The sequence below is a fragment of the Streptomyces sp. NPDC005794 genome, assembly GCF_042871445.1.
Lineage (GTDB): Bacteria > Actinomycetota > Actinomycetes > Streptomycetales > Streptomycetaceae > Streptomyces.
Map to the genome: position 1 here is coordinate 1 of NZ_JBIAIN010000034.1, position 46,636 is coordinate 46,636.

At 69.2% G+C, this 46,636-nt stretch carries 48 protein-coding genes and 7 pseudogenes; 20 read left to right on the forward strand and 35 right to left on the reverse strand.

Annotated features, from left to right (window positions below; genetic code table 11):
* A pseudogene (locus ACFYQ5_RS34860) lies at positions 1-386 on the forward strand (cytochrome ubiquinol oxidase subunit I); the annotation flags it as partial.
* A 37-nt stretch (positions 387-423) separates the two neighbouring features.
* Complete coding sequence (locus ACFYQ5_RS34865) at positions 424-765, forward strand: hypothetical protein (protein WP_389203485.1); 342 nt, start codon at positions 424-426, stop codon at positions 763-765.
* A 41-nt stretch (positions 766-806) separates the two neighbouring features.
* Here the strand turns inward: ACFYQ5_RS34865 and ACFYQ5_RS34870 are convergent, their stop codons facing one another.
* From ACFYQ5_RS34870 to ACFYQ5_RS34885, 4 genes are all read right to left on the reverse strand, one after another.
* On the reverse strand, positions 807-1,184 hold the full coding sequence (locus ACFYQ5_RS34870; protein WP_389203487.1) for a VOC family protein: 378 nt from the start codon (positions 1,182-1,184) through the stop codon (positions 807-809).
* A gap of 24 nt (positions 1,185-1,208) precedes the next feature.
* Entirely contained in the window at positions 1,209-3,020 is a 1,812-nt protein-coding gene (locus ACFYQ5_RS34875; RefSeq protein ID WP_389203489.1) for an FUSC family protein, read from the reverse strand.
* A 138-nt stretch (positions 3,021-3,158) separates the two neighbouring features.
* Positions 3,159-4,751, reverse strand: a complete 1,593-nt coding sequence (locus tag ACFYQ5_RS34880; RefSeq protein WP_389203491.1) for a sigma-70 family RNA polymerase sigma factor — start codon at positions 4,749-4,751, stop codon at positions 3,159-3,161.
* A 210-nt stretch (positions 4,752-4,961) separates the two neighbouring features.
* Positions 4,962-5,156 (reverse strand): antitoxin, encoded by a 195-nt coding sequence (locus ACFYQ5_RS34885; RefSeq protein ID WP_389203493.1) that lies wholly within the window; start codon positions 5,154-5,156, stop codon positions 4,962-4,964.
* 332 nt (positions 5,157-5,488) lie between these two features.
* On the opposite strand from ACFYQ5_RS34885, the gene ACFYQ5_RS34890 reads away from it, so the two are divergent.
* A complete protein-coding gene (locus ACFYQ5_RS34890; RefSeq protein ID WP_389203494.1) occupies positions 5,489-6,778 on the forward strand; it encodes an FAD-binding protein in 1,290 nt (429 codons plus the stop codon).
* 11 nt (positions 6,779-6,789) lie between these two features.
* On the opposite strand, the gene ACFYQ5_RS34895 is transcribed toward ACFYQ5_RS34890, so the two are convergent.
* From ACFYQ5_RS34895 to ACFYQ5_RS34905, 3 genes are all read right to left on the reverse strand, one after another.
* On the reverse strand, positions 6,790-7,785 hold the full coding sequence (locus ACFYQ5_RS34895; RefSeq protein ID WP_389203496.1) for an MASE1 domain-containing protein: 996 nt from the start codon (positions 7,783-7,785) through the stop codon (positions 6,790-6,792).
* Between the two features lie 63 nt (positions 7,786-7,848).
* Positions 7,849-8,682, reverse strand: a complete 834-nt coding sequence (locus ACFYQ5_RS34900) for a PP2C family protein-serine/threonine phosphatase (protein ID WP_389203498.1) — start codon at positions 8,680-8,682, stop codon at positions 7,849-7,851.
* A gap of 129 nt (positions 8,683-8,811) precedes the next feature.
* Positions 8,812-9,291 (reverse strand): MarR family winged helix-turn-helix transcriptional regulator, encoded by a 480-nt coding sequence (locus ACFYQ5_RS34905; RefSeq protein ID WP_389203499.1) that lies wholly within the window; start codon positions 9,289-9,291, stop codon positions 8,812-8,814.
* A 110-nt stretch (positions 9,292-9,401) separates the two neighbouring features.
* On the opposite strand from ACFYQ5_RS34905, the gene ACFYQ5_RS34910 reads away from it, so the two are divergent.
* From ACFYQ5_RS34910 to ACFYQ5_RS34920, 3 genes are all read left to right on the forward strand, one after another.
* Entirely contained in the window at positions 9,402-9,812 is a 411-nt protein-coding gene (locus ACFYQ5_RS34910) for an organic hydroperoxide resistance protein (RefSeq protein WP_359474406.1), read from the forward strand.
* 280 nt (positions 9,813-10,092) lie between these two features.
* On the forward strand, positions 10,093-10,254 hold the full coding sequence (locus ACFYQ5_RS34915) for a hypothetical protein (protein WP_389203501.1): 162 nt from the start codon (positions 10,093-10,095) through the stop codon (positions 10,252-10,254).
* A gap of 112 nt (positions 10,255-10,366) precedes the next feature.
* On the forward strand, positions 10,367-10,999 hold the full coding sequence (locus ACFYQ5_RS34920) for an SGNH/GDSL hydrolase family protein (protein ID WP_389203503.1): 633 nt from the start codon (positions 10,367-10,369) through the stop codon (positions 10,997-10,999).
* 38 nt (positions 11,000-11,037) lie between these two features.
* Here ACFYQ5_RS34920 and ACFYQ5_RS34925 read toward each other — a convergent pair.
* A pseudogene (locus ACFYQ5_RS34925) lies at positions 11,038-11,523 on the reverse strand (ATP-binding protein); the annotation flags it as partial.
* 200 nt (positions 11,524-11,723) lie between these two features.
* On the opposite strand from ACFYQ5_RS34925, the gene ACFYQ5_RS34930 reads away from it, so the two are divergent.
* Together ACFYQ5_RS34930 and ACFYQ5_RS34935 are read left to right on the forward strand one after the other, a co-directional pair.
* A complete protein-coding gene (locus tag ACFYQ5_RS34930) occupies positions 11,724-11,960 on the forward strand; it encodes a DUF397 domain-containing protein (RefSeq protein WP_389203504.1) in 237 nt (78 codons plus the stop codon).
* Positions 11,961-12,068: 108 nt separating this feature from the next.
* The gene (locus ACFYQ5_RS34935; protein ID WP_389203506.1) at positions 12,069-12,977 is read left to right on the forward strand and encodes a helix-turn-helix domain-containing protein; all 909 of its coding nucleotides are present in this window, start codon (positions 12,069-12,071) and stop codon (positions 12,975-12,977) included.
* Positions 12,978-13,018: 41 nt separating this feature from the next.
* Here ACFYQ5_RS34935 and ACFYQ5_RS34940 read toward each other — a convergent pair whose 3' ends face one another.
* Positions 13,019-13,834 carry an SAM-dependent methyltransferase gene (locus tag ACFYQ5_RS34940; protein ID WP_389203507.1) on the reverse strand — a complete coding sequence of 272 codons (816 nt, stop codon included), beginning with the start codon at positions 13,832-13,834 and terminating at the stop codon, positions 13,019-13,021.
* A 398-nt stretch (positions 13,835-14,232) separates the two neighbouring features.
* Between ACFYQ5_RS34940 and hemC the strand changes: the two genes are divergently transcribed.
* From hemC to ACFYQ5_RS34965, 5 genes are all read left to right on the forward strand, one after another.
* Positions 14,233-15,168 carry a hydroxymethylbilane synthase gene (gene hemC / locus ACFYQ5_RS34945; protein ID WP_389203509.1) on the forward strand — a complete coding sequence of 312 codons (936 nt, stop codon included), beginning with the start codon at positions 14,233-14,235 and terminating at the stop codon, positions 15,166-15,168.
* Between the two features lie 140 nt (positions 15,169-15,308).
* Positions 15,309-15,695 carry a VOC family protein gene (locus ACFYQ5_RS34950; protein ID WP_389203510.1) on the forward strand — a complete coding sequence of 129 codons (387 nt, stop codon included), beginning with the start codon at positions 15,309-15,311 and terminating at the stop codon, positions 15,693-15,695.
* A gap of 219 nt (positions 15,696-15,914) precedes the next feature.
* Positions 15,915-16,463, forward strand: a complete 549-nt coding sequence (locus tag ACFYQ5_RS34955) for a tellurite resistance TerB family protein (protein WP_389203512.1) — start codon at positions 15,915-15,917, stop codon at positions 16,461-16,463.
* 218 nt (positions 16,464-16,681) lie between these two features.
* Entirely contained in the window at positions 16,682-16,918 is a 237-nt protein-coding gene (locus tag ACFYQ5_RS34960) for a hypothetical protein (RefSeq protein WP_389203513.1), read from the forward strand.
* Entirely contained in the window at positions 16,918-17,175 is a 258-nt protein-coding gene (locus tag ACFYQ5_RS34965; protein ID WP_389203515.1) for a hypothetical protein, read from the forward strand. The genes ACFYQ5_RS34960 and ACFYQ5_RS34965 overlap by 1 nt, the downstream gene beginning before the upstream one ends.
* Before the next feature lie 287 nt (positions 17,176-17,462).
* On the opposite strand, the gene ACFYQ5_RS34970 is transcribed toward ACFYQ5_RS34965, so the two are convergent.
* The 7 genes from ACFYQ5_RS34970 to ACFYQ5_RS35000 form a co-directional block, all read right to left on the reverse strand.
* Positions 17,463-18,236: an enoyl-CoA hydratase/isomerase family protein gene (locus tag ACFYQ5_RS34970; RefSeq protein ID WP_389203518.1), complete on the reverse strand. Its 774-nt coding sequence runs from the start codon at positions 18,234-18,236 to the stop codon at positions 17,463-17,465.
* Positions 18,233-19,480 carry a cytochrome P450 gene (locus tag ACFYQ5_RS34975; RefSeq protein WP_389203520.1) on the reverse strand — a complete coding sequence of 416 codons (1,248 nt, stop codon included), beginning with the start codon at positions 19,478-19,480 and terminating at the stop codon, positions 18,233-18,235. Before ACFYQ5_RS34975 ends, ACFYQ5_RS34970 begins: the two co-directional genes overlap by 4 nt.
* A 92-nt stretch (positions 19,481-19,572) precedes the next feature.
* Entirely contained in the window at positions 19,573-20,952 is a 1,380-nt protein-coding gene (locus ACFYQ5_RS34980; protein WP_389203521.1) for a cytochrome P450, read from the reverse strand.
* A gap of 12 nt (positions 20,953-20,964) precedes the next feature.
* Positions 20,965-21,525, reverse strand: coding sequence for an ATP/GTP-binding protein (locus ACFYQ5_RS34985; RefSeq protein ID WP_389203522.1), 561 nt, complete (start codon positions 21,523-21,525; stop codon positions 20,965-20,967).
* Between the two features lie 3 nt (positions 21,526-21,528).
* The gene (locus tag ACFYQ5_RS34990) at positions 21,529-21,918 is read right to left on the reverse strand and encodes a DUF742 domain-containing protein (protein WP_389203524.1); all 390 of its coding nucleotides are present in this window, start codon (positions 21,916-21,918) and stop codon (positions 21,529-21,531) included.
* Positions 21,911-22,756 carry a roadblock/LC7 domain-containing protein gene (locus ACFYQ5_RS34995; protein WP_389203526.1) on the reverse strand — a complete coding sequence of 282 codons (846 nt, stop codon included), beginning with the start codon at positions 22,754-22,756 and terminating at the stop codon, positions 21,911-21,913. The genes ACFYQ5_RS34990 and ACFYQ5_RS34995 overlap by 8 nt, the downstream gene beginning before the upstream one ends.
* Positions 22,753-23,937: an ATP-binding protein gene (locus ACFYQ5_RS35000; RefSeq protein WP_389203527.1), complete on the reverse strand. Its 1,185-nt coding sequence runs from the start codon at positions 23,935-23,937 to the stop codon at positions 22,753-22,755. Before ACFYQ5_RS35000 ends, ACFYQ5_RS34995 begins: the two co-directional genes overlap by 4 nt.
* A gap of 714 nt (positions 23,938-24,651) precedes the next feature.
* On the opposite strand from ACFYQ5_RS35000, the gene ACFYQ5_RS35005 reads away from it, so the two are divergent.
* The gene (locus tag ACFYQ5_RS35005; RefSeq protein WP_389203529.1) at positions 24,652-25,101 is read left to right on the forward strand and encodes a spore-associated protein; all 450 of its coding nucleotides are present in this window, start codon (positions 24,652-24,654) and stop codon (positions 25,099-25,101) included.
* Positions 25,102-25,193: 92 nt separating this feature from the next.
* On the opposite strand, the pseudogene ACFYQ5_RS35010 reads toward ACFYQ5_RS35005, so the two are convergent.
* Positions 25,194-26,779: pseudogene (locus ACFYQ5_RS35010) on the reverse strand (DUF4139 domain-containing protein).
* Positions 26,780-26,819: 40 nt separating this feature from the next.
* A pseudogene (locus ACFYQ5_RS35015) lies at positions 26,820-27,131 on the reverse strand (DUF4139 domain-containing protein); the annotation flags it as partial.
* 46 nt (positions 27,132-27,177) lie between these two features.
* On the opposite strand from ACFYQ5_RS35015, the gene ACFYQ5_RS35020 reads away from it, so the two are divergent.
* Complete coding sequence (locus ACFYQ5_RS35020) at positions 27,178-27,369, forward strand: DeoR/GlpR transcriptional regulator (RefSeq protein ID WP_389203531.1); 192 nt, start codon at positions 27,178-27,180, stop codon at positions 27,367-27,369.
* 18 nt (positions 27,370-27,387) lie between these two features.
* Here ACFYQ5_RS35020 and ACFYQ5_RS35025 read toward each other — a convergent pair whose 3' ends face one another.
* From ACFYQ5_RS35025 to ACFYQ5_RS35065, 9 genes are all read right to left on the reverse strand, one after another.
* The gene (locus ACFYQ5_RS35025) at positions 27,388-28,518 is read right to left on the reverse strand and encodes a cytochrome P450 (RefSeq protein ID WP_389203533.1); all 1,131 of its coding nucleotides are present in this window, start codon (positions 28,516-28,518) and stop codon (positions 27,388-27,390) included.
* A 9-nt stretch (positions 28,519-28,527) separates the two neighbouring features.
* A complete protein-coding gene (locus ACFYQ5_RS35030; protein ID WP_389203534.1) occupies positions 28,528-30,759 on the reverse strand; it encodes an FUSC family protein in 2,232 nt (743 codons plus the stop codon).
* Positions 30,760-30,833: 74 nt separating this feature from the next.
* Positions 30,834-31,232: a VOC family protein gene (locus tag ACFYQ5_RS35035; protein WP_389203536.1), complete on the reverse strand. Its 399-nt coding sequence runs from the start codon at positions 31,230-31,232 to the stop codon at positions 30,834-30,836.
* A 184-nt stretch (positions 31,233-31,416) separates the two neighbouring features.
* Positions 31,417-32,934: a glycerol kinase GlpK gene (glpK, locus tag ACFYQ5_RS35040; RefSeq protein WP_389203538.1), complete on the reverse strand. Its 1,518-nt coding sequence runs from the start codon at positions 32,932-32,934 to the stop codon at positions 31,417-31,419.
* A gap of 27 nt (positions 32,935-32,961) precedes the next feature.
* Positions 32,962-33,807, reverse strand: coding sequence for an MIP/aquaporin family protein (locus ACFYQ5_RS35045; protein ID WP_389203539.1), 846 nt, complete (start codon positions 33,805-33,807; stop codon positions 32,962-32,964).
* A 155-nt stretch (positions 33,808-33,962) separates the two neighbouring features.
* Positions 33,963-34,637: an NUDIX domain-containing protein gene (locus ACFYQ5_RS35050; protein WP_389203540.1), complete on the reverse strand. Its 675-nt coding sequence runs from the start codon at positions 34,635-34,637 to the stop codon at positions 33,963-33,965.
* Entirely contained in the window at positions 34,634-35,011 is a 378-nt protein-coding gene (locus tag ACFYQ5_RS35055) for a DUF4406 domain-containing protein (RefSeq protein WP_389203541.1), read from the reverse strand. Before ACFYQ5_RS35055 ends, ACFYQ5_RS35050 begins: the two co-directional genes overlap by 4 nt.
* A 28-nt stretch (positions 35,012-35,039) precedes the next feature.
* Complete coding sequence (locus ACFYQ5_RS35060) at positions 35,040-35,825, reverse strand: DeoR/GlpR family DNA-binding transcription regulator (RefSeq protein ID WP_389203542.1); 786 nt, start codon at positions 35,823-35,825, stop codon at positions 35,040-35,042.
* 451 nt (positions 35,826-36,276) lie between these two features.
* The gene (locus tag ACFYQ5_RS35065; RefSeq protein WP_389203543.1) at positions 36,277-37,800 is read right to left on the reverse strand and encodes a catalase; all 1,524 of its coding nucleotides are present in this window, start codon (positions 37,798-37,800) and stop codon (positions 36,277-36,279) included.
* 269 nt (positions 37,801-38,069) lie between these two features.
* On the opposite strand from ACFYQ5_RS35065, the gene ACFYQ5_RS35070 reads away from it, so the two are divergent.
* The gene (locus tag ACFYQ5_RS35070; RefSeq protein ID WP_389203545.1) at positions 38,070-38,744 is read left to right on the forward strand and encodes a DNA glycosylase AlkZ-like family protein; all 675 of its coding nucleotides are present in this window, start codon (positions 38,070-38,072) and stop codon (positions 38,742-38,744) included.
* A complete protein-coding gene (locus ACFYQ5_RS35075; protein WP_389203546.1) occupies positions 38,708-38,905 on the forward strand; it encodes a hypothetical protein in 198 nt (65 codons plus the stop codon). The genes ACFYQ5_RS35070 and ACFYQ5_RS35075 overlap by 37 nt, the downstream gene beginning before the upstream one ends.
* On the opposite strand, the gene ACFYQ5_RS35080 is transcribed toward ACFYQ5_RS35075, so the two are convergent.
* The gene (locus ACFYQ5_RS35080; protein WP_389203548.1) at positions 38,886-39,200 is read right to left on the reverse strand and encodes a hypothetical protein; all 315 of its coding nucleotides are present in this window, start codon (positions 39,198-39,200) and stop codon (positions 38,886-38,888) included. The genes ACFYQ5_RS35075 and ACFYQ5_RS35080 overlap by 20 nt on opposite strands.
* Positions 39,201-39,259: 59 nt before the next feature.
* Positions 39,260-40,288 carry a GlxA family transcriptional regulator gene (locus tag ACFYQ5_RS35085; RefSeq protein WP_389203549.1) on the reverse strand — a complete coding sequence of 343 codons (1,029 nt, stop codon included), beginning with the start codon at positions 40,286-40,288 and terminating at the stop codon, positions 39,260-39,262.
* Positions 40,289-40,417: 129 nt separating this feature from the next.
* Between ACFYQ5_RS35085 and ACFYQ5_RS35090 the strand changes: the two genes are divergently transcribed.
* Positions 40,418-41,380, forward strand: coding sequence for an NADP-dependent oxidoreductase (locus tag ACFYQ5_RS35090; RefSeq protein ID WP_389203550.1), 963 nt, complete (start codon positions 40,418-40,420; stop codon positions 41,378-41,380).
* A gap of 114 nt (positions 41,381-41,494) precedes the next feature.
* Here ACFYQ5_RS35090 and ACFYQ5_RS35095 read toward each other — a convergent pair whose 3' ends face one another.
* The 4 genes and pseudogenes from ACFYQ5_RS35095 to ACFYQ5_RS35110 form a co-directional block, all read right to left on the reverse strand.
* Positions 41,495-41,644: a hypothetical protein gene (locus tag ACFYQ5_RS35095; protein WP_389203551.1), complete on the reverse strand. Its 150-nt coding sequence runs from the start codon at positions 41,642-41,644 to the stop codon at positions 41,495-41,497.
* A gap of 196 nt (positions 41,645-41,840) precedes the next feature.
* Positions 41,841-43,735 (reverse strand): annotated as a pseudogene (locus ACFYQ5_RS35100) (SMI1/KNR4 family protein).
* A gap of 95 nt (positions 43,736-43,830) precedes the next feature.
* Positions 43,831-44,061 (reverse strand): hypothetical protein, encoded by a 231-nt coding sequence (locus tag ACFYQ5_RS35105; RefSeq protein WP_389203552.1) that lies wholly within the window; start codon positions 44,059-44,061, stop codon positions 43,831-43,833.
* 473 nt (positions 44,062-44,534) lie between these two features.
* Positions 44,535-44,938 (reverse strand): annotated as a pseudogene (locus ACFYQ5_RS35110) (carboxymuconolactone decarboxylase family protein).
* Here ACFYQ5_RS35110 and ACFYQ5_RS35115 point away from each other — a divergent pair.
* A complete protein-coding gene (locus tag ACFYQ5_RS35115) occupies positions 44,825-45,103 on the forward strand; it encodes a hypothetical protein (protein WP_389203557.1) in 279 nt (92 codons plus the stop codon). The pseudogene ACFYQ5_RS35110 and the gene ACFYQ5_RS35115 sit on opposite strands and share 114 nt — an antisense overlap.
* A 24-nt stretch (positions 45,104-45,127) precedes the next feature.
* Here ACFYQ5_RS35115 and ACFYQ5_RS35120 read toward each other — a convergent pair whose 3' ends face one another.
* The gene (locus ACFYQ5_RS35120; RefSeq protein WP_389203554.1) at positions 45,128-45,505 is read right to left on the reverse strand and encodes a VOC family protein; all 378 of its coding nucleotides are present in this window, start codon (positions 45,503-45,505) and stop codon (positions 45,128-45,130) included.
* A 136-nt stretch (positions 45,506-45,641) separates the two neighbouring features.
* Between ACFYQ5_RS35120 and ACFYQ5_RS35125 the strand changes: the two genes are divergently transcribed.
* Positions 45,642-46,034 (forward strand): winged helix-turn-helix transcriptional regulator, encoded by a 393-nt coding sequence (locus ACFYQ5_RS35125; protein WP_389203555.1) that lies wholly within the window; start codon positions 45,642-45,644, stop codon positions 46,032-46,034.
* A 158-nt stretch (positions 46,035-46,192) separates the two neighbouring features.
* On the opposite strand, the pseudogene ACFYQ5_RS35130 reads toward ACFYQ5_RS35125, so the two are convergent.
* Positions 46,193-46,533 (reverse strand): annotated as a pseudogene (locus ACFYQ5_RS35130) (LysR family transcriptional regulator); the annotation flags it as partial.
* Positions 46,534-46,636 lie beyond the last annotated feature (103 nt).

The following is a 46,636-nucleotide window of genomic DNA, read 5'->3' on the forward strand; positions in this document are numbered from 1 at the left end:
TCCTGGTCCAGCACTGGCTGGGTGCCGAGGGCATGCCGCGCCGTTACGCGGACTACCTCGCCGCCGACGGTTTCACCGCCCTGAACACGATCTCGTCGATCTCCTCGTTCCTGCTGGGCCTGTCGATGCTTCCGTTCCTGTACAACGTGTGGAAGACCGCCAAGTACGGGAAACAGGTCGAGGTCGACGACCCCTGGGGCTACGGCCGTTCGCTCGAATGGGCGACATCCTGCCCGCCCCCGCGTCACAACTTCCTGACGCTTCCGCGGATCCGTTCCGAATCCCCGGCGTTCGACCTGCACTACCCCTCGATCCGTGCTCTCGAAGTGGCGGTGAACCGTCCTCATGAGTCCGTCACGGTGGCGCCTGGGGACAAGCAGGAATAGGACCACGGGGCGACGGCTCGAGGAGAAGGAGGACCGTGTGAAGCCGGACAAGGAGAGCGCCCGAGGCCTGGCTCAGGTGGAGGGCTACCTGCTCTGGAACGCCGAGGTCGAAGAGGCACGCCGAGAGGCCCGCCGCTTCACCGACGCCCTGCCCTGGCTGACCACCGCCCAGCGTGAGGACGTCGAGCGCGTCTACGTCGCGGACAGGGTCGAGGTGTGCCGGGAGACGCTCACGAGGATCGCCGGCCGCGCCGTGGAACTCCGCGGCGAGTACACCGCACGTTACGACCGGCTCAGGGCCCGCTGCGTGGCGGTGTCCGTCCTGTCCGCCGGCACGGTGGGCGGCACCTGCGCCGCACTGACACTGATCGGCCGCTGACCCGGGCTCGGGCGTCCGGCCCCTCATCCAGGCGCCCGAGGTCAGTGGCGTACCAGACAGAACGGATGCCCGGCCGGATCCGCGAACACCCGCCAGCCCCGTGCGTCGGTCCCCCCGTCCAGCACAGTCGCCCCGAGCACGAGCACCTGTTCCTGGGCATGGTCCAGATCCGGGACACCGAAGTCCAGATGGAACTGCTGCGGGCGGGCGGGGTCCGGCCACCGTGGAGGCAGGAACTCCTCGACCCGCTGGAAACAGAGCACCGCTCCGGCCGGAGCGTGCACCGTCGCCCAGTTCTCGTCGAGAGCCCACCGCTTGTCGGGCCTGTCGAGCTCCCCACCGAGCACGGCCGCGTAGAACCCGGCAAGCCGAGCAGGGTCGGGACAGTCCAGTACCACGCACTGCAATTCAGCGATCATGAGGCGCATCCTAGAAGCTGGCGCTCACCGTGCCGGGACCGCCCGAGCCCGGTCGAGCTCGGAGAGATGCGCGGCGAGCAGGCCCGCGTGCGAAGGGGGCGGTCCGGCGGCCGGGTGATCCAACTGCACCGCACACGCCGTCGTGGTGTCGATGAGCCGCTCCAGCGCACCCGCGATACTCTCGGACCCGGCGGAGTGCCGGGCCACCGGCGGGAGTTCCGCGGCCGACAGGTCGATCGCCGTACGTGCCGCCGCCAGTGACCGGTAGGCGTCGCGGCGCAGCGCTCCCCTCCCGATGTGGTCCGCAGGGGCGTCCAGAACGTGCCCCAGATAGCGGTGCGCCGCCCCCACCGCCGTGTCGAGAGCGGCCCGTACGGTGTGGCCCCGCCGGCCCGGCAGCGGGAGGTGCCCGACCAGCAGCACCGTCGCACAGGCGAGGAGGGACTCGATCACCCGCCCCCAGGTGGCGGACGGTTCACCCCCCAGCAGGACGAGGGACAGCACGAGTACGGTGACCACCGCCGTCTGCACCGCGAAGTGACGGGTGGCGACCGGAAGAAGCGCGCCGCAGAGCGCCACCGTCGCGACCAGCGGGAGCGGCCCGGACACCAGCACGGCCACGGCTCCGAAGACCGCGGCGCCCGCGACGGTACCCACGGCCCGGCACATCACCCGGGAGGCCAGCGGCCCGAGATCGGGCTTCACGAGGAACACCGTGGTGGCGGGCAGCCAGTACCAGTGGTCGTGGTGCAGCCACTGCGCCACGACCGTACTCGTCGCACAGCACACCGCGACCCGGAGGCCGTACTCACGTCCTGCCGCGCTCCACGCCAGGCCGAGGGCGGAGAAGTACGAGCGTTCCCTGTGCTTGCCCGGCGGCGCCCCGACAGGGCGGTCGAAGACCGCCGCAGCCCGTAGCAAGGCGTCGTCCAGGGCACGCAGCCCGGCATCCGTCCGGGCCGGGGCCGGCAACGGTCCGCAAGGTCCGCCGGTCCGCACCGCGGCCGCCAGCCGGCGCGGGCCTTCCGCGATCCTGGCGGAGAGCGGGGCCCCGGCCCATGCCAGCGCGGTCGCCGCCTCGACCAACGGGAACGCGGCAGCGTACTGGGCGTGCAGCCGCCGCTCGGCGGCGGAGCTCGCGTAGCGCCGTAGCCGTGGTCCGGTCAGTGCGTCCTGTGCCTGGTCGAGCGCGGCACTCAGCGCTGCACGCCCGGTCAGGGCCTGCGGGCCACCTGCGGCCCTCAGGAGCCGGGCCACTGCGTCGTACACCGCGGCGACCGCCTCCCGCTCTCCGTCGAGCCGGCCTGGCGACGGCAGGACGAGCCGGAGCAGCAGGAGCCATCCCGCACCGGCCAGGAACAGCAGGGCGCGCAGCGGGCCGGGCTCCGGCAGCGGCATGCCGGCCCCGATGACCACCGCGACCAGCACCTGTGTGCCGCACGCGGACGCGACGGGCCCCGTCGAACTGACCGCTCCCGCGACCAGACCCAACACCCCGAACACGAGCGGCAGGAGGACCATGGACGGCCCGCTTCCCACCGCTCCCGCGATCACCGTGCCGAGCAGCAGACCGGCCGAGCCCGCCAGAGCGGGAAACCCCAGCCGGGCTACCGAGGCGCGACGACTGCCGGGCCGGTCGTTGATGCCGGCCAGCATCGCGCCGAGGGCGGCGGGGACCCCGGCGGTCGGCCGCTCGACGAGCACCGCCACCAGCAACGGCACGGCGGCCAGAGCCCCGCGCAGCACCGCGTTCCAGGGGACCGGCCCGCGCTGGGTGCGGAACACATGGGCGAGCCAGGGGGGAAGCCGAGTGGCAAGAAGAGATGGTGTGGGCACCGTGCTCCTGTCCGCGGGGGAAGGCGTCTGTCGCCGGCGGACACCTTCGGCCTGGGCTCGGACCCAGGGTAGATCCCTCACGTGGAGGGAGTGCTACCTGCTCGTTTCCGTTGTATGACAGTCCTCCGAACCGCGGTGTCAGAGGGCGGTGCCGAAGTTCTGGGTCCACACGGGGCCGCCGGACGAGTCCACTCTGCCGATCCCGATCTCCTTGAAATCGCAGTTGAGGATGTTCGCCCGGTGACCGTCGCTGTTCATCCAGGAGTCCATCACCGACGCGGCGGTCGGCTGGCCCTTCGCGATGTTCTCGCCGTAGGTACTCCACCGGTATCCGGCCGCGGTGATGCGTGCACCGGGGTCCGTGCCGTCCGGCGAAGTATGGGAGAAGTAGTCCCGCGCCGCCATGTCCGCGGAATGATCTGACGCGGCCTTCGCCAGCAGGCTGTTGCCGCTCACCGAACCGCAACCCTCCTTCACCCGCTCGTTGTTGACCAGAGCGATGACCTCTTCGGCCACTGACGGGGCCGCCGACGAGGCCTTCGGCGCGGGAGACGGCTCGGGGGACGGCGTGTGCGGCCTCGGCGCCTTCTCCGGAGTGGCGGTGGCGCTCCGGCTCCTGGACGCGGACGGAGACGCGGTCGCGGACGGTGACGGTGACGCCGACGAGGGGGAGGGGGAGGCCGAGGAGGGGGACGTGGACGGGGGCGACGGCGTGGTCACCGGTGCCGACGGACCGGTGAGCGGAGCGACGGCGGTCGCCGGGTCTTCGTCCGAGCCGTCCGTGTAGAGGTGCACGGCGGTTCCGCCGCCTCCCAGCACCGCGACCGCCGCGAGGCCGGCGACGGCCGTGGTGCGACGGCGCCGCCTGACGCCGTCCCGCCGACGCTCGGCGCGCCCCGGACCGGACGCGGAGGCTGCTGCGGGCACGAAGTCCGGCGGCAGAAGTTCCGTCGCCGGAGCACCGGCGGACGCCGCCACGGGCACCAGACCCAGTCCGACCAGCAGGCCCTCCGCCGGGACCAGGCCCGACCGCTGCCCCGCACACACCGTGCACTCACGCGCGTGGCGCACCAGACGCTTGCGCCACAGCGCGGACGGCACCCCGTCCCACCGGACGGTCAGGTCTTCGAGCAGGACGCAACGCGGGTGCGCCGCCAGGACGCGCACCACCACCCGGGCGGCTTCGAGACGCTCCTTCATCCGCTGGACCCGCACCGCTGTGTGCTGGGGGGACAGGTCGAGGGCGCTCGCGACTTCCGCCCGGGACAGTTCCCCGGCTGTCTCCAGCCACCACAGCGACACCAGCTCGCGGTCGTCGTCGTCCAGCCACCGCGTCGCCTCCGCTGCCTCCCGGCGCTGCCCCGTCAGGCCGAGCCGGATGATCGTCAGATCGACGAAGTCGGCGGCGGGGTCGACGACGTCGTACGCGTCATCCATCCGGTCCGCGGACATCTCCCCGGTGCTGCGTGCGCGCCAGTGCCCGCGTATCTCGTTCATGGCGATGGCCACGAACCAGGAACGGAAGCTCTTCGGGCTGCGCAGTGCGGGCAGGCCGCGGAGCATACGCAGCACGCTGTCCTGGACCACGTCGTCGACATCGGCGTGGCCGTTCAGCGCCCGGCCGACGATGTTGTAGACCAGCGGCAGACAGGACGCGACGAGCCGGTCCTGCGCCTCGGGGTCGCCCCTCCGCGCGGCCTTGATCAACGCCGCTTCGCGTGTCTCGCCCATGCTGTGCTCACTCTTCCGGGATCCTGTTCCGTCACTTCCCACACTCGGGAGACGCTGTGCGGCGGGGACGATAACAGGAATCCGGTCATGTGCTCGATATTCCCTCCGGGCCGGGACGCGTGAGAAGCGCCGGACCCGGCGACGGCGTGAGCCGTGACCGGGTCCGGCGCCGGGACGGAGTTCAGACGGCGGGCCGACGCATCTCCGTGATCAGGGGCGGGGCGGGTTGTCAGGGTCGCGGTCCGAGCCGAACTGCTGCTTGAGCTTGTCCTGGCCGGTGTCCACATGCTTGCTGTACTTGCCCTGGGTCCGGTCGTCGATCATGTCTCCGGCTTTGTCGACGCCCTTCCCGACCTGGTCCTCGTGGCCCTTCAGCATCTTCTTGATCTTGTCCAGCGCGGACATGACGGATCCTCCTCGCCTCGGCTTCCCCCACACCTCCAGGGTCACCGCACATCACCGGGTCCGCATCCGCGAGCGCGGCAGGGCGGTCCGGACGGGCGCTCGACGTGTGAAGGGCGCCAGGGTGGGCAGATACCGGGTTACCAGGAGGAGGTGGTGGCCGTGGGCCGCATCCAGATCGTCCGCCGTCCGCAGCCCCCCGCGGGGCCGCCCCCGCTGGACCTGCGAACACCGTCCGGACGACCCCTGCCCTACTGACCTTCCCGCGCGGCGTCAGCGCGGGGGCGGGCCGCTCTCCTGAGCCCGCGGACGAGCGGAGCGTAAGCTCCTGAGGCATGATCGACCATTCGGCGCACGCCCCGTCCGCCCGCCAGACGAACTGGGCCGGCAACATCACCTTCGGTGCGAAGCAGTTGCACACCCCCGCCTCGGTCGCCGAGCTCCAGGACATCGTGTCCGGCGGAACGGCTGTCAGAGCGCTGGGCACAGGTCATTCCTTCAACACCGTCGCCGATACCCACGGCACCCTGATATCCGTCGCGGGCCTGCCTCGCGCCATCGAGATCGACCGGGAGGCCCGTACCGCGACGGTGAGCGCGGGACTGCGCTTCGGAGAGCTGAACGCCACCCTGCACCAGAGCGGGTTCGCGCTGCACAACCTCGGTTCCCTTCCCCATATCTCCGTGGCCGGAGCATGCGCCACAGGCACCCATGGTTCGGGTGTGGGAAACCGTTGCCTGGCAGCGGCGGTCGGGGCGCTGGAACTCGTCACCGCGGACGGTGGCGTCGTGTCGCTGGAGCGTGGGGATCCCGATTTCGACGGCGCGGTGGTGTCGCTGGGCGCGCTGGGAGTCGTGACCCGGCTGACCCTGGATCTCGTACCCGCGTTCGAGGTCCAGCAGTGGGTGTACGAGGCGCTCCCGCAGGAGCAGTTGCTCGCCCGGTTCGACGAGGTGATGTCCGCGGCCTACAGCGTGAGCGCTTTCACCGGCTGGCACGGCGGCCCGGTCGACCAGGTCTGGCTCAAGCAGCGGGTCGCGGACGACGGCCCCCGCAGCGCCCCCCACCGGTGGCACGGTGCGACGCTCGCGGAAGGACCGAGGCATCCGGTCCCCGGCGTGGCGGCCGAGCACTGCACGCAGCAGCAGGGAGCCCCCGGTCCATGGCATGCGCGGCTGCCCCACTTCCGCCTCGAATTCACCCCGAGCAACGGCGAGGAACTGCAGTCGGAGTACTTCGTCGCCCGGCACGACGCCGTGGCGGCCTTCGAGGCCCTCGACCGGATCCGGCAGCAGTTCTCGCCACTGCTCCAGATCGGGGAGATCCGCACCGTGGCCGCCGACGGCCTGTGGCTCAGCCCGGCCCAGGGTCGGGACTCCGTGGCCTTCCACTTCACCTGGGTGCCCGACACCGCAGCCGTCACGCACGCCGTCGGGGCCATCGAAGAGGCACTCGCCCCGTTCGGGGCCAGGCCGCACTGGGGCAAGGTCTTCACCACCCCGCCCGGCACGCTGCGGGAGCTGTACGACCACTACGCCGACTTCGAGCGACTGACCGATCGGCTCGACCCGAGCGGCACGTTCCGCAACGACTTTCTGGCGCACCACTTCCCGCGTACCGACTGAGGCACGGCTCCTCAGGCCGGTTTCTGCCCGCTCGGGGGCTCGTAGGACGGGCCCCCGGGCCGCGGGTTCGGTGCGAGCTCCTCCACCAGAGCGGCCAGCTCCTCGCACGCCACCTCGGTCTCATGGCGGATGTTGTTGTGTTCGGTCACGATCGCCGCCAGCAGGAGTGCGGTGAGTGCCACACAGCCGTTCAGAACGCTCAGGTTGAGCATGACCTCCAGCACCGTGTGGTCGGAGAACGGTCCGACCCGGTCGGTCCCGGCGATGATCGCCATGACGGACATCAGGAACGCGCACGGAGCGCTGCCGGCGAGCTGGAAGCGGAGAGCGGCCCAGATGAGTACCGGGAAGATGAGGTAGATCATGGACAGCTGGCTCCTGGTCGCGACCACGGTCGCTCCCGCCGCGACGACCGCGAGCGCCACCGCCTCCATCCACCGGTCGTCCAGTCCGGGCATGCGTGCCCTGCGCAGGACGAGCACCAGCGGTGTGACCATCAGCACGCCCATGGCGTCCCCCGCCCACCAGGCCGACCAGACGGGCCAGAACTGAGCGGCGGGGAGCGCGCCACTCAGCATCTGGACCCCGGCGCCCACCGTGGCGCTGATCAGCATGCCTCCCATGGCCCCCAGGAAGACGAGGACGACGCCGTCACGCAGGCGGTCCAGCTCCTTGCGGAACCCCACCGCACGCAGCGCGAGGAAGGAGCACAGCGGCGCCAGTGTGCTGCCGGCCGCGATGGCAAGACCCCAGAAGGTGAGCCCGTCGCTCAGCGAGATGACCATGACCAGGGCGCCCAGGGCGATCGCGGGCCAGATCCGGACCCCCAGGTAGAGAAGCGACGCCAAGGCGATCCCGGTGGGCGGCCACAGTGGTGTGACGACCGAGCTCTCCACCGCTACTTGTCTGAGCAGACCGATCTGTCCGGACGCGTAGTAGGCAGCGGCGATGCCCAGCATCTGCAGAACGATCACGGCTCGGCGTCTGGTTGCCTCGCTGCGGATCACGCATCTCATAAGACACCGCTCATGACGGCGGGCGGACGTGACACGCGCGGCAGGGGTTCGTGCTCACCCGGGCCCGGCGGAGGCGTCGCCGTGCCGCAGAACGAGGACGGCCGCGTCGTCCTCGTGGCCCGTGAAGACCGTGGCCTGGAGCACCAGGTCGGCCAGCTCCTCGGCATCGGCGACGGGGTGGGCGCTCACCAGGCGCCTGATCCGGTCCAGACCGTCGTCGATCGACAACGAGGGCCCCTCGATGACTCCGTCGGTGAGCAGGACGAAAGCACCCGGGACATCGAGAACGCGCCGGGTGACGGGGTAGTGCTGCCGTGCCTCGATGCCGAGCGGGAGGCCGCCGGCGTCGGTGGTGATGCCCGAGCGTCCATCGGCCGTGGCCCACACGGCGGCGACATGACCCGCGCGGGCGCTCCGCAGTTCCCGCGTCCGCGGATCCAGCCGGAGGAACGAGCACGTCGCGAAAAGAGTGGAATCCATCGACAGGATCAGATCGTTCGTGCGGCCCATCACCGCGCCCGGATCGGCGGCCGAACTGGCGATGGCGCGCATGGCGATCCGGACCTGCCCCATGAAGGCGGCCGCTTCCACGTCATGTCCCTGGACATCGCCTATGGCCAGACCGAGCGAGCCGTCCGGCAGCAGGAAGCCGTCGTACCAGTCGCCGCCGATGTCCAGCCCGTCGCGCGCGGGCGCATAGCGAGCAGCGGTCTGCAGGCCCGGGAAAGCGGGCAGTGCCGCCGGCAGCATCTTGCGCTGCAGGGCCTGTGCCAGCTCGACTCTGGCCTGATGCAGCTCCACCTCCTGCCGCGCACGGGCAGTCAGATGCTGCAAGGTGCTGAGCAGGTCCTCGGCGCTCGCCGACCGGGGAGTTCGACGCCGGTTCATGGGCCGCTCCGCGTTGCGATAGTTCCTGCATCATATTTCGGCGCCGCGACTCCTGCGAGCGCTGTGCGGCGACCACCGGCCTGGTGATCCTGACCGGTCAGCCGGTCAGCCGGTCAGCCGGTCAGCCGGTCAGCCGGTCCGGCCGAGGGACGCGGTGAGCCGTCCCAGGGTCTCCTGCAGGGCCAGGATCTCCTGGACCGACAGTCCCGTGGCCCTGAGGACGGAGCGGGGGACGGGCAGCGCACGCTCGCGCAGCCCCGCTCCGGCGTCGGTGAGGTGGACGAGGACCGAGCGCTCGTCCTCCGGACTGCGCTCGCGCCTGACGAAACCTGCCGATTCCAGCCTCTTCAGCAGTGGCGACAGCGTGCCGGAGTCCAGGCGCAGCCGCTCGCCGATCGTCTTGACCGGCAGCGGGCCCTGCTCCCACAGAACCATCATCGCCAGGTACTGCGGGTAGGTGAGGCCGAGGTCCCTGAGAGCTTCCCGGTAGACGCCGCCGAACGCGCGGGAGGCCGCCTGCAGCGAGAAGCAGACCTGGTGGTCCAGCTTGAGCAGTTCGGTGTCCGGCAGGTCGGCCAGGTCGGGGACAGGGGTCGGTGGTGGCGTCATGAGACCAGGGTAGCCTGCCGTCCATCATTTAGTTGTGTGCAATTAAATTGTGTGTCACTCTCATGGGGTGACCGGCCCACGGTCACCGTCGTACGAGAGAAGGTCACCCCATGGACGCGCTGTACACCGCTGCCGCCACCGCCAACGGCCGTGAAGGCCGGGCCGTGAGCTCCGACGGACGGATCGACCTCGCGCTCGCTCTCCCGCCGGCCCTCGGGGGCAACGGGGAGGGCACCAATCCGGAGCAGCTCTTCGCCGCCGGATACGCCGCCTGCTTCGCCAGCGCGATGAGCTCGGTCGCCCGGGAGATGAAGGTCGACACCAAGGACGTCTCCGTGACGGCCGAGGTCTCGATCGGCAAGGACGACTCGGGCTTCGGCCTCGCGGTCGTCATGCGCGTCGAGCTGCCCGAGGCGCTCGAAGGGGAGACCGGCCGGCGTCTGGTCGAGGCGACGCACGCGTACTGCCCCTACTCCAAGGCCACGCGCGGCAACATCGACGTCGAGCTCGTCATCGAATAGCGGATCCGGCCCTCACCCGTCGCCGGGTGGGGGCCGATCGCGCAGGGGAAGCGGGAGCCGAACCCGCCGCATCCGGCTTCGGAGACCGGCGCTCCGGCCCCTGAGCCGCACCCGTTCGTCGGATCCGGCCTCGAAGCCGTCACCGCCGCCGACAACCGGTTCTCCGGGGGTCGCTGGGCCCCTTCCCCGGGTCCGCTCTCCGGCGGCCGGAGGGGAACGCGTACACTCGGCTCCCGTTTCCGCTGATTGGCGGGCATAACCTATCGATAGGCAGTTTCACGTGAGTTTCGCAGAGGTATCCGACGCGCCGATCTACGCCGGTCTGGTGGAGGAGCAGGGCGATGTTCCGGCCGAGGTGCGGCGGGTGGCCGAAGAGACGCTGCTGGAGGTGGAGAGCGCGCTCGACTTCAGTGCCGTACGCGCACCGGCCTCCGCCCGCTGAGGGGCTGGTCCGGATCATGCCGGGCCCCCGCAGGCCTGGTCCGGATCATGCTGGTCCTCTGTGGACAGGGGCATGTCCGGCGTCCCTGGTTTCCCACCGTTCGGAGCACCACGTGTCCATCACCCTCCACCGCTCAGCGACCGTCCTGTTCCAGGGCGACAGCATCACCGATGTGGGACGGCTGGCGGAACCTGACAGTCCGCTGGGCAACGGCTACGCCCGGATCGCCGCCGAACGTGTGCTGTCCGCGCAACCGGACAGTGACATCACGTTCGTCAACAGGGGTGTCAGCGGAGACGGCGTCTCGGATCTGCGCGCTCGCTGGCGTGCGGACGCCCTGGACCTCGAACCGGACGTCGTGTCGGTCCTGATCGGCGTGAACGACACCTGGCGCCGCTACGACTCGGGGGCCGTCACCTCGGTGCGTGCGTACGAGAACGACTACCGCGCCATCCTCACTCAGGCCCGGGACGAGCTGGACGCCCAGCTGATCCTCGTCGAGCCCTTCCTCGTGCCCGTGAGGGCCGAACAGTGGGCCTGGCGAGAGGACCTCGACCCCAGAATTCAGACGGTCCGCCGGTTGGCCGAGGAGTTCGACGCCGTACTGCTGGCAGCGGACGGCCTGCTCAACCAGGCGGCGCGCGCCGCGGGCGGCGCCGAGTACATCGCGGGCGACGGAGTCCACCCGACCCCGCTCGGGCATGCGCTGCTGGCCGAGGCCTGGACGGCACTGGCCGGGCTGTAGCGCACCGGGGCCTGGAGGAGGGGAATCCTGGCCCAGACGGTCTTGCCGGCCCCTGTGGGCCGCGACCAGCCCCAGGAGCTGCTCAGCGCCTCGATGATGCGCAGGCCCCGGCCACGCTCGAGTGACTCTTCCGCCTGGCGCAGCACGGGCACCTCGGGGCTGGGGTCGTTCACCGCGCAGACCAGCATCCCGTCCTGACAGGCGAGGCCGAGCCGGGCCGGCGGCCGCGTGGCGTGGTGTGCCACGGGCTGAAGCCCGTGGCAGACCGCGTTGCTCGCCAACTCGCCCGCGACGAGGGTGACATCGTCCGAGAAGGAGCGCAGCCCCCAACGCTCCAGTGCGTCGCGGACGAACGCCCGTGCCTGCCGCAGGCTCTCCGGTTCCGTGCCCAGGCGGCGCGTGGTGAACCCCGGTGCCCCGATGCCGAGATCCCGCGCCAGCTCCTCGTGGGGGTCCGCGCTGCCCCCTGCCGGACCTGGCGCGGGGGCTGCTGCGCCGTGACGTGGTGTGTTCTTCGCCTGCATGAGCGCTGATCACCCTCCGCTGAAAGCCAATTCCCGGTGCCGTGGGGGCCGGTTGACCACTAGTATCCTCGCCGTCAGCGTACTCGGTGCAATTGCATTCGGAATTGCACCCAGGGGTGTGAGCTGGGGACACCAGTTCACCAGGTGGGGGCCCTGGTGGCGCACCAGGATGTGACGGCGCGACGAAAGGAATGGACGGCATGCAGCACATCGACAACGGCGTTCCCGCCAACTCCCTGACCGGAGTGGAGTGGAGGAAGAGCCATCACAGCAATCCCAGCGGGAACTGCGTAGAGATGGCGCTGCTGCCCGGCGGTGCGGTGGCCGTACGCAACTCCAGGTATCCCGAAGGTCCTGCCCTCGTGTACACGGGAGATGAGGTGCGCGCGTTTCTCGCGGGCGTCAGGGACGGCGACTTCGACATCATGACTGGCTGAACGCGCGGCAGGAACGGCCGAAAAGGAACGACTTTCTCGCATCCGCCGGGACCACCGGGGGCTCCTGATGGCACACTGACGTCAAGACGCCCGTCCTCAGGAGTCCGCATGCCCGGCATCGAACCGCTTCAGCCGTCACGGAGGCCGTCGCTCGCCCTGGCCACGGGGACAAGTCCCACAGCGCTGCGCCTCGTTCTGGGTGCGCAGCTGCGGCGGATGCGCGGCGAGGCGGGCCTCAGCCCCGAGGTCGCCGCCGACCGGATCCGGTGCTCGACGGCCAAGATCAGCCGGATGGAGACGGGACACTCACCGTGCAAGGAGCGCGACGCCGCCGATCTCCTCGCGCTCTACGGTGTGACCGACTCCGCGAGGACGGCCGAGTTCATCGAGCTGGTGCGCAGGGCGGGGCAGCGCGGATGGTGGCGCAGCTACGCCGATGTGCTTCCGGACTGGTTCGAGCCCCTGGTGGGCCTGGAGGAGGCCGCCGCGTCCATCCGTACATACGAGGGGCATTACGTTCCGGGGCTTCTACAGACCGCCGACTACGCCTATGCGGTGGTGCGTTCCGGACATGCTATCGAATCGGAGGAGATCACCAGGCGCCGCGTCGAACTCCGGCTCAGACGGCAGCAGTTGCTGACGCGCAGAGACGCGCCGAAGCTCTGGGTGCTGCTGGACGAGGCGGTGCTGATGCGCCCGACGGGTGGCGTCCGGGTGATGCGTGAGCAGCTCGTCCATCTGCTGGAGATGACGGAACTGCCGCACGTGATCGTGCAGGTGGCCCCCTTCGAGGTGACCGCCCACACGTCTCCGGGCAACGGCATCACGTATCTGCGGTTCGCGATGGAAGGGCTCCCCGATGTCGCGTACATCGAGCACCTGACCAACGCCACGTCCGTCAACAAGCAGGAGAGTACGGACGAGTACCGGTGGATCCTCGACTCCCTCAGTGCCCAGTCGCCGAGCCCGGCCGAGAGCAGGGGCGTGCTGAGACAGGCACTCGAGCGCTACAGCTGAGTACCCGCCCCGTCGCCGTCGCCCTGCCGCCGCACGAGCCGTCACCACTTGCGGCCGACGCCGCCGTACTCGATCCACTCGTGGGTCTCCTGTTTCGGCGCCAGATCTGAATCCGGCCGCCATGTCGACACCTCCACCAGACCTGGCTCCAGCACGTCGAGGTCCTTCAGGAACTCGTGCACCTCAGCCTGCGGGCGCACCCGCCCCCACTGATCGCCGGTGCTCTTCGCCATGAAGTCCGTGACGAAGTCCCGGGTGGTCGCGTCCTCGCTCACCAGCTGGCACACCACCAGGAAGCTTCCCGGAGCCAGTTTGGCGGCCACCCGGCGCACCAGGCCGGCGGGGTCGTCCTTGTCCGGAATGCAGTGCAGCACGGACACGAACAGGGCGGCCACCGGCTCGTCGAGGTCGATGAGCCGGTTCACCTCCGGGTGACCGAAGATCCCCTCGGTGTCCCGCATGTCCGCCTGGATGACCGCGGTCCGGTCGTTCTCCTCGAGTATGGCCTTGCCGTGCGCCAGGACGATGGGGTCGTTGTCTATGTAGACCACCCGGGCCCCGGGATCCACGAGCTGGGCGACCTGATGGACGTTGTCCTGGGTCGGCAGACCGGATCCGTGGTCGATGAACTGACGGATCCCGTGTTCGGACGCCAGGTGGTGTACGACGCGCCGTAGGAACCTTCGGTTGTTCACCGCCAGGACCTTGGTGCTCGGCACGTGTTCCAGGAGCTGTTCACATGCCACCCGGTCGGCGGGGTAGTTGTCCTTGCCGCCCAGGTAGTAGTCGTACATCCGCGCGACGCTCGGCACGTTCACGTCGATGTTCGTCGGAATGGAAGTGTCCCCGTTGCTCATCCGGCCCCTCGCGGTTCAAAGAGAGTGAAGTCGGTGTCCGTGAGGGGTCATGCTAGGGATCTCTCAGGGTGGCTGACAGTCCTCGAGGGAGTGAGCAAGGCCGCATGGCATCGAATCAGCCACATGGGGTCAGAGTGGGAGCCGCGCATGGCCGGGGCAGCACCTGCCGGGGCGGCTACTTCCGGGTGAGGGGGCGACAACTCTTGCTGATGGAGGGATTATTGTCATGTAACGGCCGGAGTGCGATGCCGGTGCGCCGCACATGCGAGGCATCATTCCAACGCGGCCGGAAATCGACGGGGCTCTTCACCGGATCCTTCGCGACGGCGGTCCCGAAGCGGGCGTCGCGGACCGCGTCGGACGAACGCCGCTCGAGTCCGGAGGTCTATCGTGGAACCATGTCCGTCCCTGAGCTGATCCGCATCGTCTCGCGCGACTCACCCATGGCCCTGGCCCAGGTCGAGCGTGTCAGGGCCGAATTGGCGGCCCGCCATCCCGCCACCGTCACCGAGGTCGTCCCCGTCAAGACCACGGGCGACAAGTGGATGGGAGATCTCTCGGCAGTCGAGGGCAAGGGGGCCTTCACCAAGGAGGTCGACGCCGCCCTGCTCGCCGGGGAGGCGGACCTGGCCGTCCACTGCGTCAAGGACATCCCCGCCGACCGCCCCCTCCCCGCAGGCACGACGTTCGCCGCCTTCCTCGAACGCGACGACGTCCGCGATGCCCTCGTCCACCCGAGCGGGCTGACGCTCGACCAGCTCCCCGACGGCACACGCATCGGCACCTCATCCGTTCGCCGGACCGCGCAACTCGCGTCTTCACATCCGCACGTGGACTGCGTCCCGTTCCGCGGCAATGCCAACCGGCGGTTGGCGAAACTCGCCGCGGGGGAGGCCGACGCGCTCCTCCTGGCTGTGGCGGGTCTCCACCGCATCGGCCGCCCCGACGTGATCAGCGACATCCTCTCACCGGACACGATGTGTCCCCCGATCGGCGCGGGTGTCCTCGCCCTGCAGTGCCGCGAGGACGACACGGCGACCATCGGTGCCGTGAGCGCGCTCAACCACCCGGGAACCTACCGGGAGATCACGGCCGAGCGCATGTTCCTCCACGTCCTTCAGGGGCACTGCAACTCCCCGATCGCCGGCTTCGCCACGGCCCACCGCAACGGAGACCTCTCGCTGCGGGCCTGCGTGTTCACCCCCGACGGCAAGACCGTCCTCAACGCACACGAATGGGCAGGCCCGCTCGACCCCGCCACCCTCGGCACCTCGGTCGCCGTCACCCTGCTGCGCCAGGGAGCACGCGAGCTGATCGACTCCATCGCCCACTGACCCCGGGGCGGGCGGGGCGGTACGAGGAGGCACGGCCGGACAGCTCCACGGCCGTGCCTCCGTCGATGTTTTCGAAGAGCGGCCCAACGGTCCGGAGAGGGGCGCTTGCCCGGCGCTCCCGCCCGCGTAGGGTCGTCACCATGGTGCATGTACTGAGCAGCCGGGTATTGCTGAGGCCTTGCGACCCGGAGGCCTCCCGGGACTTCTACGGCCGGACGATGGGGCTGTCCGTTCACAGGGAGTTCGGCACCGGCCCCGACCGTGGAACGGTGTACTTCCTCGGCGGGGGCTTCCTCGAGGTGTCAGGGCGTTCGGACGCACCGCCCGCAGGGACGCTGCGCCTCTGGATGCAGGTCGCCGACTGCGCGGCTGCGCACGAGGAGCTGGCGGCACAGGGGGCGCGCATCCTTCGGCCGCCGGTCAGGGAGCCGTGGGGGCTGATCGAGATGTGGATCGAGGACCCGGACGGTCACCGCATCGTGCTGACCGAGGTGCCCGCCGACCACCCGCTCCGATACCGCCCGTAAGGCGTGTCCGGACGATCTGGCGGATTGGGTGGAAAGACCGAAAGTGTCTGTTCCTGTCGCGGCTCTGGCCGGGCGTTCGTGCCCGGCGTCGGGCGCAGTCAACGCGTCCTGGTCCTGAACACCGGCCACTTTGCGGAACCTTTACCCGGGGTGAGTCGTTGGCTCGTTGAGCCCCCGTGCTCGTGACCGACCATTCAGACGAAGACCGAGGTGACCTCCATGGCAGTGTGGGACCGGCTCAAGGATCAGGCCAGGACGCTGCAGCAGTCCCAGGGAACGCGCGGTGCGGCCGGCGGACGAGGGGCCGGGCAGGGATCCGGCGGCGGGTCGCGTGCCCAACTGGTGAGCACGCTGAAGACGCAGCTGGCTTCCCTCAAGACCGAGCTGAAGAGCGGCGCCTACCGAGACGCGAGCATGGCGATGTGTGCGTTGGTCGCGGCTGCGGACGGACACGTGGACCCCGCAGAGCGGCAGCACCTGGAATCGATGATCCTCGGCAACGAGGTGCTTCAGAACTTCCCGCCGGAACAGCTGCGTCAGCGCTTCAACAAGCACGTGGACCAGCTGGCCTTCAACTTCCAGCAGGGTAAGGCCGACGCGATGCAGGAGATCGTCAAGACGGCGAAGAAGCCGACCGAGGCACGAGCCGTCATCCAGACCGGCATCGTCATCGCCGGTGCCGACGGCAACTTCTCCCAGCCTGAGCACATGATCCTCCGGGAGGCGTGCACAGCACTGGGGCTGTCCCCTGTGGAGTTCCAGCTCTGATCCGCACACGGGTGGGCCCGTCGGCTCGCCCAGGCGTCAGCGCGCGCCTGTGGCGTCCGGCGGGCGGGACCTGCCTGACCGCAGAATCGCTTCCTTGACCGTTCCTCATCCGGTGCTGTGCCGCTCGGCCGGGGGAAGTGCGCCGGAGTGGGTCTCCCGAGCGCAGGGATGGGGATACCGTTGCGGGGACACGCCAAGTCCGCCCCTTGGAGCCCTCGATGAGCGAACAGCCGGCCCCCACTCCCACGGCGGACCGGAAGCCGCTGGAGCCCGCGGCCGCCGACGCGGTCCGTGCGTACGCGGCAAAGACGCGCGCGGACGCCGACCGCCTGGCCGCGGTCCTCGAAGACATCGCTGCGAACGGTCTGCCATCCGTCGAAGAGTGCGCCCCGTGGGAGGACCTCCGCGACGCACACCTCGCCCAGCTCGTCGCCCAGCGCCCGGCCGTCGCCTGATGGCGCCGAGGCGCGCCCGCATCGCCTTCAGCGATTCCGCAGCCAAACAACTCGAAGACCTCTCCGAGAACGCCGTACACGCCCTCGATCGAACGCTTGTCGCTATCAGCGTCAACCCCGACATCGGTGCCCCCATCCCCGGCCCCACGACGCGGCCCGCGCTGCGTCAGTACGCCGATGAGGTGGAGGACGTACGTGTTCTGTACTTCGTCACCGCACTGCGAACCGTCGTGGTGGTCGCCTACGTCGAGGCGTGACCGTGGACCTGCTGCCGGCACCAGGAACTGGCTCGTATGAGAGGCGCCGTGGTCGGCGAGCCGGTCGATGGTGCCTGCCGCGGTGGGGCGGATGTCAGTGGTGAGCCATCAGGGTCTGTCGCCCGGATCGCACCGGTCTCATCGGCCGGTATGATCCGGGCTGTAGCAGCTGAGTGACCGTTTTCCGTCGGCGAACCTCCTACTCGGGTCTCCTCGCATCCGTTGCCGCGTACGGAGGGCGGCACGTCACGTCGTCGCGGATCTCACCGGGTGCCGGACGGGCCCGGTCATTGCTGCCGGTTGATGTGGGCTGTCAGGAGGTGGGAGTCGAGCAGGGAGGCGTCCGCCGTACGGTCGGCCCGCGCGTAGCCGGCCAGCATGCGTTTGGTCAGGACGAGAGCTTCGGGTGAGCGCCGGATGAGGGGCCTCGTCCAGGCGTTGACGACCTCGTCCAGTCCGTCGAGCGGGGCGGTCCTGTGGAGGAGTCCGAGCCGGTGAGCGGTGGCGGCGTCGAACACGTCGCAGGTGAGCATGAGTTCACGGATCCTGGCGGCCCCGGCTTCGGAGATGAGGCGGCCCATCGCTCCCCCCCAGGCAGGTGGGAGTCCGACCCCGATCTCCGGCATGCGGAAGCGGCAGGTGTCCGCACCCACACGGAGGTCGCAGAACGAGGCGAGCGCGAGCCCGGCACCGATCACCCGACCGTGGAGCCTGGCGATGGTGACCGCGTGGGTGTTCTCCAGTGCCTGGCACAGCCGCTGGGCCTTGTCCACGATGCGCCGCATCGATGATCCGGTCGGATCCGCGGCCAGCGCCGCCTGGTACTCGTGGCGGTCGGCGCCCAGGCAGAAGTCCGTACCCATGGACGAAAGGACCAGCACGCGGATGTCCGGGCGTTCGTGCAGATCGTCCAGCAGAAGGTGGAGATCGTCGAGGACGGCGGCGGTCAGGGTGTCTTCCTGACCCCAGGGGTTGAGACGGACATGGAGTACGGGGCCGTCCTCCTCGACACGTATCGCCTTGTGGGAGGAGCCGGTGACTGTACTTGCGGTTTCGTTCATGCGAGAGCGACATCCAGGTTCAGCGGGCGCCGGAACGCGACCCGGGCGGCCATCGACGGGCGGCGCACGAGGGTGAGACGGGGAAGGCGACGGACGAGTTTACGGAGAAGGGTCTGGGCCTCCAGCCGGGCAAGCGGTGCGCCGAGGCAGTAGTGGATGCCGCCGCTGAAGGCGAGGTGGGCCGGCGGGCGCAGGGGGTCGAACACGTCTGGTTCCCTGTGCTTCGCAGGGTCCCGATGAGCAGCCCCCACCAGGAGATGCACCATTTCGTCCTTGCGTATCTGCATGTCGCCGAGAACGCAGTCCGCGGCAGCGACCCTGCTGATGACATGGGTGGGAGGGTCGTAGCGCAGTGTCTCCTCCACGAAGGCGGGGACCAGGTCAGGACGGTCCGCGACCAGGTCCCACCGTGCCGGGTTCTCGACGAGCAGGAGCGTCATGGTCGTCAGGAGTGTCGCCGTGGTTTCCAGAGCGGCCAGGAGTACGAACAGAACGAGGAAGTAGACTGCTTCGTCGGCCTTGTCGCGGTCGGGTTCCACCGCATCCCAGGACTGTATCCAGCGGGACACAGGGTCCTCGCCGGGGTGCGCGCGCCGGTCCTTCACCAGGCTCGTGAAGTAGGCGCGCAGTTCGGCCGTGGCCGCGTCCGATGCGGCCAGCTGGCTTGCCGACGGCAGCAGTTCCTGGGTGAAGACCTGGTCGTGCGTCAGCTCCCGTAGGCGAGGCCAGTCGGCGGGAGGCAGCCCGAGCCAGTCACCGATGGTGGCGACCGGCAGTTCCTCGCTCACGAGGGCGGAGAAGTCCGCCTCCCCGTCCCGCAACCGCTCCGCCAGGGTACTCAGGAGCTGATCGGTCGTCCGGCTCACCGACCGACCGATCCGCTCCACCGTGGCCCGGTCGAACGTGCCGGCCGCCCGGCGGGCCCGTGTGTGGTCGGGGGGATTGAGCGCGGCCAGCGTGTTGCTCATCTCCCGCGAGGACGAGGCGTTCCAGCGCGTGCCTGATTCCTGCCGCTCGCGCCAGCGTTTATCGGGTTCCAGCCAGTCGCGGCTGCGTAGCACCTGATCGCACATGGCGAAGCCCGTGACGAAGGACCCACCCCACGGAGCCGGGCCGACCTCGCCCCTTGAGAGCAGCTCCTCGTATATCGGAAAGGGATCTTCCTGTCCCCTCGCCGTCCTCAGACGCGAGAAGAGGGATGCGGACGCCCTGCGGTCGGACGACGGAGTAGCGGTGACTCCCATGATGGCGGCTCCTTTCTAGAACCAGCCGCCATGCATACCCACAAGATCGTTGAAGCATCCAATAACACAGGGGCAGCAGGAGGTAACAAAAATCACTCCCCTCTCGTCCATGCCAGGAAGCGGCTGAACAGACCGCCCTTGTGCGGCGCCGCAGCGCTCTGTGCCTGGGAAGTCTGCGAACCGGAAGGCTGTCCGACGGATGCGGCCTGCTGAGGCGTGCCGCCCGGTTCCGTGTGGGCGGGGCCGGCGGCGGCTGAAGGCTGGGTCTGAGGAGTGAACCGGACCGGGAGGGTCACCAGCGAGCGGCTCCACGGACTCGGCGTCCAGGCGAGTGTCTTGAACGGCACTCGCATCTCGATGTCCGGCAGCCGGTTGAGCAGGGTCTCGACCGCGGTGACCGCGATCATGTACGCCGGGTCCTTGGCGGGGCACGCGTGCGGGCCCGCACCGAAGGCGAGGTGCGCCTTGGCGCTGAGCTGCCGGCGGTGCTCGGTCAGCTTGGGATCCGTGTTGGCCGCGGCGAAGGAGATCAGCACGGGATCGTTGGCCCGGAGCGTCCTGCCGCCCAGTTCGACGTCATGGACCGGGTAGTGGGCCGCGTAGTTGGCGATCGGTGCGAAATTCCACAGGCTCTGGGAAACCGCGTCCTCGACCGGCAGCCCGGACTGCCATTCCTCGCCCAGGTACAGCGCACTGCTGCTCCCGATCGTGGCGGTCAGTGGGGCGGTACCGCCGGAGAGCAGGGTCACGAGCTGGTGCAGCACCTCCTCGTCGCTCAACTGGGCCGGGTGCTCCATCAGACGTGTCGTCAGGTCGGCAGCGGGACGGCGCCGTTTGAGGGCGATCAGCTCCGTGAGCGCCCCGCCCAGGACCTCGTCGGCACCCGGGGTTCCCTCGAAGATGCCGCTGATCCCGGCGATCACGCGGTCACCGATCTCCGGCGGGCAGCCGAACAGATTGCTGAAGACCAGCAGCGGCAACGGCTGTGCGTACTCCGCCATCAGCTCCGCCTGGCCGCGAGGCTCGGTGCTGAAGCGGCTGATCAGGTAGTCGGCGGACTGCTGAGTCTGCCTCACGAGCTGGAGCTCGTTGACCGTCGCGAGACTGTCGGTGACCGCCTGGCGCAGCCTGGCATGTGCTGCGCCGTCACTGAACAGTGCGTTGGGGCGGTGGCTCATCATCGGCAGGGCCGGGCTGTCGGCCGGGACCCGGCCTTCGTTGAGCGCGTTCCAGCGGCGGGAGTCCCGGACGAAGGACGCGGGGTTCTGCAGGACATAGAGGGCGGCGTCGTAGCTGGTGACCAGCTCGACCTCCACATCCGGGGCGATGTCGACGGGCGCGCTCATGCCGAACGATCGCAGATGCTCGTAGTGGCCGTCGGGGTCGGCTCCGAACGTGGGGCCGTACAGCCGGACGTTCTCGTGCGCGGGGCACCCGGGAGGTATCTCCTGCGGGTCAAGTGGCTGCTGCATGGTGAGTCGCTCCTAGCCGAGTTGGGACATGAGGTGTTCGACGAGGGTGATGAGCGCCTGCGCCGAGGTATTTTCGTCACGGACGTCGCATCTGGCGACGGGCGTGTCGGCGGTCAGGTTCAGGGCCTCGCGGACTTCGTCGAGCGGGTAGTCCGTAGTCCCCTCGAAATGATTGACACCGATGGCATACGTCAGGCCGAAGCTCTCGACCAGGTCCAGGACGGGGAAGGACTCGTCCAGGCGCTCGGGGTCCACGAGGACCAGCGCGCCGAGCGCACCCCGCGACAACTCCTCCCACATCTCCTTGAAACGCTCCTGCCCGGGCGTTCCGAAGAGGTAGAGGACCAGCGAGTCGCTGAGGGTGAGGCGGCCGAAGTCCATGGCCACGGTGGTCGTCTTCTTGTGAGGTGTGCCCGACAGGTCGTCGAATCCCTCGCTGGCCTCCGTGATCTCCTCTTCGGTCCGCAGCGGTTCGATCTCGGAGAGACTCCCGATGCAGGTGGTCTTGCCGACCCCGAAATGCCCGACTATGAGGATCTTCACCGCGTGGGAGACGTCTGGATCCAGGTACACGCGTTACGCTCCGAATCGATTCTTCAGGCCTTCGAGCACGGCGCTGACCAGTTCTCTGTCGACACGCTCGGCGCGAGGTATCGGCCTCCTCACGAGAATGAGGCTGTCCTCCTCCAGCTGCGCCAGCAGAATGCGCACGATGCCCAGCGGCAGGTGCGTATGGCCGGCCACCTCGGCGACGGACAGGAAGCCCTCGGTGACCAGGGCCACGACCTGGTCGGCTTCCGGGGAGAGGGTGCGCGCCGCAGCCGATGCGTCCTGTGACGCCATGACGAGCGTGGTGTGCTCGTACTCGTGGTCCGGGGGCAGGGCGCGTCCGTTGGTGATGACGAAGAGGGGGACTAACGTGGACGTGAGCTCCAGCTCCGGCTCCTGCTCGGGCTCGTCAGGCATGAGTCACTCCCTCTCCCCTCGCGACGGACGGGGTCAGCTTCGGAATCACTTCGTGCAGGCGGGTGGTGAACTCCTCGATGTCGCAGTCGTGCTCGGCAGCGGCGGCCAGGAAGGCACCCGTGCCTGCCGATATCAGGAAGATCCAGCCGTGCTGGAACTCGATGACCGTCTGCCGCCACGCGGCGTCCTCCTGGACGCCCGCGAACTGCGAGGTGACCCTGCTGTAGGCGTGGATGCCCGTCATGGCCGCGGATATCGTGTCCGCCATGTCCCGGTCCAGCCCGCTGGTCGCTCCGCGGGGCAGCCCGTCGGAACCCAGCAACACGGCGTGACGGGCGCCCTGCACGTCGGCGATCACCCGGTCGAGATCGGCGAGTACGAAACCCGTGTCGCCCGTGCTCCCGCGCCGGGCCGTCCCGGTGTTCCGCGTTCCGGCGTCATCACCGGCATCGACCCTGGGGGGTGAGGTGAGGTTGTTTCCCAGGCGAGCGACGAGGCGGTGCATACGGAAGGAGATCTGCTGCATGTCCACATCGGGTGCCGCGGCCGCGGCCAGATAGGCACCCTGCCCCGCCCCGATCAGAAAGCTCCACCCGTGGGAGAACTCGATGATCGTCTGACTCCACTGCCGATCCTTCTCCGGTCCGGCGAAGTGGGCCGTGGCCCGGCTGAGCGACTGCATCCCGGCCATGGCGGCGGAGATGGTACGCACTTCCTTCTCGGCCATGCCCTCCGTGGCCCCACGGGGAAGGCCGTCCGCGGACAACAGGACGGCGTGCCGTGCCCGGGGCACGTTCTGCACGATGTCCTCGAGCATCCACGACAGGTCTGCGGTCATGCGTCTTCGGACCCTTCGGGCGACGTGGAATCGAGATTGCGGCCTGACAGAGTGCCGCGCTGGAAAGCCCCCAGGCTTCGTCCGGAGGAACGGCTGATCTTCTCGGGAGCCGACGGTGCCGGCCGCGTCGGCACCGGATCCGGCACGCTCGCGATGGGCGCCTGGCGCGATCCGCGCTTCGGCAGGCCGTGAGTCGTACGCGCGGCCCCGCTCTGAGACCGGCCTTCCGTACGCAGAATGCTGCTGACGGGCGCCTCCTGGGCAGGCGGCGTCTCCTCCATGGTCCACAGCTCCTCGGGCAGCAGGACGACGGCTCGTACGCCGCCGTACCGGGAGACTCCGGTGACATCCACCTTGAAGCCGTACTGACGAGCGATCAGGCCGATCACCGGGAAGCCGAACTTGGGCTGGTTCCCGAGCTGTGAAAGGCGGGGGACGACATCGCCGGACAGCAACTCGGTCGCCCGCTGGCGGTCCTCGTCGTTCATGCCGACGCCGGCGTCATCGATGACGATGCACAGGTTGTTCTGGGCCCGCTGGAAGGTCACCTCGATCGGTGCGTCGTGCTGAGAGAAGCTGGCAGCGTTGTCAAGCAGCTCGGCCACGGCGAGCGCCACGGGCGCCACTGCGGACGCCTTCAGAGCGAGAGCCGTCTGCTGCATGACGGAGACCCGGTGGAAGTTGCGGATCTGCCCCTGGGCACTGCGCACCACGTCGTAGACGCTGGCGGGCCTGTTGCGGCGGCCGAGGGGTGCACCGCACATGACCGCGATGCCCTGTGCCTTGCGCGCCATCTGCGCGTTGGCGTGGTTCACTTCCAGCAGGTCGCTGAGTACGGCATGGCCACCGTACTTCCGCTGGACGGCGTCCAGGAGGGTGGTCTGCTCCGCCGCGAGACTCTGCAGGAAGCTGGCCGCGCCCTTGAGGACCGCCTTGGTGTTCTCTTCCGCAGCCTCCTTGGCCTCCCGGAGCGCACCGTCCTGCTCGCTCCTGAAACGCTGCAGTTCAGCGTGCGAGAGGTGGAGTTGACTGTCGGACGTGTGCAGCTGGCGCCTCAGCTCGGCCTCGGACTGCTGCTTCTTCGCCCCCAGGGCTCTGTTACGGGCGGTGAGTGCCACGACCGCGGCAACGGCTACCGCCGCCACTGCAACCATGCACCACACGAGTGCGTCTTGATTCATGGAAACCTTTCCCGGCGCAGGCGTACGGCGACGGACAGACCCCGCGAGGACCCGCGACACAGCCACTCGGCGTCGCCAGGCCGCTGTTGCGTGGAGTGCAGGCCGCCGATCGCAAATCAGCATCTGAATCCAAGTGGATCAAGATCACAGATGCCGGGATGCTATCACCGGTCCGTGCCCCCACGCGGGGGGCGGTGATCTGGTCGCGGACGAGGTCAACGCCCCCTGGGCACAGCCCTGTTGAGGAGCGCGGTCGCCGTGCCGCAGCCCGATTCTGTCGTCCTCCGAACCCGAGCCCTGAATCGTTCATGAGACTTCAGGAAGAGGAATGACAATCTCTCACATGTGATGGGTGCGTCGACAACCGGAGTCCCCGGTAGCCCATTTCGGGGGACGCGGCGCTGCCCCGGACCCCGTGACGCGGACGCCCGGTCCAGGGGGTGCGCCACGCAGGCGGAAGCGGGAGTGAAGAGAGGGTGAACGACGACTCCGCGGTCACTTCGGGTTGTTCGGCATGTCTTGTCCCGCTGTTTCGGGGAGCGAGCGGAGGGGGCGTCCAAGGCTTCGGCTGTCGATCCGGCGTGCTGCGCCTGCCCGGCATCACCCGTATGGCCCCCGCCTGACACGTGGGTCCGGACCCAGCACAACCATCGGGGGCACTCGACGGTCACATCAAGTGGGAGCAAACCGCTCTCAGGGATACAAGGGGGATATATGAGAAACGTACGTTCCGTCGCGGTTGCCGGTGCCTTGACCGCACTGGTGATGGGTGCCACGACCGCCGTCGCCACGACCGCCTCCGCCGCACCCAACATCACTCCGCAGGGCGTCTGCGGCAAGGCCTACAAGACCGTGAACTCCGTGTCCGTCGGCTCGCTGGGTACCGTCTACCTGACCTACAACTCGTCCAACGGCCAGAACTGCGTCGCGACGATCCGTACCAACCCCGGGTCGGTCAAGCACATGTCCGCGTACATCTACGTACCCGCCACCGACGAATGGGCCGGGGACGACGGGAACTTCACGTCGTACGCGGGGCCGGGCTACGTCTACGGCAAGGGCTACTGCGTGAGCTGGGGCGGAAGCATCGACAACGTGTACGTGTCGGTGGAGAACTCCAACTGCGCTTCCCTGAAGGAGCGGCGGGTCACCGAAGTCCGCTGACCCGCTCAGCTGTGGAGCATGACTGAGTTTTCAGCAGCGGAGTGCCCGGCAGGAACGTCTGCCGGGCACTCCCTCTCCTGTGTCAGGGCAGGTCAAAGCCGCTCGGCCACGTAGCGGACCGGAGCTCTGGAGCCCGGCTGGAGCCCAGTTACCTTGGCGCTCGCCGACAGCTCGTAGGACAAGGTCACCGTGCGGCGGCCGTCGGGCGGGAGGGCGAGGTCCCAGCGGGCGATGCCTTCGGTATCGACCGTATCGGGCTCCCGGGCACAGGATCTCCACGGCCGAGACCTCGGAGATGGGAAGCCGCTCCCGAAGGGTGACCACTTGGTCCCCCTGGTCCCCGGGACCCGAGAACCGTGACAGGTGCAGCTGGATCGTACGGGTGATGACGGTCCGCTGGGTGATTCCGGCGGTGTCCCGCGACTCCTCGGCCTGTCGGACCACCCGGTAGTCGTCACAGCTGCCGAACGCGAGCTCGGCAGGCGCGCCGGGGGCGGTGAAGTACACGGTGCCACGGCCGATGAACCCGCTGTCGCGGACCAGGTGAGCAGCGCGTGGCCAGCCCGGTTGTCGAACCGCACCACCTGAGTGACCAGGGAGGACAGCTCGGGTGAGCAGGCGAACTCACTGCGGGCAGCCGTGGTGAAGGTGGACAACGGCACACGGTGCGCGCGGCCGTCACCGGGCACGGAGACCTGTGCCGGGGATCGCAACACCCGTGCCTGGCCACCGTCGTCCCTCCTGGCAGACCGAGCACCGGGGCCGGGCCGAGGGTGCCGATCTCCTCCTCGCGCAGTTCGACACCGACCGTGCGGCGCTCCGCGGCGGAGTGGTCCGTGAGCGTCAGTCGGTCCTCGCCGAGGGACGGCGGTTCGGTGGCAAGCGCCGAGCGGGCCTCGACAACGTCAGCTGCACGTCCGACCAGTCCTCACCGGTGCGCTGCCAGACCATTGCGTCCGTCTCCAGCGTCAGGGAGTCACCGCTCAGCACGGCCCGGTAGGCGGGCCGCCACAACGCACACGAGGTGAGGTGGCTCAGACGCAGTCCGACCGGCCCGGAGACCGCGGTCTCCACGGTCAGTTCGATATGACCGACGAGTTCGGCGGGATCCTCCTCGGACAGGTGAATGGCTCGTTCAGTCTGTCCGAGCTCATCGGCGAGGGCGGCGAACCGCGCCTTCACGGTGCGTAGTCGCTCGCGGCACGCTGCGCGTTCGTCGTCGACCCGGTCCAGTTCGCGGGCCAGGCGGGGTGCGTCGGTCTCCCCGGCGCCGGACCTCTCGCCGATCTCTCGCAAGAGGTCGGCGGCGAGCCGGCCCCAACTGGTCCCTGCGGGCGCGCAGCCGGTCACGCCGCTGTTCCAGGGCGAGCTGTTCGCCCTCGATGGCGTGTACCCGTCGGCGCAGAGCGGAGTCGTCCTCGGTGTGAGGCAGCGGACCGCGGGGCATCCGACTGCGGGTGATCCGGACGTCGAGCACGGTCGCCGGGTGCCCGGCGGACACCTCGGCGTGGAGGCTCCGGTCGACGGCCAGCGCACTGACCGGCCCGAGACGCAGCCGCTGGACCCCTGCCTCCAGGTCGAGCACGACGGCACGCTCGACATGGGCGCGATCCTCCAGGCAGGTGACTGTGGTGACAGTGGTGACGGGAAGGGCGATCGGCTTCGGATTCGCGATCATGGTGCGTGTCAGCTCCTGCGATTGTCGCCGTCGAGCTCGGCGTGCCGCCCGCGGGCAGGTCCACCCGCCAGATGCGGGTGCCCGGGGTGTGGTGATCGGGACCCTCACCGTCCGCGGGTGCCGTCCAGTCGGCACGTTCCTCGATCCGGACGTCCGGTTCGGAGGTGACGGGCACCCGCTCGCGAACATCGAGGGTTACCGGTGCGGCGAGCCGGTTGGCCAGTTCCACGTGGACGCGGTGGTCGAGCACGGTGGTGCTGTTGTGCAGACCTTCGTCGGCCCGCTCACCGAGGCCGCCCTGGAGCGCATGACGTTCGACGCGGCGTTCCTCGGCACCGACGGCTCCCACCCGAGCTCGGCATCTGCGAGGCCGGCGCGGAGCAGAACAGGCTCAAGGAATGGCCCGCCGTTCGCGCCGGGTCTACGTCCTCGCGCACGCGGCGAAGCTGGGCACGGCCCCTTTCCACGCCTGGGCTCCCTGGCAACCGGGCTGGTCCCTGGTGACCGACACGTCGGCGGACCCTGAGCAGGTGGACGCCCTGGGCGCCCGCGGTGTAGAAGTCCTGCTCGCCGGACCTGCGGTGAACTGACGACAGGACGGGGCAGTGTCAGTCCTGCCTCTGTTCCGCGGAGTCGCTTCGCTGCCACACGGTCATCAGCAAGGTGCTGGGCCGCACGGTTGCCCGAGCCACGGGCCGGACGGTCCGATGCGGCGGGACGTCGAACCGGACCCGCCGGACGATGGTCGCGACGGCGGTGACCAGCTCGGTCAGGGCGAACCGCTCTCCGATGCATGAGTGCTTGCCGGCCCCGAACGGGAGGTACGCTCCGGGCGTGAAAGCCTTGGTCTGCGCGTCGTCCAGCCAACGGTCCGGATCGAAGGCGAGAGGGTCGGGGAAGAGCGCGGGATCACGATGCAGGGCGTGCTGACAGTAGGCGAGTTCCGTACCGGCGGGCACCGACCACTGTCCCAGGCGCGTCTCGGTGACGGTGCGACGGGTGACGAGCCACCCCGTGTGGTGCAACCGCAGCGTCTCCCGTACGACACGGTCGAGGTAGGGAAGCCGGGAAAGGTCCTCGAACGCGATGGGCCGGCCTTCGAGGACCGTGTCGAGTTCGTCCAGGACGTGCCGCCGGACGTCGGCGTCGCGGGAGATCTCGTAGAGCGCCCAGGACAGCACCGACGCGGTGGTCTCCGTGCCTGCCACGGCCAGGGTCAGGATCTCCGAGCTGATCTGGTGCCCGGTCAGCGGACGGCCGGTCTCCTTGTCCGTGGCGCGCAGCAGCAGCGACAGCATGTCGCCGGAGTCCCGTCCCGACTCCTGGAGCTCGGTCACAGCCTGTTCGACCGTGGCCCGCACGGCGTCCCGGGCAGCGGTGAACCGGCGGTTGAAGGGAAGGGGCAGCCGCTCCACCCAGTCGGGCAGCATGACGCGTGCGCCGACGCCGTTCATGACCACCGACAGGTCCTCACGCAGCCGGCGGAACGTCGCCTCGTCCAGACTCCCGCCGAAGACGGTCTTGGCGAGCATGCCGAGGGAGAGCTTGACCATGGCCTCACGGACGTCGAGTTCCCGGCCGGGGGCCCAGGAGTCCACGGCGGCGGTCGTCTCGTCCCGCATGATGTCGACGTAACGGGCGATCTCCGGGCGGCCGAAGGCCGGTTGCAGCTGGCGTCGTTTACGGACGTGTTCCTGGCCCGAGGCCGTGACGACGGAGTCGCCCAGCAGCTGGCCCATTGGAACCGCTCAGCCGCGCGCGGCCTTCGACCCGGCACGCTCGGCGACCGGTACGTCCAAGGGGCGGGCGAGCCCGACCACTCCCTCGTCGAGGCGCTGCAGGTGACGCAGCACGCGGAAGGTCACCGAGCCGGACGGCAGGTTGCCGGACCCGTTGTCCCGCAGTGTCGAGGCGATACTGGCACCCGATCGGACCTCGCCTTCCGCCCGCTCGTTCTCCACATACGCGGCGAGTACCTCGATGTTGTGGGCGATACGCTGCCCGGCGCGATGGAGGCGCGGATCGGCCGCGACGGACTTGCTGTGGGGCACGAGCTCAGCCGTCGCCGCGAGTGCACGGGCGTGGTACGCGCATGTCTCCAGCAGCGCCACCAGATAACGGACGGTCTGCCGCCGCCCGCGCAGCGGGGTGATCGGGTAGGTCAACGGGTTGGTGGACTCCCGCAGTTCGTCCAGTGCCGTGTCCAGGCCGCGCGCCTTGCCGAGCAGATCGGAGGCGGGCCCCCCGCTGAGCTGCTCCACCGCTGCGGACGCGACATCGCCCAGCCGGTCCAGGACCGTACCCAGCAGTTCGTCCGTACGGCGGTCGGTGTGCACCGGCAGCACCAGCACGGCGGCGATGACACCGCACGCGGCGCCGATCGCGGTTTCCTCGATGCGCAGTACCAACACGTCGAAGCTGTACGCGTTCAGCAGGGTGTAGAGCATGCTCAGCATGGCCGTGACGAAGAAGGACATGACCGCGTACGACAGCGGAGCGGTGAAGAACATCGCGAAGATGAAGACGAGGACCAGCGCGAACGCGACCCAGGTCCGGCCACCGACCAGTCCCGCCAGCACGACACCGGCCACGGCGCCCAGCAGGGTGCCCAGGAGCCGCCGGTAGCCCTTGACCAGAATCTCACCGGTGGAGGCGGTGTTGAGGAAGACCACCCAGCATGTGAGAACGGCCCAGTACCAGCGCTGGGTTGACAGGAGCTCACCGCCGATGATGGCCAGGACCGAGCCCACCGACACCTGGAAGGCCGCTCTCGTGGTGGGACGCTGCAAGCCGGTGCGTTCCTCCTCCTCGGGCTCTTCGGAGGAGGCGAGCGCGATGTCCTCCGCGTCGAACTCCTCGCGGGAGCGCGTGGTCGCCGGCGAGTCGTCGGACTCGTCCTGGGGCCCGTCCAGCGCGAGTCGCAGACCAAGCACGGCCCGGGCCGCCTCGCCGATGCCCCGGAACGCGTCCTGGATGCCGGCGGGCGCGGGCGGAAGCCTCTCCTCGTCGCGGTAGCCGAGCAACCTGTTGCGGATGTGGGCCACCGCCGTGCCTTCGTCGTTCGACGCCGGCCTGCTGACCAGGAGGTGCAGTGCCTTCAGGTCCCGGCGCAGGGCTATGGTCGCGTCGTCCTCGGCCGGCCTCCAGTCCCCGGTGAGCGGCACGGGTGCGTGCGGCAGATGAAGGGTGAGCGTGTCCGCTCGCTCGGCGCTGCGGGCGTTCAGCAACAGCATGCCCAGCCGTTCCGTGGCGATCTCGGCGTCCGCGATCCGTCGTTGCAGCAACGCCGCCTTGTCCGCGTCCTGTGTACCTTCCTCCAGACGGCCCTGGATCATCAACGCGGTTTCGTGCAGTCGCGCGGTGCGCCGCCGCAGGTCGTCGAGGACCTTCTCCAACTGCCCGGGTTCGGCGTCGAGCAGCTCGATCTGGATGGAGACGAGCTGGGCGACCCGGGTCCGGAAGGCGTCGCGCAGCCGTGCCAGGACGCGTTGGGGCGTTTCCGGGACGACTGCGAACCGCACCACAGCACTGCAGCCGAACCCGGCGGCCAGAGCCAGACAGAGGGACGGCAGCGTACTGGTCGACACTCCGACGAACAGTGAGAGGAAGTAGATCTGGAAGCCGATGAGGCCCAGCGCGGTGCCACGTTCGCCGAAGCGCCGGCAGTAGACGGCGCCGAAGATGAGGGCCACGAAGAACAGGTCACCCAGGATGACCTGAGAGGCCAGCAGCGCAGCCAACGACGTCGCGACGAGCGCGACCGGCAGGCCCAGAGCGAGGGTGATCGCCTGGTCACGTACGAGTGTGTCCTTGATCGCGAAGGTGGCGGTCATCGCTGTCATCGCACCGGCGACCATATGGGTGACTTCAGTGCCGAACGGGACCAGCACCACCAGGGCGAGCGCGACCGCCGAGACGGTCCGCAGCCCCGCCGTGAGCCGCAGCAGTCCTGGATCGGACGCCGCGAACCGATCCCACATGATGGCCCCGCCCCGCCGCCGCACTGCCCTCACCCTGCGCTTTCTCTCGCTACCCGCCATGATGTACGTGCTGTTCAGCATTGCACGACCGGATACGGGGGGACGAACGCAGGTCCACGTCGAGCGCCGTACGGCTCGGCGCCGACGCGAGTGCCCGGAACTGCCGGAGGTTTGCGAGGCTCGTCAGGGGGCCGGCCGGTCACCGCCGCCGGGCGCGCGTGGCTCAGGTCCACCACGCAGAGGACATTGCCGTCCGGATCGGCGAGAACGACGAAATCCGGCTCCGGCGGTAGAGGTGCCGGTCCACGGTCCTCCGCACCGAGGCCGACCAGCCGCCGGACTTCCTCCTGTTGTTCCTTCGCCGTTTCCGTGAAGAGATCCAGGTGGAGACGGGGCGTGGTTCGGCGGGGGATGCGCTGTGCATCAGGCCGAGGGCCCGGCCCGAGCCGTCGGCGTGGTCGAGCGTCCGCCATGTTCCGCTCTGCCACTCGTCCGTGGTGACCAGGTCCGGAGCCGCGTTCCAGAAGGCCGCCGCCCGAGGGACGTCCGTGACACCGATGACAGGGATACCGAGTCGCAGCAAGGGCGACCCCATCCGGCGCCCTGTACGGACGCGGAGGATTCGGCGGGCGGAACAGACGGTACGGTCGAGGGTGCCTACGGGACGTCCACCCAGTCCAAGGTGCGTTCCACGGCCTTCTTCCAGCCTGCGTAGCCTTCCGCGCGCTGGTCGTCCGACCACTGCGGCGACCACCGTTCGGACTCGTGCCAATGGGTGCGCAGTTCGTCGGTGTCCCGCCAGAAGCCCGTTGCCAGCCCGGCCGCATAGGCGGCGCCGAGAGCGGTGGTCTCCGCGACGGCGGGACGGCTGACCGGGACGCCGAGGACGTCGGCCTGGATCTGCATGCAGAGGTCGTTGGCGGTGACCCCGCCGTCGACCTTGAGTACGTCGAGGTGGACGCCGGAGTCCTGCTCCATGGCTTCGACGACGTCGCGGCTCTGGTAGCAGATGGCTTCCAGGGTCGCCCGTGCCAGGTGGGCGTTGTCGTTGTACCGGGCGAGCCCGACGATCGCCCCTCGTGCGTCGGAGCGCCAGTAGGGGGCGAACAGGCCCGAGAACGCGGGGACGAAGTACATGCCGCCGTTGTCACTGACGCTGCGGGCGAGGGTCTCGCTCTCGGCGGCGGTCTTGATGATCTTCATCTGGTCGCGCAGCCACTGCACCGCGGAGCCGGTCACGGCGATGGAGCCCTCAAGCGCGTAGACCACCGGGCTGTCGCCGAAACGGTAGGCCACGGTGGTGAGGAGACCGTGCTGGGAGCGGACCAGTTCCGTGCCGGTGTTGAGCAGGAGGAAGTTCCCCGTGCCGTAGGTGTTCTTGGCCTCCCCGGGCGCGAAGCAGACCTGTCCGACGGTGGCCGCCTGCTGGTCGCCCAGGACCCCGCCGATGGGAATGGCCGCGCGCAGCGGACGCGAACTGCGCGTCGCACCGAAGGCCTCCGGATGCGACGAGGGGTTGATGGTGGGGAGCATCGCCCGGGGGATGCCGAAGAAGCTCAGCAGTTCGTCGTCCCAGTCGAGGGTCTCCAGGTCCATCAGCATGGTGCGGCTCGCGTTGGTCACGTCGGTGGCGTGGATGCCGCCGTCGGGCCCGCCCGTCAGGTTCCACAGGACCCAGGCGTCCGTGTTGCCGAAGAGGGCGTTGCCGTGCTCGGCTGCTTCCCGCACGCCGTCGACGTTCTCCAGGATCCACTGGATCTTGCCGGCGGAGAAGTAGGTCGCCGGCGGTAGCCCGGCCTTGCGGCGGATGACGTCGCCGCGGCCCGTGCGTTCGAGGTCCGCCGCGATGGAGTCGGTACGGGTGTCCTGCCACACGATGGCGTTGTAGTAGGGCCGTCCGTTACGTGGGTCCCAGACCACCGTGGTCTCGCGCTGGTTGGTGATTCCGATCGCCGCCAGGTCACCAGGCGCCAGACCGCCGTACCGCAGTGCGTTCTGCATCACCGAGTTGGTGCGCTCCCAGATCTCCACCGGATCGTGTTCCACCCAGCCCGAGCGGGGCAGGATCTGGGCGTGTTCCAGCTGGTGCTTGGCCACTTCGTTGCCGTCGTGGTCGAAGACCATGAATCGGGTGCTGGTGGTTCCCTGATCCACCGCGCCGATGAAGTCCGCCATGATGTGCTGCCTCTCCGGCCGGTGCGGCTATTTCTCGGGTGCCGGGACGCGCCCCGGCGGCTCGGGTTCCGCGGACGGCAGGAACCGGCCGACGAACGCCTTGTACAGGCCCGCGCCCAACAGGCCGCCGATGAGCGGTCCCAGGATCGGGACCCAGAAGTAGAGGTTTCCGTACTGATCTCTCCAGGCTCCGCCGTACCCGGTGATGAAGCTCGCCAGCCGGGGGCCGAAGTCACGGGCAGGGTTGATCGCGTAACCCGCGTTGGTCCCCCACGCCATTCCGATCGCGACCACGACCAGGCCGATGACGAACGGGGCCAGGTTCGCGCCCGGCGGCGTGTTCAGCATGTCGGTGATGGCCATGATCAACAGCAGCAGGATGGCGGTGCCGATGACCTGGTCGCGGAACGCGCCCCATTCGTGGACCGGCAGAGCGGGGTTGCCGTTGGCGGGGAGGGTGGAGAACACCGTCTGTGTCTTGAGGGTGTGTCCGGGGTCGGCCTTCGCCAGCGCCTCGCTGTAGTTCCAGCGGACGAGGAGCGCGGCCACGAACGCGCCTGCCGTCTGGGCCAGCGCGTAGGGCGCCACCTTGCGCCATGGGAACCCCTTGTACGCGGCGAGGGCGAGGGTCACCGCGGGATTGATGTGAGCACCGCTCAGCCGCGCCGCCACGTAGACGCCCAGAGTGACACCGAGCCCCCACGCCCAGGCAATGCTGTCGTGGTCCCCGAGTCCGCCGGGCGGATCCGTCAGAGCCCCGCCGGCCGCCACCTGGGCCACCACGCCGCAGCCGAAGAGGATGAGGATCATCGTGCCCGCGAACTCGGCCGACAACTCGCCGAGCATTCCGGATCCTGTACGCCGTTTCGCCATGGAAGCTCACCCTCCGCCGGCTGACCCGGCCTTCGGCTGCCCGGTGCCCGAGCAATATCTGTCAGGCTAGGACGGCTCACCGAGAGGCGCATATCGGGAGGAATCGACTGCGTGCGGTGCAGGCCACCCGGCGGCCTCGGGGAAGCCGCCTGACGTCACGCCATGAGTGTGCCGGGGCGCCGGAAGGGCCCGTCGAGGACGGCCCACTGAAGCAGCATGATGGTCTTCGCGTCGACGATGTCCCCGCTGCGGATCTGCGCCAGGGCCTTCTCGATGGGGAGTTCCAGGGTTTCGATGTCCTCCCCCTCCGCGGCGATCCCGTGCCCGTCGGCGGCGAGTGCCATCGGTTTGTAGGAGGCGGCGAAGAAGTGCAGACGTTCGGTGACCGACCCAGGACTCATGTAGACGTCGAAGACCGGCTCGGGGACGCCGATGATGTGCCCGGTCTCCTCGGCCGCCTCCCGGCGGACGGCCTCCGCGGGGGAGTCGCCGTCGAGCAGACCGGCCGCGCTCTCCACCAGCATCCCGTCGCTGTGCCCGTTGACGTAGGCGGGCAGCCGGAACTGGCGGGTCAGGAGCACGGTGCGGCGATCGGTGTCGTAGAGCAGGATCGTGGCACCGTCGCCCCGGTCGTAGGTCTCGCGCTGTTCCCGGCTCCAGTGACCGTCGCTGTGCTGGTAGTCGAAGGTCGTCCTGCGCAGGACGTACCAGTCGCAGGCGAGCACCTCCACGTCCTTGACGCGTACCCGCGGGTTGCCGGTCAGGTCTCGGCCGTGCTGGTCCAGGCCGGTGCGCCCCCGCCGGTCCGGAGTGTCGAGGCCGGCGGTCACCGGGGGGCCGGGATGTCGTCGATGTCGGTGTAGAGGTCCAGGCCGAGTGCGCGAGCGGCAGCAGTCATGCGGTCAGCGCCTTCCGAGGGGCCACCTGTCCGAAGGACCGCGTCGCAGCGTGCCAACAGCCGTTCCGCCAGGGGATGGAATATCTCGTCGAAGACCGCGTCGCCGGGACGGGTGCCGCCGGCAGCCTTGACCAGGGGGAGGGCCAGGGCCTCACCGGTGACGGGCAGGTGGCCGGCGCGGTACAGCGTCAGTGCGGCCCGGTCCATCGCTCGCACATTGGCTTCGAGCTTGGCCGGGTCGTCTCCGGTCCCCGAGCGGTAGGGACCTGCCACCAGAATCATCAGAGGGCGTGGGGCGGCATGCATGGTTCGAGCTCCTCGTGGGCGTAAGGGTTCAGGTCAGGACGGTGCGGACGCCGGCATCGCGCAGGGCCGCCAGCGTGGTGGGACCGTTGGGATGAGTGCCGGGATCCTCCGCGGCGGCGTCGGTGACGAAAGCGTCCACCGCGCCCAGGCGGGCGACCTGGCTGAACGCGCGCACGCCGAGTTTGGTCGCGTCCGCCACCGCGATCGTCCGGGTGGCACCCGACAGGGCTGACTGTTTGACGGCCGCGTCGTCGAGGGAGAACTCCGACCACCCGTGCTCGGCGTGCACACCGCCGATGGACAGCACGAAACAGTCGAAGGACAGGGCCTCGAGCGTGCGCAGGGCGAGGGGGCCGACCAGGGAGCGTTCGCCGGGCCGGGACCGGCCTCCGACGATCAGCAGATCGATCCCGGGCCGGTCGGCCAGGCGCACCGCGGCCTGGAGGCTGAGGACCGCCACTGTCAGCGGCGCCCGTTCGGCAAGGTGCTCAGCGACATGCGCGGTCGTCGTGCCCGCGTCCAGAAGGACACGGGAGCCCGGCTCCACCATGGCGGCCACGGTCGCACCGAGCCGGTCCTTCGTCGCGGCCTGCCAGGGCTCACGCGCGAGAAAGCCAGCCTCCTCCTGGCGGGACCGGGTGGCGACCGCGCCGCCGTGCACCCTCCGAACAAATCCCTGGCGCTCAAGGGCGTCCAGGTCTCGGCGCACGGTCATCTCGGAAACCCCCAGACGGCGGGAGAGTTCTGAGACGGAGACCCGGTCGGAGCCCTGCACCAAGCGCAGGGTCAGGTCCAGACGATTGGCGACACTCATGCCCCATTTCTAACACACTCGTGTTCGTTCACACATCACGATGTGCGAACGGGAGTTCGGGCTGGTCAGGTCAACATGCCGGCCCGAAGCGTGCCGAGGGTGCGTGTGAGCAGACGGGAACATGCATCTGGCAGACGTCGAATGCGGCGCCGATCTGAGACTGGGTCATCTCCTGTGAGGACACCGAGCCGGTCGACCCGGCCGGTCACCGACTCACCTCGCGAGGCTCCTCGACATCACAGGCGCCGGCGAACTGATGCCGGGGCTTCCCACTGCCGCCGAGGCCCTGACCTGAATCGCGGCATCCGGCATCCCCCGGGAGCATCGCGGGACCCGCTGGGCGTCGAGAGGTTCCCGAAGGGACAGATCCGCGCCGCACCCCCGGCCGGGGATGCGGCGCGGGGGCGATGCGGGCAGAGCTCCAAGGCTCGGTGTGGTGGAGGCCTGGCGATCAGGCCTTGTCCTGCATGGACCGCCGCGCGGGGTTGCCCTGCTCCGAGGCCTTGGGGTCCTTCTCGCCGGCTTTCGAGCGCACCCCCTGCTCGATGCGCTCTCCGATCGTCCCGTCGATGTTCGACCAGTACTCGAAGGCCCGTCGGAGCACGGGCTCGGTCACGCCGTTGAGCAGATGGCCGACGACGTTGTCCACCAGCCGGTCCCGTGCCGCGTCGTCGAGGACCTCGCGTACCAGGGTGCCGGGCTGGCCCCAGTCGTCGTCCTCCGCGTGGGAGACGTACGCCGCCCGGGTGATGTCCCCGTCGGTGTGCCAGCTCGGCGGGCTGCCGTAACGGTCGGTGTCCGCCGCAGGGCCGCCCTTCGAGTTCGGGGCGTAGACGGGATCGGTGGTCTTCCGGTACGCCATCGCCCCGTCCTTGGAGTACGTGCGCACCGGCACGACCGGCGCGTTGACGGGGAGCTGCTGGTAGTTGGCTCCGATGCGGTGACGGTGGGCGTCCGCGTACGAGAACAGGCGTGCCAGCAGCATGCGGTCAGGGCTCGGACCGATACCGGGAACCAGGTTGTTCGGCTGGAACGCCGCCTGCTCGATCTCGGCGTGGTTGTCGGTGGGATTACGGTCCAGAGTCATCCGCCCCACCTCGATCAGCGGGTAGTCGCCGTGCGGCCAGACCTTGGTCAGGTCGAACGGATTGAACCGGTAGTCCACCGCGTCCTCGTACGGCATGACCTGGACGTACAGCGTCCAACTCGGGAAGTCGCCGTCCCGGATGTGCTCGAAGAGGTCACGCATGTGGTAATCGGTGTCGGCCGACGCCATCTGGTCGGCCTCATGCTGGGTGAACGTCTCGACGCCCTGGTCCGTCTTGAAGTGGTACTTCACCCAGGAGCGCTCACCCTGAGCGTTGATCCACATGTACGTGTGGGACGTGTAGCCGTTCATGTGGCGCCAGGTGCGCGGGATGCCCCGGTCACCCATCAGCCAGGTGACCTGATGGGCGGACTCGGGGGAGAGGGTCCAGAAGTCCCACTGCATGTCGTGGTCGCGGAGGTTGTTGTCCGCGCGGCGCTTCTGGGACCGGATGAAGTGCTGGAACTTCATCGGGTCCTTCACGAAGAACACGGGGGTGTTGTTCCCCACCATGTCGTAGTTGCCTTCGCTGGTGTAGAACTTCACCGCGAAGCCGCGCGGGTCGCGCCAGGTGTCCGGGCTTCCACGCTCACCGGCGACGGTGGAGAACCGGATGACCAGATCGGTCGTCGAGCCGGGCTGGAAGAGCGCGGCCTTGGTGTAACCGCTGACGTCTCCGGTCACCTCGAAATGCCCGAAGGCGCCGCTGCCCTTGGCGTGCGGTTGACGCTCGGGGATTCGCTCCCGGTTGAACTGGGCCATCTGCTCGATCAGGTAGGAGTCCTGCAGCAGAATCGGCCCTGCCGGGCCGACGGTGAGCGAATGTTCATCGCTCTCCACGGGAGCGCCGGAGTCCATGGTGGTCGGCTCGTGCGAGGTGTCGGTCACTTCGTTTCCCCTTCGTTGTGGGGTGCGCGTGCGGAACGTCGGTCGGGGCTACGGACACGCGGCGGCTCTACAGCGTCGAGAGCGGACGCAGACCCCTGAGATGTCTACGGCAGCCGTGTCTTCCCGTTCTTCAGACATCGCCGCACCGGTAACCGGTATCAACATAGTTAAACCCGGGCGAACGGGCCATCGGAAGCGGTACTCCTCTTCCTCCACCCGCTTCGAAGACCGCCCCCTCCGGAGTCTGCGCAAGGCGCCATAATCCCGCCATGAGCCTCACCGTGCGACAGCTCGCACTGGCCCCCCTTGCCCGCCAGCTTCTGCTCGAGCGCAGGCGCATCGGTGTGGAGGAGGCGGTCCGCCGGGTCTGCGCTCTGCAGGCGCAGACACCGGCGTCCCCGTGCCTGGCGCTGTGGAACCGAGTGCAGGACTTCGCACCCGAAGATCTCGACGCGGCCTTCGAGGGCCGGCGGATCGTGAAGGCGACCCTCATGCGGATCACGCTGCACGTCGTCCACGCCGAGGGCTACGCGCCCTGCCACGCCGCCATGCTGGGCACTCTGCGGGCAGCGCGACTGTACGACCGCCGCTTCACTTCACTCCGACCGAGGAGGCCGAGAATCTTTCAGCGCTGCTCGCCGACCGTGACCCAGCCGTCTACGGGCGCTACGGACACTGGGTTCCCCGGTGTCGAGAGCATGATGGTGAGGGGCGACCGCGTCCTGGACCCGGACTCGTCCGGACTGCCGACGTGGTCGTCAGGTGCGTCGTGGCGGGCTGCTCGACCTGTCACCCGACGGTGTCGGGAGAGATGCTGTGATCAGGCCGACCATGCCGCAGACCAATTCAGTTGCCGTCACCGCTCCCCACGACCGATCCTGAGCACCGGACGAGCACGGAGGACGGGATGGGGCTTGTACTTTTCCCCGGGGACGACGATCTGACCAGCCCCGACATCTCCTGGTCCTACACCGGCCTCAACATGTTCAGGCAGTGGCTGGCCTCGGTCGAGGGGTTCACCCTGTCCGAGATGAACGGCTTCGACGAGACCGCCCGTGGAGCAGCTCTCCACACCGCTGGCACCACTACTCGCTCATCCGGATGACGACGGTCAGCTCACGCCCGCCCGATGCGCGGCCATGCTGCCTTGCCTGGAAGCAATCATCGGTCAGCGGCAACACGACGACGGCAACGACCCCGTTCTCCGACGACGCATGGATGACACCCGTCAGCTGGTCACCGTCATGCAGTTCTGCGTCGACAAGGACGTCGAGCTCATCTTCGGCTGACCACCGGACCGCGGACGGACGGACCGCGGACGGCCGGAACGGGAAGCGGCCGCGCAGCGGCTTCGGACAGACGGACGTGACGAAGGAAGACGACAGCGCAGGAATCCGCATCCTGTGGAGTCACCCGGGGAGCACAGCAGTGCGGCACCCGGGAGGGGACAGGGGCGGGTCTATCCACGGGTTCCCGTCGGCTGAGTGGCACAGCGGCGCATCTGGGGCGACTTTGCCCGGCCCGGCTCAGGCGCGCAGTGGGCGCGGCGGTAGGCCAGTGGGGACAGTCCCAGGTGAGTGTGGAAATGCTTGCGCAGCGCGACCGGGTCACCGAAGCCGCATGCGGTGGCGATCCGTGCGACGGTCAGGTCGCTGGACTCCAACAGGCGGCGTGCCTGGGCCAGTCGGCTCTGCACCAGCCACCGGAGAGGGCTCGTACCCACCTCGGCGCGGAACCGCCGGGTGAACGTGCGCTCGCTCATGTGGGCGTGACGGGCCATGTCCTGCAGCGTGACAGGCTCGGACAGCCGGTTCAGTGTCCACTGGCGGGTGGCCGAGGTGGAACGGCCGGCGTCCTCCGGCACAGGATGCTCGATGAACTGTGCCTGTCCGCCCTCGCGCCATGGAGCCACCACGCAACGCCGTGCGGCGGAGCCGGCCACGGTCGCGCCGTGGTCCCTGCGGACCAGGTGGAGGAACAGGTCGAAACCGGCCGCTCCGCCGGCCGCTGTCAGGATGCGCCCGTTGTCGACGAAGAGCACGTCGGGATCGACCTCGACGTCGGGGAACAGCTGGGTGAACCGGTCGCAGAGCGCCCAGTGGGTGGTGGCCCGCAGCCCGTCCAGCAGTCCGGCCGCCGCCAGCAGGAAAGCCGATGTGCACAGGCTGACGATGCGGGTCCTGGGCCCGATCCGGGCGAGGGCCGCTGCGACCCGGGCGGGCAGGTCCCCGGTGGCCAGCAGTTGTTCGCCTGGCTCCTGAGTGGCGATCACCACGGTGTCCGCACGCTCCAGGAGTGACTCGTCGTCGTCGACGACGATCCGGAAGCCCTCGTTCGTGCGGACCGGGTGGCCGCCGAGTGAGCAGGTCGTCACGGAATAGAGGCGTGCTCCCGTCGGGTCGAGAGCCTCGTTGAACACCCGGGCCGCGATCCCGAGGTCCATCGGCATGACCCCGTCCAGGGCGAGAACAGCAACACGATGGGGCATGGCCGGAATGGTACGACAGGTGGCCGCCCAGCCACTCACGGAGTGCCGGAGCGTCGACGAGGCTGAACCGTGCCGGGGCTCCAGTCCCCGGGATGAAGAACGTCCGAAGCGGAAACGAGCGAGGAACACATGAGCGAGCAGACGATGCGCGCCGTCACCATCAAGGAGTTCGGCGGACCGGAAGTGCTCACCGTCGGCCGGGTCTCGCGCCCCGAGCCGCTGCCGACCGAGGTCCTGGTGCGTGTGCACGCCGCCGGCATCAACCCGGTGGACTGGAAAACCCGCGCGGGCCACGGCATGGCCGGGCTGCAGACGCTGCCTCTGATCCTCGGCTGGGACATTTCCGGCGTCGTCGAGGAGGTCGGCTTCGGTGTCACCGCGCTGGCACCTGGCGATGAGGTCTATGCCATGCCGTGGTTCCCCCGGCCGGCAGGCGGGTACGCCGAGTTCGTCACGGCACCGTCCCGCCAGTTCGCCCGCAAGCCGGCCTCGCTCTCGCACATCGAGGCCGCGGCTCTGCCGCTCGCCGCGCTCACTGCTTGGCACGCCGTGGTCGACACGGCGCGCGTGACCGAAGGACAGCGGGTGCTGGTGCACGCCGGGGCCGGTGGCGTGGGGCACCTGGCGGTGCAGTTCGCCAAGCACCTCGGCGCCGAGGTGATCGCGACCGCCCGCGAGCCGAGGCACACCTGGCTCAAGGAACTGGGTGCGGACGAGACGATCGACTACACCCGGCAGCGGTTCGAGGAAGCCGCAGGCACGGTCGATGTCGTCATCGACCTGATCGGTGCCGCTGACGACACCGACGTGCGTTCGGTGTCGGTGACCCGGCGAGGCGGCCTGGTCGTCTCCATCCCGGGCGGTGTCTCGAACGATCTCGCCGCTGCTGCCGGAGAAGCGGGTGTACGCACCAGCCCGCTGCTCGTCGAGCCGGACGCCGCCGCTCTGACGGCCGTCGCCGGCCTGGTCGACTCCGGCGCGGTCCGGGTCGGGGTAGAACGCGTCTTCCCACTGGAACAGGCGGCGGACGCGCACCGGATGGGCGAGACGAACCGCACCCGCGGCAAGCTCGTACTGGAGGTGGCGCGGTGACGTCGACGACCGCGCCCGCGGTGGGGGGAACCGCGGCCACAGGACAGGGCGTGGTGCTCGCCCTCGCCGCATGGGCCGACCATCGTCGTACGGGTGCTGACGTGCGACCCTTCCTCAGGGCCGCCCCGCGCCCTGGTCGAGGACGCTGCCGGTGACGTGCGGACCATGCGCGGTGACCTGGACGACGAGCAGGCCCTGAAGGCCGCCTTCCACGGTGCCGACGGGGCTGGCCAGGTCGTCCGCAATGCCCGACGTCCTCGCCACGGCCAGTCCCCGACGGGGAGTACGCACAGGGTCTGCGGGCGCCGCGCGGCACAGCGCGCCGGGTGGACCGTTTCGTCCGGTCGTCACCAGGACAATGCCGCCTTACTCACCGACAGGCGTACAGCGAGTCGGGCCTGCGTGTGGCCCAGGCGCCCTACCCGAGGCTCGGCCCGTCGCCGTCCACCGGACGCACGGATCACCCGTGCAAGCGGATCACCGCGTACGTCTCCGTGTCCTTCGGCGGTCGTGTCCAGGAGCGGGTGGTGAATGTGTGCAGCCGCCCGTTCACGATCGCTTGACGCGGCAGACTGGCACCGAACTCCCGGGCCACCGCTTCCAGCAGCGTCCGTTCCGACTCGGCACCGTCATCCAAGCCGCCGAAGAACCGGCTGGGGTCCAGTCCCCGAGGTATCTCCCCGCTTGTCCGTACCTCTCCGTCCGCGTACGTGAATGCGTATTGTTCGGCACCGTCTCGCGCCACCGAGAGGTGAAAGAACGGTTCCCCGTGCCATGTCCTCAGTCCGCTCCACACCACCACCGCGCGGGTACCCGCACAGGCGGCAGCGGCTGGGGAGACGAACCGGTGCCGGTTGAACGAGGCAGGGGCACCGTCGAAAGCGAAGCTCCAACCGGTGCCGGCCCGGCCGACCGCCATGAGAGCTTTGTCCTCGTAGGACGAGAACTCCCTTGGGCTGTTCAGCGACCCGTGGCGCGCCTCCCAGGCCGTCATGGGTTCGTTGAGCACGGTACCGTCCCCCTTCGCGAGACGTCCTGGCAACTCCTCCGGCTCCACCCCCTCCACCAGGACGAACCGGTAGGAGGCGCGGTTGTTGGCCGGGTCCGGCTCGGCGAGCCACGCCAGGGCGCCCGGGTCGAGTCCCGGCGTCGGCTTCGGTGCCTCGCCTGGCTGCCCGCCCCTTGGCGTGGACAGCAGCTCACGGCCCCGCTCCGGGGTCAGCAGAGGCCCGAGTACGGGATCGGCCACCCACCCCAGTGGCGCCAGGTGGTCCGCCCCCAGTGGCTCCCACAGGGGGAGAGCGTCCCTCATCGTCCGCCATGCTCCGTCGGTGTCTCCCCACCGAGCCAGCTCCCGCGCCCGCTCGACCGCCTCCCCGAACGGGCCGGCCGCCGTGTACCGGTACGTTCCGTTCCTCACCTGTGCCAGTGTCCCGTAGGCCAGCGTCACCAGGTCCTCGTCAGCGCCCGGCAGATGGAACGTCAGCGTGGAGTCCTCCCGGTGCGGATGCGACGCGTGCTCGGCCACCAGCGGCGGCAGCAAATCGGGCGCGTACTGCGGATCCGTCACCAGGCCCTTGAAGTACACCATGTGGGTCTGTCCGAGCAGGCGGCGTATCTGGTCGCCCAGCCCGGCGGCCCGCGGCCGCCGTACGCCTCGGCCTCGTCCAGTTCCTCTTGGGCCCGCTCCCATCCGCCGCGCATCGCTTCCAGCCGGGCCTCCTCCACCAGGGCGTCCAGCTTTCGCGTCGTGTCGTTGGCGAACACCGGCTCCTCCTCGCCCGGGCGCGACCGCAACCTGTGGAACTCCCGGTACATGTCCCGCATGAACTCAAGGAAGTTCGCGTGCCGCTCGGGTGGTGCGGCCCGCCAGCTCGCCCACGTGTACACGGCCCACTCACCGTCCTCACCCACGTCCTCGGGATCCATGAGCACGTGGGTGATGTCGGACTCGACGTCGAGCTGCAGCCCTCGCCGCCAGATGTCCGCCTCCCGCCGCTCCTCGGACCCGGCGTCTTCGTCGAGGTACTCCTCGAACATGTCCGCGAGCCCAGACCGGTTGTTGTGCCAGCGCGCGTCCGTGGTCCCCGCCAGCAGCCACACGAACTCGCCCGCGTGCCGCCACCCATCACTGACCTTGAGGAACTCCCGGTACGACGGGGGCATCCGTCGGCCGAGGCGCTCCTCCACGGCAGCGATCCGATTCTCGGACGCGGGCGGGAACCCCAGCCACCGTGCCCGCCGGGCGGTGTCGTCCTCGTCACTCCGCGTCTCACCGTTCGGCAGGGAATCTGCCCACTCCTCACTCCACGTGAGCAGGAAGGGTCGCCAGTCGAACGTCGTGGTGTCCATCATGGGTCCGATGCTGCCACCCGCCACTGACAGTGACACGTCGGGCAGTTGCCGGGCGATGCGCCCCGTCCGAGCGGCCAGATCCTCGGCGGCGGCGATCATCCTTGGTCTGCCGAGGGAAGCCCCATGTACGCGCGCAGCCCTGCCGGAGTGGCCGGAAGTCCGTAGGCGGTGAGATTTTCGGCGATGTCACCTGCCGTGTTCCACCAGCCTTCGCCGAGGTCGTTGAGAGGTCTCCCCGGGTCCGCGCGCGCCTCGTGCCGGCCGTTGCGGAACCGGGCCGCGAGCACGCTGTCGCCGGCACCGGTGTTTCCCCGGCATCGGTCCACTCGGTGATCATGATCGCGCGATTCTCGGTGGAGGTCAGGTGGACGTGTGCCTCAACCGAGCCCGGAGCCGGCCGCACCAATCTCTGTATGCCGGTGGCTGCCATGGTGCTGACCGCGAGATCCCCGTTGGGTGCACCGCACCATGAAGGACGCTGCGGTGGCGGCGGGTCCGGTTGGGTCCAAGACGCTCGATCCCCGGTACGGGAGTATCGACGTCAACTGCACTTGAGATCACGTGCACGGCACCGAACGCAAGCGAGGCGGCCCTGCCGTCGGGGCGGGCCCCCACGCGATTTGCCGGGGCCGCCCCCCCGCCACCCGGGGGGTAAGCCTGGGGGGGGGGGGGGAATTTCGGGGGGCAAAGGGCCCCCCCGGGGGTGTGGGGTGAACACCCCCCCGCTGGGGGGGGGCCGGGGGGGGGGGCGCGCGCGTCGTCGTGGGGGGGGGCCCCCCCCCGACGGCAACAGGGGTGATCAGCTGGCGATGGTGGGGAAATTTCCGGGCTCATAGGCGCCGCCCTGGTTGTTGAGGATCACACCGAGCCTGTTGGTCGCGTTGATCATGGCGATCAGGGAGGCCAGCGCGATGATCTGGTCGTCGTCGTAGTGCTTGCGGACCTGGGCCCAGGTCTCGTCGGAGACGCCCTCGTAGCTGTGAGGACCAGCGCGGCCCGCTCGGCCTCGGTGAACACGGTGGAGTGACGCCACGTGGCGACCAGGTTCAGTCGGCACGCGGGCTCGCCGGCTGCCGCAGCGTCCTTGCCGTGGATGTCGACGCAGAACCCGCAGCCGTTGATTTGGCCGGCGCGCAGTTGCACCAGCTGCTGGGTGGGCTTGGGCAGCGGCGACTCGTGGATCACCTGGCCCACGGCGAAGATCCGCTTGCCGATTCTGGCTCCGGTCTTGTCCGCGAACGAGTCCATACGGGTTCCATCACGACGTCCGCCTCCTGGCGCAGCCCTGATGTCCAGGAGCCGATCCTCGTCGTCCCCGCTCAGGTCGCCGAGATCAGAGCCGACACCGCACAGGACACAGAGATCTGACGTCACCCCATTCGACACGCACAGCTACGCCTGCACGATGCGCTCCACCAACTCCGGGACCCATTCCACGTACTCGACCTCCGCGCCACCGCGATGGCGCGCGTACAGGAACCGACCGGTGGCGCTGGCGCTTTCCGGTGTGGTGATCTCAGCGCCGGCGGTCGCGAGCGTCTTGGTCAGGGTATCGAGGTCGTCGACGATCACGGTGGCGCTGGCGTGGGAATAGCGGGCACGCTCCGCAGGCGGCCCTGCGATGACGAGGAAGTCACCGATCGCTGCGAGTTCGATGGAGTCGAAGGCGAACCGGAGATCGGGTTCTGCGCCGGTCAGTTCACGCAGGAGTGCCAGCGACTTGTCTAACTCGTCGGTCCACAGGCGTGCGTACGTCTTGAGAATGGTCATGGCATGTCCTTACGGTAACTGGTGAATACCCGGGAACCGTAGGAGAGTGAAGAGGTCAGAGGGAAGAGCGCACTTTGTGAGAGAAGGGCACCCGGTGGTTACCGAAGAGGTCAGGCACGTTTCGGAGGACGCCGATGTGACGCGCACCCACTTCCTCGCGCGTGAGATCTTCTCCGGCATCGCGGACAAGTGGACCCTGCGGGTGGTCGGCATCATCGGCGAGCGCACCCTGCGCTTCACGCAACTTCGCGGTGAGGTGGAGGGCATCAGCCACAAGATGCTCACGCAGACGCTGCGCGGACTCGAACGCGACGGGCTCGTCGATCGCACCGTCTACCCGACCGTGCCGCTGCGCATGGAATACGCGCTCACGGACGCGGGCCAGGCGCTGCGCCACACCGTCCACGGCATGTGCACATGGACTCGCCGGTACCTGGAAGCTATCGAGGAATCCCGCGAACGATTCGACCGGGCGCCACAGACCACGGCCACGCCCGTCGAGAGCGGACCAGCGTCAACCGGTCGTTGATGGTATGAACCGCGCTCTCGTGACCGCCTCGACCATTGTCCTGTGCCATCGAACCTTGAACGATTCGACGGTTCTGTCACCGGCGTCAGGAGCCATGGGCACAGCGGCTATCGGTGAGAACGATCATCGGTGGGTCGGGACGGTGTCCCTCTTGGCTTGTCGATGATGATGCCGAAGGGGGCCGCGAGCTCGTCGTAGTAGGCAGCCCACTCGGTGCCGGCAGGTTGCCGGGCATCCAGAACCGGCGGCAGGCGAGAGGGGAGGGAGTGATCGCGGGGGCGTTCGCGAATTCGTGTCCGGGTCCGGTGAACAGGTGCAACGGTTCGTCTGAGACGGGAGTGGCTTCCACTCCGCGAGGGAGTCGCCGTGCCGGCAGGGTCACAGCACGGAACGTCGCGTCGGTGGTTCCGTCCCGGTCGGCGGCGATGGCCGTGTCGAAGTCGAACAGAGTCACGACGGCCAGGCCGGTCTCGGGGTGTGCCAGGTCGAAACCGCGCAGCCAATCCTGCCGCACCGTCCGAGGTTTTGCTCAGGCTGCTGACCGAGCGGGCCCGTGACACCTGGACGATCCTGTGCGAGGAGCGCGAACTTCCCGCAGACGT

What these genes read in the sequence shown, in the direction of transcription:
- ACFYQ5_RS34980 (WP_389203521.1), bottom strand. Translation starts at nt 20,952, where the DNA reads ATGCAGCAGCCACTTGACCCGCAGGAGATACCTCCCGGGTGCCCCGCG.
- hemC (WP_389203509.1), top strand. Translation starts at nt 14,233, where the DNA reads ATGTCCGTCCCTGAGCTGATCCGCATCGTCTCGCGCGACTCACCCATG.
- glpK (WP_389203538.1), bottom strand. Translation starts at nt 32,934, where the DNA reads ATGGCGGACTTCATCGGCGCGGTGGATCAGGGAACCACCAGCACCCGA.
- ACFYQ5_RS34970 (WP_389203518.1), bottom strand. Translation starts at nt 18,236, where the DNA reads ATGAACGAAACCGCAAGTACAGTCACCGGCTCCTCCCACAAGGCGATA.
- ACFYQ5_RS34935 (WP_389203506.1), top strand. Translation starts at nt 12,069, where the DNA reads ATGCCCGGCATCGAACCGCTTCAGCCGTCACGGAGGCCGTCGCTCGCC.
- ACFYQ5_RS35070 (WP_389203545.1), top strand. Translation starts at nt 38,070, where the DNA reads ATGAGCCTCACCGTGCGACAGCTCGCACTGGCCCCCCTTGCCCGCCAG.
- ACFYQ5_RS34870 (WP_389203487.1), bottom strand. Translation starts at nt 1,184, where the DNA reads ATGATCGCTGAATTGCAGTGCGTGGTACTGGACTGTCCCGACCCTGCT.
- ACFYQ5_RS34960 (WP_389203513.1), top strand. Translation starts at nt 16,682, where the DNA reads ATGAGCGAACAGCCGGCCCCCACTCCCACGGCGGACCGGAAGCCGCTG.
- ACFYQ5_RS35000 (WP_389203527.1), bottom strand. Translation starts at nt 23,937, where the DNA reads ATGAATCAAGACGCACTCGTGTGGTGCATGGTTGCAGTGGCGGCGGTA.
- ACFYQ5_RS34940 (WP_389203507.1), bottom strand. Translation starts at nt 13,834, where the DNA reads ATGAGCAACGGGGACACTTCCATTCCGACGAACATCGACGTGAACGTG.
- ACFYQ5_RS35045 (WP_389203539.1), bottom strand. Translation starts at nt 33,807, where the DNA reads ATGGCGAAACGGCGTACAGGATCCGGAATGCTCGGCGAGTTGTCGGCC.
- ACFYQ5_RS35080 (WP_389203548.1), bottom strand. Translation starts at nt 39,200, where the DNA reads ATGCGGATTCCTGCGCTGTCGTCTTCCTTCGTCACGTCCGTCTGTCCG.
- ACFYQ5_RS34885 (WP_389203493.1), bottom strand. Translation starts at nt 5,156, where the DNA reads ATGTCCGCGCTGGACAAGATCAAGAAGATGCTGAAGGGCCACGAGGAC.
- ACFYQ5_RS35020 (WP_389203531.1), top strand. Translation starts at nt 27,178, where the DNA reads ATGGCCCGCCGTTCGCGCCGGGTCTACGTCCTCGCGCACGCGGCGAAG.
- ACFYQ5_RS34930 (WP_389203504.1), top strand. Translation starts at nt 11,724, where the DNA reads ATGCAGCACATCGACAACGGCGTTCCCGCCAACTCCCTGACCGGAGTG.
- ACFYQ5_RS34975 (WP_389203520.1), bottom strand. Translation starts at nt 19,480, where the DNA reads ATGGGAGTCACCGCTACTCCGTCGTCCGACCGCAGGGCGTCCGCATCC.
- ACFYQ5_RS35060 (WP_389203542.1), bottom strand. Translation starts at nt 35,825, where the DNA reads ATGAGTGTCGCCAATCGTCTGGACCTGACCCTGCGCTTGGTGCAGGGC.
- ACFYQ5_RS35120 (WP_389203554.1), bottom strand. Translation starts at nt 45,505, where the DNA reads ATGACCATTCTCAAGACGTACGCACGCCTGTGGACCGACGAGTTAGAC.
- ACFYQ5_RS34950 (WP_389203510.1), top strand. Translation starts at nt 15,309, where the DNA reads ATGGTGCATGTACTGAGCAGCCGGGTATTGCTGAGGCCTTGCGACCCG.
- ACFYQ5_RS34965 (WP_389203515.1), top strand. Translation starts at nt 16,918, where the DNA reads ATGGCGCCGAGGCGCGCCCGCATCGCCTTCAGCGATTCCGCAGCCAAA.
- ACFYQ5_RS34990 (WP_389203524.1), bottom strand. Translation starts at nt 21,918, where the DNA reads ATGCCTGACGAGCCCGAGCAGGAGCCGGAGCTGGAGCTCACGTCCACG.
- ACFYQ5_RS35085 (WP_389203549.1), bottom strand. Translation starts at nt 40,288, where the DNA reads ATGCCCCATCGTGTTGCTGTTCTCGCCCTGGACGGGGTCATGCCGATG.
- ACFYQ5_RS34995 (WP_389203526.1), bottom strand. Translation starts at nt 22,756, where the DNA reads ATGACCGCAGACCTGTCGTGGATGCTCGAGGACATCGTGCAGAACGTG.
- ACFYQ5_RS34880 (WP_389203491.1), bottom strand. Translation starts at nt 4,751, where the DNA reads ATGGGCGAGACACGCGAAGCGGCGTTGATCAAGGCCGCGCGGAGGGGC.
- ACFYQ5_RS35075 (WP_389203546.1), top strand. Translation starts at nt 38,708, where the DNA reads ATGGGGCTTGTACTTTTCCCCGGGGACGACGATCTGACCAGCCCCGAC.
- ACFYQ5_RS34900 (WP_389203498.1), bottom strand. Translation starts at nt 8,682, where the DNA reads ATGAACCGGCGTCGAACTCCCCGGTCGGCGAGCGCCGAGGACCTGCTC.
- ACFYQ5_RS35090 (WP_389203550.1), top strand. Translation starts at nt 40,418, where the DNA reads ATGAGCGAGCAGACGATGCGCGCCGTCACCATCAAGGAGTTCGGCGGA.
- ACFYQ5_RS35035 (WP_389203536.1), bottom strand. Translation starts at nt 31,232, where the DNA reads ATGGCGGACGCTCGACCACGCCGACGGCTCGGGCCGGGCCCTCGGCCT.
- ACFYQ5_RS34890 (WP_389203494.1), top strand. Translation starts at nt 5,489, where the DNA reads ATGATCGACCATTCGGCGCACGCCCCGTCCGCCCGCCAGACGAACTGG.
- ACFYQ5_RS35055 (WP_389203541.1), bottom strand. Translation starts at nt 35,011, where the DNA reads ATGCATGCCGCCCCACGCCCTCTGATGATTCTGGTGGCAGGTCCCTAC.
- ACFYQ5_RS35030 (WP_389203534.1), bottom strand. Translation starts at nt 30,759, where the DNA reads ATGTGGGATCGGTTCGCGGCGTCCGATCCAGGACTGCTGCGGCTCACG.
- ACFYQ5_RS35005 (WP_389203529.1), top strand. Translation starts at nt 24,652, where the DNA reads ATGAGAAACGTACGTTCCGTCGCGGTTGCCGGTGCCTTGACCGCACTG.
- ACFYQ5_RS35025 (WP_389203533.1), bottom strand. Translation starts at nt 28,518, where the DNA reads ATGGGCCAGCTGCTGGGCGACTCCGTCGTCACGGCCTCGGGCCAGGAA.
- ACFYQ5_RS34905 (WP_389203499.1), bottom strand. Translation starts at nt 9,291, where the DNA reads ATGACGCCACCACCGACCCCTGTCCCCGACCTGGCCGACCTGCCGGAC.
- ACFYQ5_RS34955 (WP_389203512.1), top strand. Translation starts at nt 15,915, where the DNA reads ATGGCAGTGTGGGACCGGCTCAAGGATCAGGCCAGGACGCTGCAGCAG.
- ACFYQ5_RS34910 (WP_359474406.1), top strand. Translation starts at nt 9,402, where the DNA reads ATGGACGCGCTGTACACCGCTGCCGCCACCGCCAACGGCCGTGAAGGC.